This window comes from Edaphocola aurantiacus, from assembly GCF_019797745.1.
Classification (GTDB): Bacteria; Bacteroidota; Bacteroidia; order Chitinophagales; family Chitinophagaceae; genus Edaphocola; species Edaphocola aurantiacus.
Genome location: NZ_VOSI01000004.1, coordinates 383,098 through 440,768, shown reverse-complemented (window position 1 = coordinate 440,768; position 57,671 = coordinate 383,098). Strand labels below are relative to the sequence as shown.

The window sequence follows — 57,671 nt, the reverse complement described above, 5'->3', positions numbered from 1 at the left end:
AATACCCTGTCTCAACCGCTGCTCAACATAAATGCCGACAGTCTGGACATCAACCCACGTCGAGTGAAGAGCGAAGGCTTTACACTCTGGATGCAGGACCGTGTGCGTATGCGCATTTATGCATATCACTTACTGACCCGAAACCGGATAATGCTGGAATGTACAGACTCAATCAATAGCCTGGCTTACGATATATTCCGCGGGCTATATACTTACAAAAAAGAAATAGAAGCCCTGACCGAATTGGGTGTACCCAAAAAGAATGAAATTGAGGACTTCTGGTATGAGGGAGATACTATTTTTGTCCTTTCCAAACATAAATACGTCGACAGCAATATTAAAATCTATAATGATATCGTAGTTAATTATTTTCATTCCATTACTAAATTCACTAAAAACGGTAGCCATATCAGTACCAGTGCATTACCTGTACGGCTGCATGCAACAGACAGTAATTACTATTACTTGCCTGGTCTCCATCAATACAAGGGTATATTATATAGTGCAATCGGACATGGTAACCGGCAACAGACAGGCAGAAAATACCTCTGCACTTTACAGCAACATGGTAATTGGTACCAGACAAGCAGCTTACTGCCTCTTACCCTCCCTCCAAAGCATTATCAGGAGGGGCTAAACCACTCGATAGCCTTGTATGACAAAAACTATTGTATGCTGCCGCTTGAAGGTAAAATATATAATATGCTGAAACCGGAAACGGTATACGATTTGCACCTGGTTCCTGAAAACAATAAAAGCAGTACTCTTTTTGAAAAACCTGAAATGTACATAGCAGACTTTAAAGTAAGCCAGCAGGTCATCCGGGTTTTATATGCAGACAACCGGGACAGTCAATATCACCTGGCACTCTATAACCGTAAGGATATGCACCTGATAAAGGATACTGCTTGTTTTCCTATTAATCCGGCAATGGTAGCGCCCGTTATCTGTGACTACAATTACAATATGCTGGTATTTGCCGAGTCTGATAGAATATATATTAAGAAAGTACTTTAATAAAATAAGAGGGATCTACGTTGTATCGTAAATCCCTCTTTGTATCTTATAAAATCGAGTTCTAGTTTTGCTCTACTGCACGCATCACTACTTCATAGCCTTTTTTGTATTTATTAGGCTGATAAGTCCAGAAGATGCGCTCTTTGTAGATCAGGCCTTTGCCATAAGCATATACTGCCTGCGAATAATTACGGTCTGCATAATTATCTCCTACAGCCTCATTCGTTTTCTCATCTACTTCATTTACTGTAACGGTATTATAAAACGGATTATTACCCGGATCATATGTAGCTCCTAAGTTGGCATACTTATAATTCCATCCGTACTTATCTACCATGTATTCATCCAGCTGAGGATCCAATGTAGATACGGCAGAGTTACCATTCCAGTTAGCACCTTCTGCAACCGGGAAGATCATTTTCAGTAGTCGTACATTACCTTGTACCCATTCCAGTCCTGTAGCGGTTTTGGTTACCTGTATTACATCGCTCGGTACAAATTCCAGGCTTGAATTCTTGCGCCACATTACATTAATCGTATAGCTCAGACGGCCCTGGTTGTCCTTGAAGCTGTCTACCACATCGTAACGCATCTGTGAGTGATATGAAACAGATGTTTCATTGAAGTCATCATGTACAATAGAATCCACATCGTAAAGGATGTATTTTCCGGTTTGCAGGGGAAAATAGTTTGTATTATCGTATGGGGCTTCAGTTTCCTTTTTACAGGAAGCTAACATGAACACAGAACCGGCGGTAAGCGTTGCTACTACTTTAAATATATTGCGCATTATTGAAATCTGTTAAAAACCGGGACTAAGATAAATCAAAAATATTTTATTATGAACTATTTCAGGGAAATATTTCCGGAACGGATGATCCCTCCTGCGATTACATCATCTCCTTCATAAAAAACAGCTGACTGGCCCGGTGCAATACCACTTACCGTATCATAGAATGACACACGGATATTACCGTTTTCTTCATTATACAGATTGCTCAGGCTTGGTGCCGTTTTGTAACGGATTTTAGTATCCGCTTCCATACCTTCAGATATGCCGGCATATTTTACATAATTAAGTCCTTGTACAATCATTTCGTTCTGTTCCAGGTCTACAGAGTCACCCAGTACTACCGTATTGGTTTCCGGAATGATCTGTGTTACGAAAGCAGGTTTACCCAGGGCTATATCCAGACCTTTACGCTGGCCGATGGTATAGAATGGATAACCTTTATGTTTGCCCAGTATTTTACCTGTTTTGTCTACAAAATTACCTCCGGACACAGCTGCTTCCAGTCCGTCTACATTACGTTTCAGGAACCCGCGGTAGTCATTGTCCGGTACGAAGCAGATCTCATAGCTTTCTGCTTTTTTAGACAGTTCTATATAGCCCATATCAGCGGCCAGCTGGCGCACCTCTGTTTTGAGGTAATCACCCAGCGGGTAGATGCTGCGGCTCAGGCAGTCCTGCTCCAGTCCCCAGAGCACATAGCTCTGATCTTTGGTCAGGTCGCGGGCTTTGGAGAGCACGAAACGTTCGTTCTCTTCACGCACTTTTACATAGTGTCCTGTTGCGATAAACTCACAATCCAGGGCATTGGCACGCTTCAGTAAAGCAGACCATTTGATATGTGTATTACACAATACACACGGATTAGGCGTGCGCCCGGCAATATATTCATCTACAAAATTCTGAATCACTGCACCGCCGAATTCCTCCCGGATATCCAAGATATAATGCGGAAAGCCGTGATGCACCGCAGCCTGGCGAGCATCATTAAAGGAGTCGATATTACAGCAGCCGGTCTCCTTCTTACTTCCGCCGGAACTATCATAGTCCCAGGTTTTCATAGTGATTCCTACTACCTCATATCCCTGATGATGAAGCATTAATGCTGATACCGTGCTGTCGATCCCACCACTCATGGCCACTAACACTCTGCCTTTTTTACTCATGACTGCTTTTTGATAAATGAATTTGAACCTGCAAAATTACGAAAATATATGTTGATGGCTATTGCAATAAACTATAGTGCTATCAAGAAGCTTTCATACAGGCCAAATGCACATAAGCACTTGACGTGAAACACAATAATCTTTACCTTTGACCAAATTTTCAAGAGTATGTTTTTTAAAATTCAAAAAGCGCCGAAAGGCAATATCGTATATATTATAGATGCCAAAACCTCGCTGACAGACACAGGTTTGAGCAAAGAAGAACAGGCTTATGTAACACAGCAGTTCAAAAATGAAGTAAAAATCTGCTCGGTTAACCAATATACCCACCATGTATACCTGGTTATGCTTACAGCCAAACCGGAAGAGTGGCAGACTGCCGAACTGATCCGCAAACAGGGCGCCAGCCTGTGTACCCTGCTGAATCAGCAAAAACTGACCGATATCCATATCCATAATTTATCAGGAAATAAACGTGCTGCCTACTTACTGGCAGAGGGTTTATCCCTGGCGAACTACCAGTTCCTGAAATACAAATCCACTGCTAAGAAGCTGACCCACAGCCTGCAGGACCTGTTTTTCTCTACCCAGAGCATTACTGTTAAGGAACTGAACGAGCTGCAAACCATTGTAGATGCAGTATGTCGTGCCAGAGACCTGATTAATGAACCGCTGCAATACCTGACTGCTGAGCAATTGGGTAAAGAGCTGCAGAATATGGGCAAAACCGGTGGTTTTAAAGTACAGGTACTGGGCAAAGCAAAGATCGAACAAATGAAGATGGGTGGTATACTGGCGGTAAATGCCGGTAGCGTACTGCCTCCGACCTTTACCATTATGGAGCATCGTCCGCAGAAGTTTATCAACAAAGCGCCGATTGTACTGGTGGGTAAAGGTATCGTATATGATACGGGCGGATTGAGCCTGAAACCGACGCCGAACTCTATGGATCGTATGAAAAGCGACATGAGCGGTGCGGCAGTTGTAGCAGGTATTATGTATGCTGTGGCTATGCTGGACCTGCCCTTGCATGTAATCGGACTGGTGCCGGCTACGGAAAACCGTCCGGGCGAGAATGCTTATGTACCCGGCGATGTGATTACCATGTATGATGGTACTACTGTGGAAGTACTGAATACCGATGCTGAAGGCCGTCTGGTACTGGCCGATGCGCTGCATTATGCTAAAAAATTCAGACCGGAACTGGTACTGGACTTTGCAACCCTGACCGGTGCTGCGGCCAATGCATTTGGCGATGTGGCCATCTGCGCTATGGGAACGGCCAGCCCGGCGACTAAAGATAAGATCAGGACCTGCGGACTGAACCAGTTTGAGAAAGTAGTCGAACTGCCTTTATGGGAGGAATATGGCAATATGATTAAATCGGATATCGCGGATCTGAAAAATATCGGCGGACCGGTTGGCGGCGCGATCACTGCGGGTAAATTCCTGGAGCATTTCACCGATTTCCCGTGGATGCACTTCGATATAGCTGGCGTATCGCATCATATCTCCGGCAAGGATTACCGCCCTACCGGCGGTGTGGCTATGGGTGTGCGCCTGATGATCGATTTCCTCATAAATTTCGGTAAATAAGATGGATCAATTTTCTCCTTTACAGGAGCAGGATGTCCTGGTTAAGGGCATCCGTATACATATGGCTATGCAGGAAGGCAATGGGCTGCCCATAATCTTCCTGCATGATTCGCTGGGCTGCATCCGCCTCTGGCGCGATTTTCCACAGCAGGTGGCTGCACTGACCGGGCAAACGGTATACCTCTACGACCGTCAGGGATACGGACAGTCGCAGGCATTCAGTACTCAGTACCGGGAGCTGGATTATATGCACCGGGAGGCTGATACCCTGATTGATTTTATGGACACCTGTGGCCTGGACAAGGCTGTATTATTCGGCCATAGCGATGGTGGCAGTATAGCCCTGCTAGCTGCGGCAAAGTATCCGCAGCGGATACAAGCCATTATTACCGAAGGGGCGCATATTTTTGTGGAAGACATTACCCTGAACGGTATAATGGAGGCGGTGAAACAATACAACACCACTGCATTACCCCAGAAACTGGCCAAATACCATGGAGGCAATACCGATCCGGTATTCCATGCCTGGGCAGATACCTGGTTGCGACCGGATTTCAGGGACTGGAATATAGAAGAGGCCCTGCATCATATTTCCTGCCCTACCCTCGTGTTACAGGGCGAAGAGGATGAATACGGCAGCCCGATGCAGGTACAGCGTATACGGGAGCAGGTATCCGGACCAGTAGAGACCTTGCTCATACCCGGGGCTAAGCATACACCGCATAAGGAGCAACCTGCAGTTGTATTACAGCGTTGCGTCGCTTTCTTACAGGAACAATAATTTTTACTGACTATCCGCATGTAGATAACTTTTATTCGTCCTTTTGTCCGGCAACAAAAGGACCAAAAATGCCTTTGTTTTCATCAAGGCGATTGCATAGCACCGCCATTTTGCACCATTTCGTGCATTGATCGTTTGAGCTTGACGTGTGATCCGTTCGGTGCTCAACGATCGCATCTCCACTCCAAAATGGCTATCGCTGTGATGAAAACAACAAGCGATCTGTACCGTACAGATCGCTCGAAAGGCCTTATAAATCCGGCGTTCATAAAATCATTGGCTCGGTCGATAGAGTTGCAAACCACTGTCTGAGCGCAGCGTTCTGGTTTGCGACCGGCCGACACATTGATTTTTAGCCAGGGATGTATACAGCCTTGATTTTTTGGCGGTACCTTTTGCATCAAGGCAAAAGGTAGCAATAGATATATAAGCTACTTAAATCATAACGCTAGACTTTGTTTCCTTTAAGCGGATACTCAGTAAATTTTTTATGTATAGCTACGATAGCCGGTATCGTACTTAACGGTACGTCATGATCTTTACATCGGTATATCTTCCGTTCTCATTCTCTACATTCAGCTGATAAGCATAGTTGGCATGGGCCAGACCCAGATCGCTCAGGGAAATACTGCGCTCATGATCTCCGGCATTCAGACGACCACAATCGATATGTGCTACCTGGCGGCCCATCAGATCAAAGATGAGTAAATCTGCTTTGGAAGTCTGTGTCAGTGAGAAAGGAACGGTAGTGGTACCGGAATGCGGATTAGGATAGTTTTGTCCCAATTGCATATTCTTAGCGGTTTCTTTATCTATATTACCGATACCTGTTGTACCGCTGCCCTGCACTGCCACTTCCAGGTAGGCCTGGTAGCCGCTGCTGTTGGGCGTCAATGTACACATCTGGTACTGGTATCCGTCAGAAAATATATTGTCAGAGGCCAGGCTCATCGGATCGGAGCCCTTGGTATACACAGATGAGTTATTGGCGTAAATCTGGTTTTTGGTCGCAATATCAAAGGTAAACTGGGAGATCGCTGCATAGTTGCTGCTCACATATACCTGGAAGTGGATATGACAGATACGGCCATTATACCAGCCGGGGAATATGGTCGTAAAATTCACATAGCCATCCGCATCGGTCATCTGGTACCCCCTCAGGTACGTAAGCCCCGCTTGTCCGGCATTGTTGCTGTTATCATAACCGGAATACAGGCCGTCTTTATTACAGTGCCAGATATTTACCCGCACATTCTTCATCGGCTCACAATTATTTACGCCCAGGATCCTGAGCTTTACCTGGAGCGGTGTACCCTGTTGACTTTCTGTTAAATCGCTGCGGAAGAAAGTTGTGTTTGCTGTAAGATCCAATGGAAAAGGGCCCGCCGTTTCTGTCGGAATAAGGGTACAGGAAGCAAGGGTATTGTTCTCATCAGCGCTGCCGGCAAAGGCTTTTGCAAAGGGCAGTGAAAGGCCGAGGCCCGCTAATCCGGAAGCTCTTAAAAATTCTTTCCTGTTCATAAAAAAATATTTGAGTTAATTAAGCATTGTTGACAATTCAAAACTAACTCAAATATGTTTTTATCCTATACGGCTACCCGTTTTTTAGTCTATACTTTTTTGCGGTTTACCGATATTATTGAAACTGTAGTAGTATGTACCGCCGCTTCCGGGATAAACACCACCTAATTGTATCATATCATCAGCAGACAGGGCTGACTGAAATTCTTCCAGTGTAGTGACTTTCTGACCATTTACAGAAGTAATGACGAAGCCTTTCTTGATTCCTGTAAAATTCTTCAGTGCACCATCTGAAACAGCATCTACCAAAATACCGCCACTGATGCCCATACGGGCTGCATCCTGTTTCGATAATGCTTTGAAGCTGGCACCGAGATCATCGTAGGACGTACCGCTGGATAAGGCTTTGGCCAGAGCACCTTTACCCGACTTAAGTTCAGCCTGGGTTTTGTACGATTTACCATTTCTGCGGTAATCGACCTGTACACGGTCTCCGGGATTATAACGGGCTACCTGTTCTGTAAGCACACTGCTGCTGTTTACCGGTGTTCCGTTAATAGCGGTAATGAAGTCTCCTTTTTTAATACCGGCCTGTGCTGCCCCGCTGCCTTCTACCACATCGCCTACATATACGCCATTGGCATTATCATAGTCGCTTTTGGTAATACCCAGCTCTTTAGCCTGTGCTTCGGTCATATTGTTCAGATCGCCCAGAGATACCCCCAGGAAACCTCTTTGTACACTACCGAACTTGATCAGGTCACTGGCAATCTTACGGGCCAGGTTGGATGGAATAGCGTAGGAATAACCGGCATAGGTACCTGTTGGGGAAGCAATGGCAGAATTAATACCGATCAGCTGACCTTGTGTATTGACTAATGCTCCGCCGCTGTTGCCGGGGTTCACGGCCGCATCGGTCTGTATAAAGGATTCGATTGCACTCCGGGACTGGCGCTGGTTGATGCCGATAGAACGGCCTTTGGCACTGACAATACCGGCTGTCACCGTTGCATCAAGATTGAGCGGATAACCTACGGCCAGCACCCACTGGCCCAGCTTTATCTCATCCGAATTACCAAAGGTAATGGCAGGAAAGCCCTTACCCTCGATCTTTAGTATAGCCAGATCGGTTTCCGGATCGGTACCGATTACTTTAGCGGTTTGTGTATTACGATTATTGAATGTCACCTGCACTTCATCTGCACCGGAGACTACGTGGTTATTGGTGAGGATATACCCATCTTCCGATATAATAACACCAGAACCGCCACCCTTGGCATCCGGCATTTTGAACTGCTGCATACCGCCATCGCCCCAGAAATCAAAAGGATCTCTGGCCATAACGGTTTTACCCTGCTTGGTGGTTCTGATATGTACTACCGACTTTACAGATTGCTCTGCGGCAGCAGTAAAGTCGACCGGCTGCCCGACGACAGGTCCGCTGTTACTGGCATAGTGCAGATTGGCATCGCCGGTGGTTTGCTGGTTTACAACTGGTGATTTGGATTGCTGCTGGTCCTGGAGCTTATCGTAGGCCCAGGCAGTAGCCACTGACGTACAAACGGCAGCAGCCACAATAGGGATTGCTAACTTTTTCATTGTACTAAAAGCTAATTTTTATTGGTTGAAACAAATTTAATTTTTAGTAGAAAATGTTGTCGCTAAGCAATCGTTTTTTATAAGAAATTTAAGAATACATTACAGATTCTGTAAGAAATCCATGGTGTCTACCCCATCTGCATAGTCTGTCAGGGATGGATTCTGGTTGGCACCGAAGGCATAGCATTTGCCGGGTTCTTCAGACCTCTCTTTCACGGTAATACACTGAATATGATCATCCTGCTGCAGGCGATCGATCAGCTCCTGTTTATCCTCATAATGTGTATAGTGTACTACACTGATCGGGGCAAATGGGGCAGGGTTTTCGACCATCAGTATATGCCCATTGGACATGTAATACTGCTTGTTCAGCAGATACAGGGCCAGCTGGAAGTCATAATTGTTCCTAAACTTATTATGATCGCCATGGGCAATATAGGTATTGAATGATTGCAGTAAAGGCTCAAACTGATAGTCTTTAGGTATATATACCTGGGTTACATTGCGGCAGCCCAGTCCGAAGAACATATTAATGTCATCTGACAATTGCTTCAGTTCCGTTGCGGATTCTGTGCCGTCAAGAATGGCTACAGAAGTCCTGTTTTTACGGATGATATGCGGGTATTTCTGGAAGTAGTATTCAAAATAACGGGATGAGTTATCACTGCCGGTTGCGATATAGGCATCACAGCCTTTCAGCATTTCAGAAACGGTTACTGTATCTGCAACTGCAGGCTCCCATTCGGTAAGTTTGGCTATAATATGATTCCAGAGTACCGTATCTTTGGAAGATAATTTCAGTTTCAGGTTGTGGCCGGAAATGAATCCGCAAAGGAAATCATGAAAGCCGACCAGGGGTATATTACCCGCCATTACGATACCCACCATTTTCGGTTCCGGGCGTTCCTCCGGTAATGCAGGATATTGCGCGATCCAGTTGCGGAGCGCTTTTTCATCCAGGAAGGAAGTGGCAATATTGTGGATAGCCAGGTGGCAAAATTCGGGTGTAAACCATCCGTTTGCTCTGTGGGCACTGTCTATAATGTCCTCCAGTTCGGCTGAAGGTTGCATGAAATATGTGCCTAATTGAGTCATCAAAGCGATCCTGTTTTCTAAAAGTATCATAACGGTTTGGAATTTATGCCGAGGAAATTGTAATTTTGCAGTCAAAATAAATAAATAATTACTTAAAATGGCTATAAAAATTACGGACGAGTGTATCAACTGCGGTGCTTGTGAACCGGAATGTCCTAATAATGCAATATATGAAGGTGGCATAGAATGGAAAATGGCAGATGGTACAGGTGTGAACGGCGCTTATACCCTCATGGATGGTTCGGTTACCGAGGCCAACACGCCACATGATCCTATTGCTGTTGATGTATACTATATCTCTCCTGATAAATGTACCGAATGCCAGGGCTTCCACGAAGAGCCTCAGTGTGCTGCAGTTTGCCCTGTAGATTGTTGTGTACCGGATGAGATGTATGTAGAAACGGTAGAACAATTACTGGAGAAGAAGGAAAAAATGCACCTTTAATTCCTGAATATCTTTTTATAAAAGAAGCGGGCTGTATATACAGCCCGCTTCTTTGCATTATAGGTGTCAATATCCGCCTATTCTGATAACATCCCGGTATACATCCAGCTTGTCGGGTGAGCTGGCATAAAAGCGCCCGTTACGGGTAGTAATATTCAGGCGCACGCGTCGTTTATAATCACTATCGGCAAGATAAGTGGCCGCAGTATCGGAATACAGGGCGTTCAGTTCCTTATCTCCTTTGACATTAAGGTAAAAACACTCCATACTATCCAGTGTGGACAGTTTCAGTTCATTGCTGGCATTCACCATAAAATCAATTCCGGACAGGCCTCCTTTCCTTAAGCGCATGGTCTCTCCCGGTGCCAGGGTAATATCCAGCTTAGTATCGTCTGGCTCGAGGAAATACAGGTATATGGTACTATCTGTCTTATTTTTAATATCCAGGGAGGTTTCCAGAGTACTATCTACAGACTGAAAGAAGCTGAAGTATACGGGCAGGGTCTGCATCGCACTGTCCATCGTTTGCAACATCCCGGATCGGCTGTCGGACATGCCGGTATTCCTCGCATTATCGAAAAACATCTTAGCCCCCCAGGCATCGAGCTGCTCATCGCTCATGACCAGCTGAGTATTGTCTCGACCACCATTATTATTACAACCTTTATCCATTATCCGGACAAAAGCGATGACGCAGATCAGGATGATCCAGATATAATTTGGTTTTGATTTCTTCTGAGGAGCTGCCCGTTTCTTTCCCTCGGGATTAAGAGCGGTACCCGCTACTTTTTCGGCATATATTTCATGGTTTTCCCGGATCAGCCTCGCATTAGACGGATCTACATAATCCAGCTGTATCATTTGCTTGCTGATCAGGAAGCAGGTATGCTCATCAGCATTCTGTATTTCCACACAGAAATTGATCAGTACCATCGCCAGATCATCTTTCTGGCTGTAGAGATTATCCGGCAACCAGTTGATAAAACGGGCCCAGTCTTTCGTCCATGCGGCCACTTCGTCCCTTCTGTTCTGAAAGGTCGTTTTATTAAGGTTCCGGAACAGGCGTATAGCCTGCTCAAGATAGCTGGTGGTACTGGCAAAGGCTGTCTCCCCATCTCCCAGCAGGATCATCTGGCAATACACAATCCAGTCAGCGGCGGCATCAAAGTCATCTTTTGCCAGGCGCTGCTTCATCTCTTTATTAAACTGTGGAGCAAAGTACGGCGAGCAGAACCCGACAAAGGGTATATCTTCTTTTACGGTATCAATATCGGCTGCAAACTGTTCCTCAACAATGCCTGACTCCAGAAAATGCAGCAGGCTTTTATGCGCCCATATCTTCTGGTGAAAAGCAAGCTGCACAATCATATTGGGCGATTCCAGGCAACTGAGAATATCTTGCTTGTTGTAATCTATTTCGTCCAGCCGGATGATACCGGATGGCTCCATATTAAATTCAGCGGCAATCTGCTTTTTGGCCCGGGAACCATTAAGGGCTTCCGGGTCTGAGATTTCAATATGGCAATATTCAAAAAAACGTATGGGTGATTTATACTGCATATATGCTATCCGATTCCGGTACCTTTAAAGTCTTCGTTTTTAACCTTGTAATCATTATGTACCAGCAGGTGTGTGATATTATACACATGTTGCCTGAACTCGTAGTACTTCTCTCCCTGCAAGGCTGCATCTGCAGACTTGATAATGGCCTGCACCCCGGAATAATTGGTAAACTGATCCGGTGACAGCCCTTTAAACCCTTCATAACGGGAGATCAGGTAGCTGAGGGTATTCCAATGGATATCCCAGCCCAGATCATTGATCTTTTCGGTGGCTTTTTCTAATATGGAAGGATTGCGGCTGATGAGTACATGATGCTCTCCGGCAATCAGTTTCTGGAATTTCTGTACCAGTTCTTCTTTACGGAAATCAACCATGGCCATATGGTTCTCGCAGAATTCTTTGGCTTCAAAGTATTCATACCTCAGGCGTTCCAGGCGGTCTTCACCACCCAGCTTATCATATGCTTTGGAGATACGGTTCAGCATTTCTGCGATCACGTATTTGGCATCGGTACGATCCGATTCCTGCAGCTTAAACAGCTCTGCCTTATTCTGTGCCAGTTCTTTCAGAAAATCATTGGCCTGTATAGCCCATACATCATTTTCGTCTGTACTAAACATTTTAATGCTGTTGCGTATCTCGTTTTCCAGATCGATATACTGCTCTTTAAGCCGGTCTACATTCACCTGCTTCTCCGACATGGAGAATACATTTTTAAATTCCTGCTGGGTCATCACCAGGAACACTTCGGTATGCAGCTCCCGGTTATCGGACATGGAAATATGCAATTCTATATCCGAACCTTTGATCAGGTCAGAACTCAGGTCCTTACCCGAGATCACAATGCAGGCAATAACCAGGTTAGATAAGGGGCGGGCAAAACGATCGCCCTCCATAATATTGATGATCAGTTGCTCCTCCGATCCCTGTTTGATGGTTTTGGAGATTTCGCGATATAAGGTTCTTTTCTGCGGCAGGATGCTGTTCTTCTCAAAAATCAGTTCCAGCTTTGTGGTATGATTATCCTTGTCATCGACCTCTATACAGATATCCTGAGGCAATGGCTGCCCGGAAATATTGAACTGCCCGTGGGTAATGCTGATCTCTTCCATTGCAGAGCGGATCTCATTCTGATCTTCGTCATACACCCTCAGGTAAAAGGTATTATTGATATTGGGCAGCAAGGGCAGGAATTCGGTAAACTTAGACCGCAGGGGTACAAAACCGGTATCAAAACCACCATCGCTGCGGATAATGCGGTAGCTCTTGCTATCCAGCGCTCCTTCTGCTTTAATGATGAGCACTTCCTCCACATCCTTGCTCATCTTGCTGTAAGATACTTTTAATTGTACCGCAGCCGGCTCCCAGTCACTATATGCCTCATCCACACCATCCTCTCCTGTTGTCAGGCTGTTGAGCAGGTCATCTACATTCTGGCCCAGTACTATATTATTATTTTTAGGCTGGTAATATTTATTGGCGGCATAGTATGCTGCGCCTATGGCTACGGCCGTGGTAGGGTCTATCGCTGAATTAACCGCAATACCGGTTGCAGCCTGCAGTTGCTGCCGTACAAAAGGAATGTATGTACTGCCACCAACCATCAGTATCTCTTCAATATCGCCGGCCTGTACCTTGTTACGATGCAGGATGTCCAGCAACATTTTCAGTGTTTCCTGCACCCGCAGGTTTATAGTATCTTCAAACTGAGCACGGCTTACCGGAACGGCTACATTGTGCCGTGTTCCTTCATGCGACAGGTCAAACTCAATAGTGGTCTGCCCCTGGTGTGACAGTTCCTTTTTAGCTTCTTCCGATTTATAGATCAGCTCATAAAACAGGGATTCATAGCGCCCATTGCGGGACCTTAATTCCTGCTCGAAGTTTTCTATCTCAAAATGCTCATTGATATAGGGTACAATGATCTGCTCAATAATTCCGAAGTCGAAATCCGCGCCACCAAGGAAATTATTCCCTTCATGATCTACAACTTTCATTTCGCCTTCGTGTATGCGCATCAGGGCAATATCAAATGTGCCGCCACCCAGATCATATACCAGCCAGTAGCCTTCTTTATCATCCGCTAACTCACGGCTGTTGAAGTAGGCAAGGCTCGCGGCTATAGGCTCCTGCAGCAGTACCACTTCTTCAAAACCAGCAGCCATGCCTGCCTTTTTGGTGGCGTTGCTCTGCATGGTATCAAAACTTGCCGGAATGGTAATCACGGCCGCTTCTGCCTGCTCTCCGGAGTATATAAATTGCTTGAGTTCTTTCAGTACCAGTGTCGATAATTCTATCGGGGTCACATTTTCGTCCAGGCTTACGACATAAAACTTGTCGTCTGTACCCATACGGCGTTTGAAGTTGGCAAATATATTGATCGGATCTTTGGTCAGTAACTCCCTTGCTTTATCTCCTACCAGCGTACGATCGGGGCGAAATGCCACGACTGAGGCCAGTGTATCTTTATGGCCGACCGGGTTTTTAAAAATCGTAACCTTTCCGTTTTCATATTTCGTGATCAGGGAATTGGTTGTGCCCAGGTCTATTCCAAAATTAATTGATTTCATGTTGATGTTTGATTTGTCTGAATGCTTAAAACAGGTGCACAGCCTATTCTACGATCACAATTCCTTTTTGTATCAGGACCATCTGTCCCTGCTGTTGCCGGTAGACAATCGGTTTAATGACTTTAGTAATTTTCATATTGCGGCCACCCGCGCCTACAATGCTGGCCTCACAATCGGTTCGGCTTTCAGAGTATTTTTCCCCCAGAGGATTTATACAATGCAGCCCCTCTTCTTCAAAAAGGGTATAGATTTTATTGAAATTGCGCTCGAATTTTGCAGCCAGCTGCTCCTGCTCTATCTTCTGGCCGATCTCGAATACCTGGTTGATCAGCTGTATATCCTGTTGCATGTTTTATGGCATTTGCAGCAAATTAAGAAAAAAATCATTTTATTTCCGCTATCCGGCTGGTAATTATGCATGATCTGCCTTAATAATATACAATGTTTTAACATTACAGCCCTTTCGCGTTACTCCTGCTTTGCGTATCTTTATTTGCCATGTCCCGACATGACCCTATCTCTGATCTTTAATACTTACCCATATGGAGTTTATTGATTACTACAAAGTCCTGGGCCTGAACAAAGAGGCCAGCTCAGAGGATATTAAAAAAGCATACCGCAAACTGGCGCGTAAATACCATCCGGACCTGAACCCGGACGACAAGGACGCGCAGCAGAAGTTCCAGCAGATCAATGAGGCACAGGAGGTACTGAGCGACCCCGAAAGCCGGAAGAAATATGATCAGTATGGTAAAGACTGGAAGCATGCCGAACAGTTTGAGCAGGCCCGGCAATCGCAGAGCCGGCAGAGTCAGGCATCCGGCGAGGAGGCCTATGGCGATTGGGGTAATTTTGGTGGCGGAGATCATTCCGATTTCTTTGAGGCTTTTTTCGGTGCACAACAGTCCGGCAGAAGACAGGCCCGCTTTCGTGGCGGAGACATCTCGGGTGAGATGAACCTGAAACTGTCTGACACTTACCATACACACAAACAGACCTTCACCGTAAACGGCAAAAATGTGCGCATTACTATCCCGGCAGGCATAGAGGACGGACAGAAAATAAAACTGGCCGGTTACGGTCAGGCAGGGGCCAATGGCGGTCCGGCCGGTGATCTGTACCTGACTATTCATATAGAGAATGATACCCTCTTTAAACGCTCCGGCAATGATCTGCACCTGACGGTAGACATTGATCTGTATACCGCAGTATTAGGTGGCGAGGTTTCTGTGGGTACACTGGACGGGCAGGTAAAGTTGAAGATAAAACCAGAAACCCAGAACGGCAGTAAAGCCCGCCTGAAAGGAAAGGGCATGCCGGTGTATAAATCAGAAGGCCATTTCGGAGATTTATATGTAAGCTACAATGTGCTTGTGCCCACGGGCCTTACCGAAGCGCAAAAGGCTTTATTCAAACAATTATCTGAACTTCAAAAATCATAAGATATGCAGCAAGATAATCTGATACTGGTGAGCCGATATTGCAGTCTTCATGATCTGGATCAGGGCTTTATTACAGAACTATACCGGTATGAACTAATCGAAATCATCACCATTGAGCAGGAAGACTACCTGGATATGAACCGCCTCAATGAACTGGAACGCATAACCCGCCTGCATAATGACCTGGGCATTAATATCGAAGGCATTGAAGCCATCGTGCATCTGCTGGATAAAATGGAGCAACTGAACCGGCAGATGCTGACGCTGCGTCAGCGGCTGAAACAATACGAATAGTCTATTGCACCATAACTCATTACTATAATGAATATATATCTCATTGGCGGATTGTTAAGTTTATGATTTTTTATGTGATTAAAATCTTAAATTTGCGTCGTTAAAAAAATTAAATATTCATAAAATGAAAGAAGTTGTAATAGTATCGGCAGTACGTACGCCAATGGGTAGCTGGGGTGGTTCTTTAAAAGATTTCTCTGCGACTCAACTGGGTGCAATTGCCATTAAAGGTGCCCTGGCTAAAATCAACATGGACCCTACTACAGTAACTGATGTAGTAATGGGTTGTGTGATGCAGGCTAACCTGGGTCAGGCTCCTGCCCGTCAGGCGGCTAAATTTGCCGGTCTTAAAGACGAGGTAAACTGTACTACTGTAAATAAAGTATGTGCCAGCGGTATGAAAGCGATCACTATGGCGGCTCAGGCTATTATGCTGGGCGATGCTGAAGTGGTAGTTGCCGGTGGTATGGAAAGCATGAGCAATGTACCATTCTACAGCCCTAACCTGCGTTGGGGAAATAAATATGGTAATGCTACTATGGTTGACGGTCTGGCTAAAGACGGTCTGACTGATGTGTACCATAACTATGCAATGGGTAACGCTGCTGAGAACACTGCTGCTGAAATGAACATCAGCCGTGAAGCTCAGGATGCTTTCGCTATCGAAAGCTACAAGCGCAGCCAGGCTTCTGTAAATGATGGTAAATTCGAGAACGAAATCGTTCCGGTTGAGATTCCTCAGCGTAAAGGTGATCCGATCATCTTCGCTAAAGATGAAGAACCATTCAACGTAAAATTTGATAAAATCCCGCAACTGAACTCTGCTTTCGTAAAAGGCGGTTCTGTTACTGCAGCTAATGCGTCTACCATGAATGACGGTGCTTCTGCACTGGTATTGATGAGCAGAGAAAAAGCAGCAGAACTGGGTCTGACCCCTCTGGCGGTAATCCGTGGTTATGCTGATGCTGAACAAGCTCCTGAGTGGTTCACTACTTCTCCTGCTAAAGCTGTACCTGTTGCCCTGACTAAAGCTGGTCTGAAGATCGAAGATGTAGACTTCTTCGAACTGAACGAAGCATTCAGCGTAGTAGGTCTGGCTAACTGCGAAATCCTGAAACTGAAACCTGAGCAGGTGAATGTGAACGGTGGTGCAGTTGCACTGGGTCACCCTCTGGGTTCCAGCGGTTCCCGCGTTGTGGTTACCCTGATCAATGTACTGGCTCAGAACAACGGTAAAATCGGTGTTGCCGGTATCTGTAACGGCGGTGGCGGTGCTACGGCAATCGTTATTGAGAAACTGTAAGATCAAACATCTTCATAAAAAGAGCGGGTCACATCAATTGATGTGACCCGCTCTTTTTATGATAAATAAATTTCCTGAAACGACCTTACAATATCGCCCTTAAGCTCATGGTACCGGTGTGGATTGCCTTATTGGTGCCAGGTTTGCGGCCATCATACTCCAACGAGAATTCTATGCTTTTATTGATACGGGTGGTCCAGTTAAGGTACCAGAGCCAGTTTGCCCCCTTGGACAGGGTCTCCAGCATCGCAAAGCTCAGAGCGGTATTGGGAGCGCCATTAAAATCAATATAACTATAGGCTGCCCTTGCCTGTATGTTTCCCGAAGAAGGAAAACTCAGGCGGCTATCCACTGAAATATTCTGTATGCGGGCAAATTGGCCTCCATATGCGGCTCCGTTCTGACGATGCTCCAGTTTATAAGCAGTAGATATTCTCATACGACTGTTGTATAAAAATAATAATGAAGGTTCAACGCCTTTGAAGCGGAGTGCATAACTTCTGCCATCATCCAGCGGAGAGGAAAATGCCCTGGAGCCATGTGTGACAGCACACATAAAAGTGTAATTCTTATTCCATACCCAGCGCAGCTTTTCATTATGGCGCAGCAGTGACTGTCCTTCAAGCCCGTAGGTCAGCAAAGATTTATTGCTGTTATAAGTAGTGGTATAATCCAGTCCCCAATGGGCGCTGCTTCTATTGAAGAAAATAGTATTGTTCAGACTGGTCGCTGCAGCTATGATACCGGTATCACTGAAGCCTCCTGCAAAAGGATTAAACGAGCGCAGTCCTTCACTGTATAATATACGGTTATTGACCTGCACCGAAAATTGGTCGCTGAAGCGGGAAACGAAGCGCTGCGCTGTATTCCGGCTCTTCAAAGACCGCCACATATTATCCGGACTGACCTGCAGGCTGAAGTTCAGGTTACTGAAATTCACTTTTACATAATCATTGGTTGGTGTGATCACCCGTATAAATCGTTTCTGATCATTATAAACGGCCAGTTCAAACTCATTGGACTGCTGCACCCCATCTCCGTTATAGTCGATCCACATATAAGTACCCTGCCCTGCCGCAACCTCTACATAGGTAAACTGCCGCTTTTGTTCCTGCCCGGTCCCGAAATCATATACCAGTCCCGGCACCAGCAATCCTTTGGCAATAATTCCGGTGTAATTGATCCTGCCCAGTAAGGTAGAGCCCTCGGTTTCTTTGGACCATTGGCTATTGTCGATCTGCAACAAGCGATAAGATCCGGTAAAGCTTAACTGCTGTTTTTTCCAGTTACGCACCGTTACACCCGCCTCTACGGTATGGCCTTTATTACCCGGTGCAAAACCGGCAGCGAGCGGTGCCATATCCCTGCGGAAGGCGTAGCCTAAATTTAGCTGTACCGGACGGGACTCACTGGTTTTGAAGTACAGCCTGGATATATCGAAATGGTAGGCATTCCATAATAAAGTATCGGCAGCCCTGTTTTTAAGTTCATTATACTCTTTCTCAAACCGGAAGCCCAGCAGGGAGCCTTTACGCGCGGAGGTGTACCATTCTGTATAAAAATTGGGCCGGATAAATAAACTGCTTTCGGTCAGGGAGCGACTGTTCATGACACTACCCTGTACTCCTGCACGCAGGCGTTTGGCCTGGTACAAGAAATTGAGCTGATGCCTGTTGGCCAGGTATGCCTCTCCCCTCTTATATATCGTAAAATCATAACCGAGGTTGCCCTTCTTTGTATGCGCAATATTGGTCGATACTGTAGCCAGGTGCTCATCGGCACGGGCCTCCGTAGCAGTAATGTTCCAGTCACGGCCAAACTCTACATTCCGGTACGGAGCAATGGCCATAAAGCGGGCATCTACAAACTCGTAACTGACCTTGTTCTGCCACTTCCAGGGTTTATGCTGCAGGCTATCCTTGCCCAGGAATCGGGCTTCTTCATACCAGATTTTTCCGGCACTACCCCAATGCTCACTATTATTCAGGCTGGAGAAGGTGTTTGGCGAATAATTGCTGGAAACCCACTCTGCGCTGATGGTCTTAAAACTATCGATCCGGTAATCTGCCGCGCCGGTAAATACCTGTTGCTTCTTTGGAGTGACCAACAGGATCTTGGGCTCATAATTTCCCTGCGGAATACCATTGAGCGGGGCTACCCAGGTATAAGAGCGACCATTGGTATTCAGGCTGGAAATAACATAATTCCCCTGGTTTTCTCCAACATAGCTAAAGCCCAGGCTGTACACCACATCATTCGGATTAGTGGTATATACATATACCCCGGGATACAGTACACTGTTCACCGTAGTATCTGTCTTGCGGTACAGGATTTTATTGGCCGCAAAGGTGTCCAGTGCTTCTGTGGTATAATACGCCTGATCTATATTATCGCCGATCGTGCCCAGAAAGGCTTTCTGATCGGCCGTAAGCGACTGTACAAAACTCTGGTTCCGGGCATCCTGGTTGGAATAGGCATTAAAGCGGAACGTCCATCGGGAGCCTACTTTCAGCTCGTCTGACACAAACAGTAAAGTGTTCAGGTAATTGCGTGCCTGGTATTCAAAATCTACCTGTATACGGCGGTCTTTGGTGATCAGTCTACGCGGCATAAAGGTAACCTCTGCTGTATTGTAATTTATCACATAATCCTTGTCTTCTCCACGGGTCATCAGCTCCCCATCTATAAATACTCTTTCGGTACCGGCCAGTACAATAAAATATTGCTCCCCGTTATCGCCCTGCAATTTATAAGGCCCCTGGTTGCCCTCTACACCCTGAAAAACATTTCGGGTAAACTGCCCTTTGGCCATGGAGCCATTGAGGGTAATCCTGTTCTGTACCTTATTTGTTTTCAGTACAGTCCCCTCATAAGCCAGGCCTTGTACCCTTTTGTTGTAATTGAGAAAATAGCTGGCCGGCCGCTCCATATTATAGTCTCCGGCGGTCAGTTTATGCCTGCCCTTTTCGAAGGTCACATACATTTTATCAAACTCCTGCAGGCGCTGAGTGTTACCCTCGGGCTGAAAAGGGATATTATTATCCGTAATGGCCGCTTCTATCCGTACACTATCCAGGATATAGCCATTCAGTTGCAGGTTGAACTGGGAGTTAAGTACCACGTCCTGGTTATTCCCTACAGAAAGGCTACGGCCATAGTTCCCGCTATAGTCAATGGCGTTGAAATTGACGAAATTATTGCTGCCGGCATTTGCCGTAGCACCATCGTAACGGTAGCCGATCCCCCCCATAGCTATATTACTATCTATAAGGCTGGCTCTTTTGTGGCTGTATACCTGGTCGAAAGACAGGGGTAATCTGCGGTAACTGATCTGTATACTATCTGTGGGACGGGGGCTGCCCGATTTCCAGATGAGCCGGTTATGTGTATAGTCTACCTGGTATAATTCCGGAGATACACTTTCCAGTACCAAGCTGCCCATGGCAATACTTAGTGTATCTATCTGCAGGGTATCCTTATTGAGCAGTATATTCCGTTGCACCCGGTTGCCCTGGAGCATGGGTGTCTGGGCATTGCCACATAAGGGATGCAGCAATATGACCAGGAGCAGGAAATAATATGTATGGATGCTTCTCAATGGCGAGCCGGTTCCTTGTGGCTAATTAACGTGCAAAATACCCGAAACATTTCTCAATATGCCTAAATTTCGGTCAAATCCATAAATATTGATTAAAAAAGGGGGATAAAATCTGATTTTCCACAATTTATTGGGCATTTCATTTTTGTTTGTTTTATATTTGTGCGTCAGAAAAAAGGCTGTTGCAAAACGGTCCTTTTTGTAGTGTTTTTATTTTTTGAAAATATCCAAATTCTTCTAAGAAAAAATGAAAGATTTTTCTTTTGTCACCAATTCGCATCCGGCTTTTATCGAGTCTTTGTACAATGATTACCTGAAAAACCCGGAAACCGTTGACCCGGAGTATAAAAAGTTTTTCGAAGGCTTTGATTTTGCTATCTCCAAAAACGGTGCGACAGACGCCAAAGCTACTGCAAGTATCGGCGGCGGTGTGACCCTAAGCAACGACCAGCTCACTAAAGAGTTTGCCGTATACGATATGATCCGTTCTTTCCGTAAAAGAGCGCATCTGATTGCTGATACCAACCCTATCCGCCCACGTGTGGATCGTAAGGCTAAACTGGCGTTGAGCGATTTCGGACTGAGCGATGCGGATCTGGAAACAGAATTCGTTTCCGGTACTTTTATCGGTCTGGGTAAAGCGAAACTGAAAGATATTTATCAAAAATTAAGTAAAATTTACGCCGGTTCTGTTGGTATTCAATATACTTATATCAACAATACCGATACTTATAACTGGGTGGAAGCACATTTCGAGGCTTTCATGCAGGAAGAATTTACGTTTGAGCAGAAGAAACGCATTCTGCACAAACTGAATTATGGTGTAATCTTCGAAAAATTCCTGAATACTAAATTCATCGGACAGAAAAGATTCGGTCTGGAAGGCGGTGAAAGCATGATTCCTGGTCTGGATGCGATGCTGACTGCTGCTGCTGATGAAGGTGTACAGGAAGTTATTTTCGGTATGGCACACCGTGGTCGTCTGAATGTACTGGCTAATATCCTGCGCAAAACATACGATCAGCTTTTCTCTGAGTTCGAAGGTACTATGCCTGCCGATATGACTATGGGCAGTGGTGATGTGAAATATCACCTGGGCTTCCGCTCTATCGTGAAAACGGCTAATGAGAAAGACCTGAATCTGCAATTATTACCTAACCCTTCTCACCTGGAAACAGTAGACCCGGTTGTTGCCGGTTTTGCCCGTGCCAAGTCTGATGCGGTTTATAACTCTGATTACAGCAAAGTATTACCGATCCTGATTCATGGTGATGCTGCCGTTGCCGGTCAGGGTATTATTTATGAATTACTGCAAATGAGCAAACTGAAAGGTTATGCTGTTGGCGGTACCATTCACTTTGTGATCAACAACCAGATCGGCTTTACTACCGATTTCGATGATGCCCGTTCTTCTATCTACTGTACCAGCCTTGCGGCTATGGTGCATGCTCCGGTACTGCATGTAAACGGTGATGATCCGGAAGCTGTAGTGAAGGCTTGTATCTTCGCAGCGCAATACCGCCAGAAGTTCAATGCAGATGTATTCATTGATATGGTATGTTACCGTAAACACGGTCACAATGAGGGAGATGAACCAAAATTCACGCAGCCTAGCTTCTATGCGCTGATCGAAAAACATAAAAATCCGAGAGAAATCTATACAGAATACCTGATGACCCATGGTACGCCTGAGGCACAAAACCTGGCGAAAGATATGGAGAAAGTATTCTGGGATGAAATGCAGGCACGCCTGGATGAAAACAAGCAAAACCCGATGCCGTATACCTACCAGAAGCCGGAACTGGCATGGCAGGAACTGCGCAAGGGCCAGGAAGAAGATTTCGTAAAATCTCCTGACACTGCTGTAAGCACTGAAGTAGTTACCGAACTGTTCCAGAAACTGATGAAATGGCCGGAAAGCTTCAACCCGCTGCGTAAAGTACAGAAATTACTGACTGATAAAGTGAAGCTGTTTGACGAAAGTCAGAAGATCGACTGGGCAACCGGCGAGTTACTGGCCTTTGCAACTTTACTGAAAGAAGGTTATGATGTGCGTCTGAGTGGTGAAGATGTGAAACGTGGAACGTTCTCTCACCGCCATGCTACTTTAAGAGATGAAAAAACAAATGAAGAATATAACCGTCTGGCGCAGTTGTCTGACGATCAGGGTAAATTCTTTATCTATAACTCTTTGCTGAGTGAATATGCTGTATTAGGCTTCGATTATGGTTATGCTATGGCTAACCCTTCTAACCTGGTATTATGGGAAGCACAGTACGGAGACTTTGCCAATGGTGCACAGATCATCATTGACCAGTACCTGACCAGTGCAGAACAAAAATGGCAGACACAGAATGGCCTGGTAATGTTATTACCACATGGTTACGAAGGTGGTGGTCCGGAGCACTCCTCTGCCCGCCTGGAACGCTTCCTGCAAATGAGCGCAGAAAATAATATTTATGTAACTAATATTACTACTGCTGCTAACTACTTCCATATGCTGCGTCGTCAGCTGGCCTTACCATTCCGTAAGCCGGTAGTAAACTTTGCACCAAAAGCAAACCTGCGTCACGTACGTTCTTACTCTCTTGTTACAGATTTCACTACCGGTGGTTTCAAAGAGGTGATCGACGATCCGAATATCGAAGATGTGTCCAAAGTAAAACGTGTATTACTGTGTAGCGGTAAAATCTATTTTGACCTGAGTGAAAAGCAACTGGCAGAAAACAGAACTGATGTTGCGGTTGTACGCCTGGAGCAGATCCATCCTTTACCTCAAGAGCAACTGAATGCCCTGTATCAGAAATACAGTGGTGCGCAATGGCTGTGGGTACAGGAAGAGCCTAAAAACATGGGCGCTGCATCCTTCCTGAAAATGAATATCAACAAACCGATCAACCTGGGCTACCTGACCCGTAAGGCCAGCGCTGCTACAGCAACCGGATTTGCCAAATTACATGCACAGGAACAACAAATGCTGGTAGACCAAGCATTTTCATTCTAAAATAGTTTAACAAAACAAGAATAATTTATATTTTTGCGTCACGTAAGACTCCTAATTCATTAAATAAATATGTCACATTCAACACACGAAGAAAAACCGCTTATCTCTTCAAAAGCAGCAATGATGTTTGCCTTAATCATTGTCGGCCTTATCCTGGGTACAATGAACTTTGTAAAGGCAATGAGTCATTCTGAAGAAGGTCATGGCGGTGGTCATGGTACAGAAGCCACTCACGGTGCTGCAGGTCACGAAGGCGCTGCTCATGAGGCAACAAGCCACGAAGCGACCGGTCATGAAGCGACACACGATACTGCTGCAGCACATGCTGCAGAAACTCATGAAGCTAAAGACAGCACGCACCACGAGGCTGCTGCTGAGCATCATGAAGCCGCTGCAAAGCACTAATAAGAAAAAATTAAACAAGAAAAAGGTTAAGCAATTGCTTAACCTTTTTCTTGTTTATGCCTATATCATTAAGCTTAGCGGATAACTTGTACCGGAAAGCTGGCGCTGTTTCCGTCTTGCAGTACAAGTCTTAACAAGTACATTCCTGCAGGTAGAGGCGCAACATCAAGTATTATTTTACCCTGTTGATCCTGCCGTTGCGGATGTACCTCCTGCCCCGAAAGTGTATACATACTGAGAGCACTTACTATAGATTGCTTTCCATGCTCGATGATCAATAGTTTCTGAACCGGATTAGGGTAAACTTTTATCTCTTTCATATGCCCAGATGAGGCAACACCCAAACTCGGCACTACGATTTTTTTCTCCAGGGTATCTGCACCACAGAAATTGGAAGTCACCAGACGAAGGGTATACTGACCGCTGGTGACGTAGGTATGATTTACGGTAAACACTGCAGTATCGGTAAACCCATCTCCGAAATCCCACCAGTAATCAGCCCCGCCTACTGTAGTACCGGCCGTAAAAGTATATGCCGGTGCTGTACCGGAAACGTGTATACTGTCAATAAACGGCACTGTTATAATCGTGTGTATGGCAGTATCGCCAGAGACACAGCCATTACTGTCTGTAACCTTTACCCAGTATACGCCACTATTTAGCACCGCAATGCTCTGGCTGGTATCACCACTGCTCCAGACATAGTCTGCACCCGGATTGCCTGCATCCAGCAATAAAGTATCTGTACCCTCACATATGGTCTGGTCTGCACCCAGATCGACAACTGGCAAGGCGTGGGCAATAACCTCTACCGTATCCCATTGGGAGCAGCCTGCAGTGCTGGTGGAGTGCACCCAATATGTTCCTGCAGCATTAACCGGAACACTCTGTATAGTGTCCCCGGTACTCCACATATATCCTGCAGCGGTACCTGCATTTAAGGTAAGGGAGCTGCCCAGGCATAAAGACTCCTGAGGCGCAAAACCCGGCTGCATCCTCCCTCTTATAGTCACCTTCCAGGTCTTTGTACACAAATGCGCTCCGGAAGAGTCTGTTGCCATAACATAAAAAGTATCCACAAGATTACTGGTAGTGGGATTGAAAGCTACAAAGGAAGGTATATTTCCTATGCCAGAAGTCTGGTTTAAGCCAATATAGGGACCGGTACGATACCAGGTAACATGGGCTGCCTGCCCGGGTTGTACAATAGAGGGCTGCAGGCCATAAACACTGTCTCCTGCACAGGCAATACTATTAGGGTACACATAATTGAGCTGGGCGTAATACTCCGATACCTCGTAAGCACCCATATCTATTATATTATACTGAATGCGGCTATTGCCTTCGAAATCTTTATTAAATGCCGCAGGCAGGAATGTGTTATCACCTTTATTGATTGCCGGACTGCAAAGGGTAAGGTGATAGTCACCTGCTGTAGTGGGCCCGGTATAGGGCACCGGATCCACAAACAATGGTGGCTCAAACAAGCTGTTGACAACGGGATAAGGATATACCGTAGATCCGCCCACATACAAAGAGTTTATTACGCTTATAGGCCCATACAGAGAGGAGCCTTCTCCATATTTCCATAGTATGGAGTTACGGAAATGGCTGCCACCGGCAGAAGCATAGACTTCATTATGTTCATTATCCGCTATTGTAGAGTTGACAATGTAGTTTTGAAACGTAGCAGATGCCATGCCGATCGTATGCCAAAAGCAAGAATTACCGGAGACGATGGTATTATACATTCTCAGACCATTATAGATTTCGGGTACCTGCTCAATAACAGTAGCAGTATGTCCTTTATTTCCGGCAATTTTGCAGCGGTTAAGAATAAGCGCACCACCTAAATAGAGTGCACTACCCCAGCCGGTGGCTGCATTATTACTAATCTCACAGTTGCTCAGGGTGTGCCGGGGTTCCGTAAAGTTTTTGGATTTTGCATATATCCCTCCTCCATAATAATTCCATATTTCGGTACCATTAATGTAGTGTACTGTATTTTTATTCGCGTTTCCACCTTCTATGGTAAATCCGTCTATAACCACGCTGTCATTGGTGTTAAAATCACCCAACACCACTACATGGTACACATTATCGGTGTCTGTAATCGCTGACCCGATATTACCATCCATACGACTTTTATACAACCCTATGTTACGATTGCCGGTTGCCGCATCATAACCTCCATATAATTTAATATTAGCCCTTTTCAGCATAAAAGAGGCCACACGACTGGTGTCACTTTGTATACCTGTAGGATAATAAGTGCCACGGGCAACAAATATCCGGTATTCGCCAGAGCCGGCATTAGCGCTTTGCAGTGCATCGCTCAGTTTAGTATAAGCATTAACCCAGGACTGCCCGGTATTATTACCAGATGCAGCACTATCTACAAATAAGGCCGTTTGTGCCATCCCTGGTATAACCCAGGTGCAGCAGCACATCAGGCACAGGAACAGCATTTTACTACAGTTCATGAAAAAATATTGATTGTCCGACTAAAAATATAAATAATTTGATGCTCAACCTATTTAATTGATACTTTTGCCAAAAGGATTTAAAAGTATGATACCTAAAGACGCCACGATTGTTGTAACAGGAGCCGCCGGTTTTATCGGCAGTGTGCTTACGGGTTACCTTAATCAACTGGGCTATGAGCAACTGGTATTGGTAGACGATTTTTCGATAAAGGCCAAGACCAATAACCTCCTGGATAAAAAATACATGGCCAAAGTACACCGGGAGCAATTCTTCGACTGGCTGGAAGAACATCCGGGCAGAGTAGATTTTGTATTTCACCTCGGTGCGCGTACTGATACGACCGAGTTTGATGTAGAGATCTTCAAAAAGCTGAATGTCCGTTACTCTAAGGATATGTGGGAGTATTGTACAGAAAATGGCATTCCTATGGTATATGCCTCTTCTGCGGCGACCTATGGCGACGGAGACCTGGGTTATGAAGATAATGAAGCCGATATTCCGCAGCTGCAACCCCTGAACCCTTACGGTGTATCCAAACAGAAATTTGATATATGGGCATTGGAGCAGCACGGTGCACCACCCTTCTGGGCCGGGCTCAAGTTCTTTAATGTATATGGCCCTAATGAATACCACAAAGGCCGCATGGCCTCTGTGATCATGCATGCCATGAACCAGATCGAAAAGAATGAGGGTGTTGTGAAGTTGTTTCGCTCCCATAAAGAGGAATACAGTGACGGAGGTCAGATGCGTGACTTCGTATATGTAAAAGATGTGGTCAAAGTATGTGTGTGGCTGATGGAAAACCAGCCTAAAAGTGGTATTTACAACCTGGGAAGCGGTAAAGCCCGAACATTTAATGATTTAGTTCGCGCAATTTTCACTACCTTGCACCTTCCTGAAAGAATCGAGTACATAGATACCCCCGAAGATATCAGGGATAAATACCAGTATTTTACAGAAGCAACTATGCAGAAGCTGAAGGAGAGCGGATACGCGGCACCGTTTTATACTTTGGAAGAAGGCGTAGCAGACTATGTAAATGAGTATTTAAAAGAAAAAAAATATTATTAATTATAACTTATTCGGATCGCGAGTAATCCACAAAGTGTGTAAAATTCAAAAAAGTTTTATATAATTTTGTTTGGTAAATAAAAAAGAATCAGTACCTTTGCAGTCCGAAAAATTTTAAAGAGAATGCCAACTATTCAACAATTAGTTCGTAAAGGACGTACAGTAATTAAAGCAAAATCAAAATCTCCGGCTCTGGATGATTGTCCACAACGCCGTGGTGTATGTACGCGTGTATATACTACAACTCCTAAAAAACCAAACTCTGCGTTACGTAAAGTAGCAAAAGTTCGTTTGACTAATAAAATTGAGGTTATTGCTTATATCCCGGGTGAAGGTCACAACCTGCAAGAACACTCTATCGTATTGATCCGTGGTGGTCGTGTAAAAGATTTACCAGGTGTGCGTTATCACATCGTACGTGGTGCATTGGATACTGCCGGTGTTAAAGATCGTAAACAATCTCGTTCTAAATACGGTACGAAAAAAGAAAAAGCAAAAAAATAATTAAATTAATTATTGCAGCTGAGTAAAGTTTATTTTTAGTCTTGAAGTAACAGCCTGTAATAAATGTAAAAATTAAAAAAATGAGAAAACAACAAGCGAAGAAATTACCTTTGGCTCCAGATCCAAAGTTTAATGATAAATTAGTTACCCGTTTCGTAAACACTTTAATGTGGGAAGGTAAAAAAACTACTGCATTCACTATTTTCTATGATGCAATGGAAAAAGTATCTAAAATCACTGGTGAAGAAGGTTACGAAATTTGGAAAAAAGCATTACAAAATGTAACTCCAGCAGTTGAGGTTCGTAGCCGCCGTATCGGTGGTGCTACTTTCCAGATTCCTTCTGAAGTTCGCCCTGATCGTAAGATCTCCCTGTCTATGAAATGGTTAATCCGTTTCAGCCGCGAGCGTAACGGTAAAACAATGGCTGATAAATTAGCTAACGAAATCGTTGCAGCTTCTAAAGGTGAAGGTGCTGCTTTCAAAAGAAAAGAAGATACTCACCGTATGGCAGAAGCGAACAAAGCATTCGCTCACTTTAAAGTTTAACTTAAAATTTTTCGGAAATATTAGCCGTTCTGATTGCAGAACGGCTATTTTCTTTTATAGCGCTTCCCTACTCTCTTTACCACATAAAAAGAGTCTGCCAACAGACAGACTTCATAAAAATGTATACCGCAAAGAGAACAATCTTAGACAATCCCCAGTTGCTCATCTATATCAGCAGCACTCAGATCATTATCACTGTAACCCTGTAGCAGATTGATCAGCTGCACGGTCTGATCCGGACTTAACCCAATGCCGAACCGCACCGCACGGCCCCGGTCAAAAAAGCGGATACGTCCTTCACTGTTGAGTAAATCACGCTCCAGCTTCATCGCACTAATCCCGTATAACTGCTCATAAGCCTGGCTATGTTCCTTGCCATTATCTTCGGTAGCGGACATATAAGCGATGTCACATATACGGTGTGTGGACTTCCTCTTCTGTAATAAGGATCTATAGCCAATATACAGCTGCTCTGTAGTTACGATCAGTATCTCTCTGTAGAACAGGCTGCCGGCATACCTTAGCCCGACATAGATAAAGATCAGCATTGATATCAGGTTGAACCAGACATACTTTCCGTGCTGTATATCCCTGATACAGCAATACGCCACAAAAATATAGAGGCATGCAATCAGGCAGGTCGAAAAATAGATAATTCCCTCTATCCGGGGCTTGATTACAATCCTAAGCTGCTCCCCGAATTTCTCTGTAAAAATCACAGGTGGTTTCATAAAAAATCTATCGGATAAAATTGTCGCCAGTCACTGAATTTATGAATATACTGATGGGATGCACTGTTATCAGCACATCCCATCAGTATACATAATAAGCATATCAGGACTATTTTACTCCCAGACATACTGTTTCTTGTTCATTAATGTTGCTTCGCCGGAAATAGTCTGTGCGCCGCTTTCCACCTCGAATACTTCACATACATAAGTGGCACGGTTCTTCTCCGGAAAGATTTCTTTTACCGTGATCACGCCTTCGTATTCCTTATCGGTAAACATCGGGCGCAGCCATTTCATACTTTGTCCCATGTACACCGTACCGTCAGCATACCATAAGGTACCGAATATACGGGTAAAGATACTGGCTCCTAAAAATCCGTGTATAATACGCTGTCCGAAAATACTGTCTTTGCCGGCCTGCTCATCGATATGCAGGGGGTTGGTGTCTTTACTGACGCTTGCATACATGTCCACTTCTTCCTGTGTGTAGCTGAATTTCTGTTTGAATTGGTCGCCTACTTTAAACATAGTCTTACTGGTTTAGTGTATAATAATAATCTAAATATAGATTTTTTATACCTAAAGTCAAATTATCGCTGTATTATTTTACAGCAACCTGTTTAGTACGACATATCCTGGCGTAGTCGCTTTGTTCCTTTGCAATATCAACATTAAAACAAAGCGAATTATGAATACTTATCAGACAGTTGCCCGCAACAATACCATCAGCCTTAATACAACAGATACCAGCCTGTACCAGGAATTGATGGCGAAAGTTATCAGTGAATTCAGTAATGATATGCTGAGCTACAGCCAGATGCTGGCTATAGCCGAACAGGAAATACAGCTGTTGCTGATCGCGGTGGCTAAAAACGGAAATAAGATCAATATCAGCCAGCTGGCACCACGCAATATCCGCCTGGCTATACTGAACCGACTGAATAAGATTGCAGCCTAAAAATGGCTTATTATCCCTTTACGGACAGATCTTGAATGCACTGCTCCCGGATCGTCCAGAGCTCCTCAAGCGTATAAGGTATTTCCGGATGCTCCTGTAACCATTGCTGCAGGTAATTGCGGTGATATTGCACCTTGTATGCTGTAATCTGTTCAGGTAAGATGGTCGTTTCGACAAGAAGGTCTGGCAGAAAATCTTCGGGCTGGGAATGGGCATGGGTACAATCGACTATGGTACCCTCCACAGAAAGGTAGTTATGCGCCTCGGGAATATAGTCGAGGTTATGAGCAGCCAGGGTGGCCGCTACACGCGGCGTATTCTGTCCGTTCATCCGGAAGATGCCCATACAGAGCAGCACATTGCCCTGGTTGTGTGCATGAGCCAGCTGAAAGAGGAGCGCATGCTTGGTACTGCAGGTACCACGGCCTTCTTCCAATACACTTTCCAACCTGGTTTTATCCGGGTTTCTACCATAAGGCAAATGCCTTACATACTGTAAGGCATTGCTGAAATTATGTATACCTTTCTGCAGAAAAGCTGCAGAAAGGGGATCATTTGCGGTAATGGGAAAATTGAATTCCATCTGGCCTGAATTATTGTTTCCAGGTAGATGGGCTTTCTCTCCATTCCATCAACTGACTCAGTTGTGATTCAGTGATGATGTTTTGCTTCATACCCACCTCTACCAGCGCGTTATAATTGCTGATGGTATGGAATGGTACGCCAGCCTCGCTGAAGGCGATATCTGCTGCTGCAAAACCATAAGTAAACAGTGCGACCAGTCCGATCACCTCACCGCCAGCCTGACGGATAGCTTCTACTGCTTCCAGACTGCTTTTACCGGTAGAGATCAGGTCTTCTACTACCACTACTTTCTGACCCGGTTCCAGTACACCCTCAATCTGGTTGCCCAGACCATGTCCTTTCGGCTTGGAACGAACATAGATAAATGGTAAGCGCAGCAGATCGGCAGCCAGTGCGCCATGCGGGATACCCGCTGTGGCCACGCCTGCGATAGATTCTGCATCACCAAACTTCTCCAGGATCAGGTTGGCCAGCTCGCTCTTTACATAATCTCTTACATGAGGAAAAGATAACAGCTTGCGGTTATCGCAATACACTGGCGACTTCCAGCCGGAAGCCCAGGTAAATGGCTCGTCTGCATTCAGTTTCAAAGCCTTGATTTGTAATAATTTTTCGGCGAAAATAGTAGCATTACTCATGACGGCAAACTTACATCAATTAACCGAATTTTTTGAATATTTCCGCTTACCTTCGCTATATGCACTTTACTCAAAAAATCTATATCAACGATAAACCCCTGATCCTTACCAACTCTGCAGAGCAGTACCGTACGGAGCATCCGCTGAGCAAAGGATATGATCTTTTCATCGGGGCCTTTCACCGCAACTTCAGGCTGGCTAAAAAGCACCTGGAAAACCCGATGGCTACCGGCGTGATTATTGAAGATATTGATGTAGAGACGATACAAAGAGAACTGAACAGTTATTTCACCCCGATTATCGCCGCTGGTGGTGTTGTACGCACCGGAGAAGGTAATGTACTGATGATCTACAGAAGGGGCAAATGGGATCTGCCTAAAGGCAAACTGGACGAAGGTGAGGACATTGCCGACTGTGCTGTTCGCGAAGTTATAGAAGAAACCGGGCTGCCACAGGTACAACTGGCCGATATCATCGGTACTACCTACCATATCTATACAGAAAAGAAGAAAGATATTCTCAAAACAACCTACTGGTACCATATGACGGTAAAAGAGGCTTATACGCTTGTGCCCCAGGCGGAAGAAAATATCGTGGAAGCCAAGTGGGTGCCGGTAGCAAAACTGCCCGAATACCTGAAATTATCTTTCAATGGCATTAAGGATGTCTTAAAAACAGCGGAGGTGCTGGTATGATCTGGCAGGCAAAAACCTTTGCAGCATTAAGTAAAGAGGAGTTATACAAAATATTACAGGTACGCAATGAAGTGTTTATCGTGGAACAAAAGACCTATTACCAGGACCTGGACGATAAGGATTTTGAAGCGATGCACATTTTCCTGAGCGATGATGAGGGTAGTGTACTGGCCTACTGCCGTATTATGCGTCCCGGGGTAAGCTATGAGGAATGCTGCATCGGCAGGGTCCTCACCAAACCTTCGGCAAGGGCACATGGCTATGGCCGCATCCTGGTACAGAAGGCACTGGACTTCCTCAAAGAGGAATGGGATACGACCTCCGTCCGGATCAGCGCACAGTGTTACCTGCAGACATTTTATGAATCTTACGGGTTTATCGCCACGGGCGAAACGTACCTGGAAGATGATCTTCCCCATATTGAAATGTGGAAACCCTGAGGTTTCTGCATTTTTTTTATCTTTGCGCTACTCACAATTTTTTGAATTTCCGGAAACATGACGATAGAACAATTAAAAGTAATGCGGGACCGTGTGGCGCATCTGAAGCAGTTTTTAAAGGTTGAAGACCGCACAGCCAAGGCTGACAGCGATTTTCAGCTGTCCCTCGCACCTGGCTTCTGGGATGATGATACACGTGCTACCGGTGTCATGAAGGAAATCAAGATCAATAAATACTGGATCGAACTTTTTAATAATGTACATACCTCTGTAGAGGACTTTGCGGTACTTTTTGACTTCTGGAAAGAAAATGAAGCTACTGAAGAGGAAGTAAAAGTAGCCTATGAAGCAGCTATTACCGCCCTGGATGAAGCAGAATTCAAATCTACCCTGAACGAACCGGAAGATGAACTGACCGCTATGCTGCAGATCAATGCCGGTGCGGGCGGAACGGAAAGCCAGGACTGGGCCGAAATGCTGGCACGTATGTACCGCATGTATGCACAGAAACAAGGCTGGACCGTGTCTGAGATTGACTGGCAATGGGGCGATGGGGCCGGTATTAAAACCTGTACCCTGCAGCTCGAAGGTGAATTCGCTTTCGGATTACTGAAGGGGGAAAGCGGTGTACACCGACTGGTACGTATTTCGCCATTCGACAGTAATGCCCGCAGACATACGTCTTTCGTATCTGTAAATGTCTATCCGCTGGTAGATGATACGATCAATATTGAGATCAACCCGGCTGATATCAAAATGGAAACCTCCCGTAGTGGTGGCGCCGGTGGACAGAATGTAAACAAGGTGGAAACCAAGGTACAACTGACCCACATTCCTACAGGTATTGTTGTGGTATGTCAGCAGGACAGAAGCCAGCTGGGCAACCGCGAACTGGCTATGCAGATGCTGAGAAGCCGCCTGTACGAAATCGAATTGCAGAAACGCAATGCGATCAGGGATGCCGCCAATGCCAATAAAAAGAAAATTGAATGGGGTTCTCAGATCCGCTCCTATGTATTCCACCCGTATAAGATGATCAAAGACCATCGTACCGATTATGAGGTGGGTAATGTGCAACCTGTTATGGATGGAGAACTGGACGGATTCATTAAGGCATACCTGATGACCGGCAATGAATAAACCTTACGGACATACACCTTTAGACCGGGCGCAGCCCGCAGCTATTGAGGCATTTCAGCTGCAGCGCATACAAGCGCTGTTGCAATACCTCAATAGCCACTCTCCGTTTTATCAAAGATTATTTGCCGCTCATGGAACTGATCTCACTGAGATCAATTCCATAGAGTCTTTCCGTAAGCTACCCCTTACCGGTAAGGAAGATATACAGGCGCACAACTGGGATTTCCTTTGTGTGCCCCGATCGGCTATTGCTGAATATACGGCTACATCCGGTACACTTGGGCAGCCGGTGACCATTGCGCTTACTGCTGCTGATCTCGAGCGACTGGCCTATAATGAATACTGTTCGCTGCAACTGATGGAGCTGAACAGCGAGGACAGCCTGCAACTGATGCTGACCCTGGACAAACAGTTTATGGCCGGTATGGCATACTATAAAGGGGCACAGCAGCTGGGTACTGCGGTTATCCGCACCGGACCTGGCCTGCCACAGATGCAGCTGGAAGTGATGCAACGATTGCAGCCTTCGGTACTGGTAGCGGTACCTTCATTTCTGGTTAAACTAAAAGAATATATTGCGTCCACCCAAACAGAACTGCATACCCTCAGCCCCCGTAAAGTGCTGGCCATTGGTGAGGCTGTAAGGGATAAAGACCTGAACCCAAGTGTACTGGCCCAAAGGATACAGGAGGGCTGGAACCTGGAATTATTCGGTACTTATGCGGCAACAGAAATGCAGACTGCTTTTACAGAATGTACTGCTCATCAGGGCGGACACCTGCAACCGGAATTGTTGTACGTGGAACTATTGGATGAGAATGGTCATCCAGTAACACCGGGCACGGCCGGTGAAGTAACGATCACCACACTGGGCGTAGAAGGCATGCCTTTACTGCGCTACCAGACCGGCGATCTTTGTGAGGGCTATTATGAAACCTGTGCCTGCGGCCGCACAACGATGCGCCTGGGACCGGTTGTTGGCCGCAAAAAACAAATGATCAAATATAAGGGCACCTCTCTCTACCCTCCTATGGTGGCAGAGGTATTACACCGGATGGCTTTCATTTCAGAATATGTGATCGAGATTACGCAGGATGAATATGCGCAGGATATGCTGGTATTACACTTACACAGCGCCGATCCGGATGCTGTGGATCATAATAGTCTGAAGCAGCAGTTACAGTCCGCATTAAGGGTTTTACCACAGATAGAATGGTGCAGCCTGGAACAGATGATGCAGATGCAGTTTCCTAACGGCTCCAGAAAACCGGTACGGTTCCGGGACAGGAGAGCCTAAGCCCCCCTGCCCTTTCCCCAAAAATTTAGTTATGTATATCCCCGTTACGCTTATCTGAACGGATAATCAGACGTATGGTAGGATCATTTGTAATAAAGCTCCACATCCAGCTGAAGAATAGTTTTACCTTATTGCGGAAACCGGCAATAGGCATAATGTGTATCAGCAACCAGGCCATCCAGGCGATAAAACCTTTCATAAAGCTCTTCGGCAGATCTACTACCGCTTTGAATTTAGAAATGATAGCCATACTTCCCTTATCCTTATAGGCAAAGGCTTTCAGGGCATTACCCTGTTGCAGGTTCACAAAATTCTTAGCCAGTAATTGTCCCTGCTGTATGGCCGGTTGGGCCAGCTGCGGAAGTCCGTTCGGGAATGCGGCATTATTGGTCTGATAACAGATATCGCCAATAGCGAATATATTATCCATTCCCTGCACGCGGTTGTATTCATCAACTAGTATCCTCCTGCCACGTCCGACACTCCCGGCCGGCAAGCCCGGTGCTTCTTTGGCAATAACACCCGAAACCCAGATCAGGCTGTAGGTTTCAATCGTCTCTCCATTAGCCAGGTATACATGATCGTCTTTATAATCCTGTACGGCTACCGAAAGCTTGATCTCTACACCCAGGCGGGTGAGCTGGTCGTATGCTTCCTGCTGCGATTTCTGGGTCATAGGCCCCAGTAGATTCGGACCGGCATCGATCAGTACAATGCGGGTATGGATACCGTTCAGCTCGGGATAATCTTTTTCTTTGACATGACCTTCCATTTCGGCCAGCATTCCGGCTACTTCTACACCGGTAGGTCCACCTCCGGCGATCACGATGGTCATGAGTTTACGGCGCTCTTCAGGATCGGTAGTACGACAGGCACATTCCAGATGAAGCAGTAGTGTATTGCGTATTTTCAGGGCATCATTGATATTTTTCAGCGGCATGGCTTTTTCCTGCACGCGTTCCATACCAAAGAAGTTGGTCTCTGTACCCATAGCCAGTACGAGGTAATCGTAAGTCAGGTTACCATTATCTGTTTCTATATACTTTTCGGCAGCATGTATCTGTTTCAGATTACCATTGAAAAAACGGATATTATCTTTTTCCTGGAACATCCTGCGGAAAGGATAACTAATATTGGAAGGTTCGATAAAGGCTGTGGCAACCTGGTAGATAAGGGGTGGAAAGAAGTTATAGTTATTTGTATCGACAAGAACGGCTTCTATACCGGATTTACCGGCAAGAGATTTGGCCAGGTTCATACCGGCAAAACCACCACCAACAATGACTATTCTCATAATCTGAGTTTATTAGATGAATGCAAACAGGAAAATCCCAATGCTCTACTATACCCAGGCTTAAATTAAAACAACACTCGGACAGAGGGTCTGTAAAGGACGGGAAAACTCCCTGATAAAATCATGTAAAGTTAAGAAAATCAGTACGCACAACCCCCTTTTTATATCCATATTTATGTTAAATCTCTTCCTGAAAAACGCCCGCCGGAACGAGACCGGTAGGGCGTATAACAGATGAGAAAATCATTATCTGAATGCGAAGCGGATGGGTATGGTCATCTTTACATTCACGGCAGTTCCCTTTTGTTTGCCGGCTTTCCAGCGGGGTGCATTTTCCAGTACCCTTACCGCCTCTTCACTGCAACCACCGCCTATACCTCTGGCAACCTTAACCCGGGAAATACTGCCGTCTTTAGCCACCACAAAATTTACGTATACCGTACCTTCTATTTCATCTACACGTGCTGCCTGTGGGTATCGAAGGTTATCGGCCAGGTATTTTTTCCAGGCCTGCATACCACCGGGAAACTCTGGCATTTCATCGGCCATATCCCTTACCTTATCCTCCATCACTACCGGTCCTGTGGCCACAGCAGTATCTTTCGGGTCGCCCTTACGACTGAGCAGGTCACCGGCCGGCCCATCAGACAGGCTATTGTCCATAGCAATGGCGGTACCATTGGCCAACCCGGGATTATCGACCGGTCCGGCCAGCGCATCTTTATCGGGCATTTGTGTAATCGGTTTATCTGCTGCCTGATTTTTTACGATAACGGGGACTGCAAAATCAGCCGTCTTTGCAGTGCGCCCGGTGTGACCAATAGGCTTTCCGATTTCCTTTTCAGGTAAGTCAAATTCATTAATTTGAACAACAGTCGTATCTGTTACTACAGGAGATTTACCCGTAATGGTTAATTCCGCATCGTCCGTTTTGTCTTTTGCGGCTAATAGCGCCAGCAGGCCTACTATAGTCATAGCCATCAATCCGGCTTTGATCATACGGCGGTTATAATTGTTACGCAGCTCATAAGCACCATATTGTTTGTTGCGATGAGCAAAGAGGATATCCAGGTATCCGGTGGCGGGAGGGATGTGCGTATTCATAAGATCGTATTTACTTAATAAACACAATCCTGATTTTTTTCCATAAAATTTTCTATTTTGCTACTGCACTCTAATACTCCTTTTATGCCACAAACCAAACTTACCATAGCAGCAGCACCTTACGGATTTGCTACAACAGATGACCAGGGAATCGTTACCCGTATGGACATTCGCCCGGAACTGGGCGGCAACAACAGTGGCAGCAGCCCCATGATGTTATTGCTGAATGCCCTGGCAGGCTGTGCCAGTATTGATGTACTGATGATCCTGAATAAAATGAAAATATCTGTCGAGGATTATGTCGTAACTGTAGATGGAGAAAGGGAAAAAGATAAGGAGCCTGCTTTATGGCAGACGATCCATATGCGCTTTACAATGAAGGGAGATCCGGCGATTGAGCCTTCTGTAAAACGCGCCATTGATCTGTCTCTTGACAAATATTGTTCGGTAGCCTTTACTTTAAGAGCAGGCGGAGCTACGATCACCTACGATCTGCATATCTCAGCAGACTAATTGCTGCAGTAGTTTTTCTGCTGCAGCCTCTACATCCTGGGCATAGCCCGGGTGTATGGAAGAGCATTGTACAATAGTGCTGCGCGTAGCGCTCAGCCAGCGGAAACGCTCGGCCTTACCCAGGCGGGCAATAGGCGAACGACAGGCTTTATCGCCGGAAGTAATGCGCTCAAATCCTTTAAGATGCGCTGCAATGAGGTCCAGGTCTATATGTGCATGCAATGCCTGTAACCGTACCCCATCCAGGTAGGTTTTGCAGATCAGCAGATTTTTCTGTTTACAATACAGCAGTATGCCTGCATTCATGAATTCTTCCCGTTCTACACGTGGAACAATACGGATTACGGCATACTCATATAAGAGCCAATCTTGCATCCAGCGCTTGTTTTACAAATTTATCACTGTGCAGCACGCGCTGCGTTAAAAAGTTGAGGTATCCTTCTTTGATCTCTTCCAGGCTGAGTTCCGGTTCTGATAACTGCAGCCATTCTTCCGGAATGGCATTAATGATTGCACGCAGCAGTTCCGGTGTAATTGTTTGTACACCTTCAGCCGCCACCGCTTCCAGTCCGGTAGCTTTAGGCAGCAATACATGCTCCTTGATCATCGCAAACGGGCTTTGCGCAAGATTTTCGCGGCTGTCCCAGTTATGGTGGAAGTATAATGCTGCTCCATGATCGATCAGCCAGATTTCTTTATTCCAGACCAGCATATTGGTATTGCGGGCCGTGCGGTCAATATTCATCAGTAAGGCATCGAGCCATACGATTTTAGAGGCTGTACGGGCATCCAGATCATGTACTTCGGGATCGAAGGTCAATGCACCACTGAGGAAGTGTACGCCCAGATTGAGGCCGGTACTGGCTTTGAGCAGGTCTTGTATCTCCTCATCCGGTTCGGTTCGGCCAAAGCCTTCTGCCAGGTGGGCAAATACCATTTCCGGCATATGCAGTCCTAATGCACGGGCCAGCTCTCCACCGATAAAGTCAGCGATCAGTGCTTTGAGTCCTTGCCCTGCCCCACGGAATTTCAATACATACAGGAATCCGTCATCGCCCTCTGCAATGGCGGGTAAAGAACCTCCCTCGCGCAGCGGACTGATGTAGCGGATAACGTTTATATGTCGAATGGGATTGATCATGATTTTATTTCTTGGTCAGCGTACGGAAGATTTCTTCCAGGCTACGCGATTCGGTCTGTAAAGACTCGATGATATAATCTTTTTCTACCGCCCATTGCATCAGCGATTTACGTAGCTGATCGGGTTGTGCGGTCTGTAAGGCCCAACGGTTACCCTCCAGCTGTTTCGCAGACTCCAGTTGCTGTAACTGCTGTAAAGCTGCTGCTGTAACCGGTTTATCAAACTGAACAATGAGTGTATTCTTGTTACTCTGGTGTGCCTGTATGGTACCGATAGCATCATCTGCAACGATCTTGCCGTCATTGATGATGATTACCCGGCTACACATGGCCTCTACTTCCTGCATGATATGCGTAGATAAGAGTACTGTTTTTTCCTGTCCGATCTGTACGATCAGGTCACGGATATCGGCCAGCTGATTAGGGTCCAGACCACTGGTCGGCTCATCCAGGATCAGTACATCTGGGTTATGGATCATTGCTTGTGCCAGTCCAACCCTTTGCTTATATCCTTTAGATAATTGTCCCAGCTTTTTATTGACTTCCTTGCCCAAGCCAGTCATATCGATCATGGCATCTACCCTGCTTTTCTTATTGCTGAGCTGGTGTACGCCTGCTGCAAAGTGCAGGTACTCGCGTACATACATATCATAATACAGGGGATTGCTCTCTGGCAGGTAGCCGACGTGACGACGCACTTCCTGCACATTTTTCACAATATCAAAACCGCAGACTGCAGCCGTCCCGGAGGTGGGCGGAACATAGGTCGTCAGCATCTTCATTGTAGTTGATTTTCCGGCGCCATTCGGCCCCAGGAATCCTACGATACTTCCCTTTCCTATTTCAAATGAGATATGATTGACAGCCACCTGTTCGCCATAATGGCGGGTCAGGTCTTTAACTATAATAGACAATGTCGGTAATATTTTAAATAATAATACTAAAGATGGATGGCTTAGCTGGCCAGCCCCAGTGCCTTAAAGGTATTGCCCTGGTTCAGGTCTCCGGTCTGGAATCCTTTCTTAAACCAGAACATGCGCTGATCGGAGGTACCGTGTGTAAAGGCATCGGGTACTACATAGCCCTGAGCCTCCTGCTGCAGCTTATCATCACCGATGGCATTAGCTGCTTTCAGTGCAGCTTCCAGATCGCCCGGCTCCAGGATATTGCGCATACGTTGTGCATGGTAAGCCCATACACCGGCATAGAAATCGGCCTGCAACTCCAGTGCTACAGAGTAGCGGTTGTATTCGGCTTCGCTCACACGACCTCTTAACTGCTGTACCTTTTCGGAGGTGCCCATCAGGTTCTGAATATGATGTCCGACTTCATGCGCAATTACATAAGCTACTGCAAAGTTGCCGGGTGCATTAAATTTTGTTCTTAACTCATCACAGAAACTCAGGTCAATATAGACCTTAGTATCAGCAGGACAATAAAATGGTCCCATCGCTTGTTGTCCTTGTCCACAGGCAGTTTGTGTAGCACCGGTAAACATGCGTAATTTAGGTGCCTGGTAACTTGCCCCTGCTTGTCTGAAGATCTCGCTCCAGACATCTTCTGTACTGGCCAGTACGACTTTGATCATCTGTGCAGTGGAATCATCTGCCGGATTGGCCGTCGTCGTCTGTTCATACGAAGAGCTCTGACTATTATTCTGCATCACATCACTGAAGATGTTGGTCGGGCTTTTGCCCATCAGCAATCCGATCACTACGATAAGGATGGTACCGATACCACCACCGATCGCAATGCGGCCACCGCCGCTCATCCCGCGTTGATCTTCTACATTATCGCTTTCGCGTTCTCCTCTCCAGCGCATAAGTTTAGTGTTTTAAAGTTTTTACAGAGGTATAAAGAAAGTCTAAGTTAGAAAGTAAAAATTAAAAATAAAAGTAAATAAACAGGCCAGCTATTTTCAGCTGTGTTTATTTACTGCATTTTACCTTCTGTTCCGTACTTATTCGTCAATATCGTATTCTTTGATCTTACGGTATAAAGTCCTTTCCGAGATGCCCAGTTCATGAGCCGCATCCTTACGCTTGCCTTTATGCTTCTGCAGTGCTTTGGTAATCAGCTCTCTTTCTTTATCGATCAGAGAGAGCGACTCCTCTACCTCTTCATGATGATCCAGGCTGTCGGGACCGCTGAGGATCACCGGTGATCCGGAATTCTGAGGATAGTTTACATAGTTATTAGGCTCCGGGGTAACGATAGGTCCTGCATTCTGGCTGCTGTAATTCGGCATGGAGAATCCATCTCCGGACATTGGTGCATTATTTACTTTGGTCATGCTACTCGTCATGCCACCACCGCTATTCTGCTGCTGTAACAGTTCAAACAATAATTGTTTGATATCGTTAGAGTCTTTTTTCAGGTCGAAGAAGAGCTTATACAAGATCTCCCGCTCTGTGGTTCCCGCGCTTTCAGAAGCCGTAAAAGACTTCATGGGTGCAGACTCTGCAGGAGCGGCCAGCATGGGCATATTGCTGCCCTGTGCAGCCTTTGGCAGGAAATTGTTCAGCCTGTCTGCCGTTACTAATTTATCGGTAGAGAGTACAGAGATCTGCTCTGCCATATTTTTCAGCTCACGCACATTGCCCGGCCATGGGTAGGACATCAGTGTGTGGCGTGCTTCATCATCTAACTGTATCGGAGTGGTTTTATAGCGCTCTGCAAAATCGATCACAAATTTGCGGAACAGCAGGTATACATCCTCTCTGCGCTCCCGTAATGCCGGAACGCGGATCGGAACAGTATTAAGACGATAATACAGATCCTCCCGGAACTTACCTTCCTGTGTCAGCTTCAGCAAATCTTTATTCGTTGCCGCAACTACACGTACATCTGCTTTCAGTACTTTGGAGGAACCTACGCGGATAAACTCGCCGGTCTCCAGCATACGCAGCAGGCGCGCCTGTGTACCCAGGGGCATCTCCCCGATCTCATCCAGGAAAATGGTACCACCGTTTACGGATTCAAAATAACCCTTACGCTGATCGCTGGCAGAGGTGAACGAACCTTTTTCGTGTCCGAACAGTTCTGAGTCAATCGTGCCTTCCGGGATCGCACCGCAGTTGACCGCAATAAAGGGATTATGCTTGCGGGAAGACAGGTTATGTATGATCTGCGAAAATATCTCTTTACCTACACCACTCTCTCCCATAATGAGTACGCTCAGATCGGTGTTGGCTACCTGAGCCGCTACCTGCAGTGCATAGTTCAATGTGGGATCATTACCTATAATGCCAAATCTATTCTTAATCGATTGTAAATCCATAATGGGTTAGTTTAGGATACTATACAGCAACAATTTCACCAATCAGTGTGCCGCTGGTCGCATCGGTAACTTTGACAGTTGCATAATCGCCTTTTTGTAAATTATAGTCTCCCTTAGGGAATACGATCACACGGCTCTGGCTGTTGCGCCCGGACCAATGCTCTTCGCTACGTTTACTGGTATTCTCGATCAGCACCTCGTATGTTTTACCGATATCGCGTTTAAAGATTGCTGCACTCATTTTACGTTGCAGGGCAATAACTTCATCCAGGCGACGGCTCTTCACCTCATCCGGCACGTCATCTGCATAACGGCGTGCGGCCAGTGTACCTGGTCTTTCGGAATAGATATACATATAAGACAGGTCGTAATTGCTGTATGCCATTACTTCCAGAGTCTCCTGGTGATCTTCTTCTGTTTCGGTACAGAAGCCGCAGATGATATCACAGGTGATTGCACAATCCGGGATGATCTCACGGATGCGATCTACTTTTTTCAGGTACCACTCTTTGGTATAGGTACGGTTCATCAGCTGCAATACGCGCGTAGAACCACTCTGCACCGGCAGGTGGATATTGTTACAGATATTGTCATACTTCTTCATAGTAAACAATACCTCATCCGTAATATCTTTAGGATGCGAGGTACTGAAACGTACCCGCAGTTTAGGCGATACCAGTGCCACCAGCTCGAGCAGGCGGGCAAAGTTAACGACCTCAGAACCATCATCATTGGTATGGTAATAGCTGTCCACATTCTGTCCCAGCAGGGTTACTTCTTTATACCCTCTGTCTACCAGGTCCTGCACTTCGCGCAGGATAGATTGCGGATCACGGCTGCGCTCGCGGCCACGGGTAAATGGCACTACACAGAAAGTACACATATTGTTACAGCCACGCATAATGCTCACAAATGAACTTACGCCATTGCTATCCAGACGGATCGGTGCAATATCGGCATAGGTTTCTTCACGGCTCAACAGTACGTTTACTCCTTTCTGACCTGTTTCCGCTTCTGCGATCAGGTTAGGCAGGGTACGATAAGCATCCGGTCCGATTACCAGGTCTACCAGTTTTTCTTCTTCCAGCAGCTTAGCTTTCAGGCGCTCGGCCATACAGCCCAGCACGCCCACCAGCATATCCGGACGGTTCTTTTTTAATCCTTTGAAATGGACCAGGCGGTTACGTACCGTCTGCTCTGCTTTCTCGCGGATAGAACAGGTATTAACCAGCACCAGGTTAGCATCTTCTATGATTTTTGTTGCTCCGAACCCGTGTTCGTTCAGGATAGAGGCAACGATTTCACTATCATTAAAATTCATGGCGCATCCATAACTTTCGATATAGAAATGCTTCTCAAACTTCTTTTCAGCTTCCAGCTGTCCCCCGTAAGCCTCGCCCTGGCGAGCCTCATCCATTGTCTTATTATGCGTTTCTAACATTGTTCAAAAATATAAGCTACAAAATTACACAATCCAGACAATTAACTGACAAAATAGCAGCAAAAATTTAGGTTAAGATGTAAGATAGAAGATTCATCTTAAGCATATCATGTTTTCAGCTTGTAAATAGCAATAATCTATTAAACAATATTACTACAGGTCATGACGGCAGATAACCAACTTATGGCTACGCGAAAACTGGTTAAGTAGTAAAACAAGGTCTATTATCATATAAAAATCCCTTGCTGTACAGCAAGGGATTTTTAAAACATTTTTCGCGTTCCGCCTATTTCAGCTTACATCAGAACATAGCATAGTTTCGCGTTTAACGCATAAAAAAAACAGGCCCGCAAAGCGAGCCTGTTTTCAAAATATATTGTGCAAGAATTACTCTGCTACTACGTCGAAAGTTAATTCAACCAGGTGATCTTTACCAAAGTCGATTTGTGCTTTGTAAGAACCAGCTTCTTTAATTTCGTCTAAGATAGAAATACGACGACGGTCGATTTCATATTGCTTTTGCTCACGGATAGCACGTGCCAGTTGGATAGAGGTAACAGATCCGAAGATTTTACCATTTTCACCGATCTTAGCAGTCAGTTTTACCGGAGTTTCCAGAGCAGCTTTAACGCTCGCAATGTTAGCCAGTAATTTTTCTTCTTTTTTAGCAAGTTGCTTTTGACGCTCTTCCTGGATTTTCAGGTTAGATGCAGAAGCTTCAATAGCGTATTTCTGAGGAATCAGGAAGTTACGAGCGTATCCCGGACGAACGTCAACGATTTCGTGCGCACCACCTAAATTATCTACTTCTTTTATTAAGATTACTTTCATTGTTTAAAATTTTTATTACTTTAATAAGTCAGTAACATAAGGCAGAATTGCCATTTGGCGTGCTTTTTTAATTGCATGGCCTAATTTACGTTGGTATTTCAGGGAAGTACCGGTGATACGACGAGGTAACATTTTACCTTGCTCGTTTAAGAATTTTTTCAAAAATTCAGCATCTTTATAATCAATATATTTGATACCTAATTTTTTGAAACGGCAGTATTTTTTTTGACGGTTCTCGATACGAGTACTGCTCAAGTATTTAATATCGTTATTTCTAGCCATTTTAATAAAATTGTGGTTGAATGAAAATTAGTTTACGAATAATGTAACGGGCCCGGATTAAGCTTTGTTACGTTTACGAGTGTTATACTCTACAGCGAATTTATCCAGGTGAGTCAGCATGTAACGCATTACAGTCTCGTCACGGTTCAATTGAACTTCAATTTTAGCGTTAACGTCTGTTGGTGCAGTGTACTCAACTACTGTGTATAAACCTGTAGTTTTCTTTTGGATAGGGTAAGCTAAAGAACGCAGACCCCATGGGTTTTCGTGAACCATTTCACCACCATTTTCTGAAATGATAGAAGTGAACTTTTTCTGAGCAGCTTTGAAATCTTCCTCGGATAAGATCGGAGTGAAGATGATCATCAACTCATAGTTCTGAATGTTTGATGTTGCCATAAAAAATGTTTTTTAATAAGATTAACCGATTATGCCTAAGGGCTGCAAATGGACATCTTTTAGTACGTCTAAAAGGTGGCCCTTATTTTTTCGGACTGCAAAGGTATTTATTTATTTCTAAATTGACAAATTTTAATTGCTACTTTCCCGCTCCAGCGGCTTGACCTGCACTACTCCAGCAAAGAGATAATCTCTCTGGGTCTGCAGATCACGGCAGAGATAGCGTGTGCGACGTTTGTGCAGCAGCTGGTATACCCTGCCCTCTTTGGTTACAAATTGTGCATTGGCAGGCAATTGTTCTACCCAGACCAGGCCATCGGTGCCCGGCTCGTCGTATAGCGAAAGGGCTTTGTATAAGGAAGGATCGGCACAGGATGAGGCTTTGAGCCCCTGCAACGATGCTTTGATCGCCTGCTCCAGTGCTGCCGGAAAGATACCCTGCCCCAGGTAGCCGGATAAAATATTGCGGAAAATATCCTGCCACTCTTTACCATGCGGAGCTATGCGGTTATGGTAGCGCACGAAGGCTTCCAGGTGGGCCAGCTCATGCAATAAGGTGATCAGGAATGAATACGGATTAAGGTTACCATTAACGGTAACCCGGTGGAAAGGGGCTGTTTTTACCGGCTGACGGTAATTGCCCAGTACGGTCTTGCGCTCACGGGTGATGATCAGTTTTATGGTATATTGCTGAAACCAGGGCTTTACCTTATCTAAAGTGCCCTGTGGCAGATACCGGCCAAACGCATCAAAACTCAACTTCTCTGCACTCATCAGGACTTTATCTTAGGCTTTTTTCTTCCCTTTCTGTGATAATACCGCAGACTCGAGAATAGAATAAATCACGTACATACCCAGGAACATGAATACTGTTGGCTTGATACCAGCCTTACCATGCACATATGCGTAACCGATGAATAATACCACACAAAGGAAAAAACGCATCATCGTGCTGCCCATTTTGGCGCGGATGAAGGCATTGGGATTATCATTCTTCAATGCACCGGTTACCATAAAATAGGTTACGGCAGAAAGGATGGCCAATACACCATTACCAATCAGTAAGGCATTGAAGTCGTAACTGCCCGGTTGAGAGGCATCAAAGGCATATACCATTCCGCATAAAGCCAGGAATACCCCGATAATGGCCAATAAATATTTGTTCATGAATCTTTATTTTAAAACCTGGTAAACAATTAATGCGCAAATGTACGCCAAGCCGGACATATATGCGAACTGAATCAGGGGCCATTTCCAACTTTTTGTCTCCCGCTTCACAATAGCGAGGGTACTCATACACTGCATGGCAAATACATAGAAGACCAGCAGCGAGCTGCCTGCAGCCAGTGTATATACCGGACTACCGTCGCGGTGACGGGCCTGTGCCATTTTTTGTTTTAAGGTAGACGCCTCTCCATCGGCATCACCCACACTGTATAAGGTAGCAATAGTACCTACATAGGCCTCACGTGCAGCAAAGGATGTGATCAGCGCAATACCGATCTTCCAGTCATAACCCAGGGGCTCGATTACCGGCTCTATGGCTTTACCCATGATACCGGCATAAGAGTGCTCCAGTTTCTCATGTGACTCTTCTATCTTCTGATCCTCTGTAAGTTCCCCACCCTGTGCAGTCCTGAACGCTTCATAACGGGCTTCTACCGGTGCCATTCGTTTTGAAGGACCATATGAGGCCAATGCCCAGAGCACTACGGAGATCACCATAATCACCTTACCGGCATCTTTTACAAAGATCATTGCTTTCTCTGCCATAGTCTGTAAAGCATTACGCCAACGCGGTGCACGATACAGCGGCAGCTCCATCAGAAACATACTTCCGTTGCTGGTTTTCAGCAGTATACTTAACACCTTGGATACTACCAGGGCCATCACAAAGCCTAAAAGATATAAGCCCATCATGACCAGTCCCTGTAAAGAAAGGAAGCCCAATATATTGGTTTTAGGGATCACCAGGCTGATGAGTATAGTATATACCGGCAGGCGGGCCGAACAGCTCATCAGCGGTGTAATCAGGATCGCGATCAGGCGCTCCTTCTTATTTTCAATGATGCGGGTGGCCATCACAGCAGGAATCGCACAGGCCAGTCCGCTGATCAGGGGCATAGCCGCACGGCCGTTCATACCTACCGAACGCATCAGGCGATCGGTCAGGAAACTGATACGGGCCATATAACCGCTGTCTTCCAGTATGGTAATGAGTCCGAAAAGAATGGCGATCTGAGGCACGAACACCACTACCCCACCAATACCGGCAATAAGGCCGTTGATGATCAGGTCGCTCCACCAGGCTTGGGGCAATACACCACTGAGCCAGCCGGTGAGCAATCCGAATCCGGAATCGATCCAGTCCATAGGATAGGAGGCCAGCCAGAAGATGCTCTGGAACAATAGTATGAGTACCAGCATCAGGATCAGGTTACCCCAGACTTTATGCAGTAATATTTTATCTAAACGTGCAGTGACAGACGTTTTATTTTCCGGACCATCGGTACGGGTTGCAGATTGCAGTACCTGGTCTATAGTCGCATAGCGGTCCAGTACCTCTGCTGCCTGTACTTTAGCTTTGGAGAACTGATATTCTTTTTTGGCCTGCTCAATAGACTCCAGTTGTGTGCCGGTCAGGAAGCTCAGCCGCTCCGATGCACAGGCAATATGTAATGCCGCATAATCATTATCGATCTGCGTGATCTGACGGATCTGCTCCAGGAAACCCGGCTGCAGCGAGGGGAAGGCGATAAAGGGTTCTTTCAGTACCCCTACACCGCTCTTTGCATGTACGATCGCTTCTTTCAGCGGGCGAACACCCTTACCTTCTCTGGGATTGACATTCAGTACCGGAATGCCCAGCATGCGGGAAAGAATGTTTTCATCGACAGAAAGTCCTTTCTTCCCGGCTATATCCATCATGGTCAGCGCCAGGATAACAGGCTTTTTCAGGTCCATGATCTGCGAACAGAACAGTAAATTACGTTTGAGATTGGTGGCATCGGCCACTACAACAATAACATCAGGAACATCTTCTCCTGAAGGATTAATGAGGGTTTCATAGGCCACATACTCATCAGCGCTTTTAGGATAAAGGCTGTAGGTACCCGGCAGATCGATCACCTTTGCTTTATTACCATCCGGTAACTGCGTATAGCCGATCTTCTTATCTACCGTTACGCCAGGGAAATTGCCCACCTTTTGGTTCAATCCAGTCAATACATTAAACATTGATGTCTTACCACTATTGGGGTTTCCTGCAAGCGCTATATTCATGTCCTATCTCATTAAAAATTGGATGCAAATATACGACCAGATTTTCTAGCGAGGGGACCTGGCAGGCCTTTGTCATTAAGATCTGACAATCGATAACCTGCTAAAAATCTGTGAAAATCACGGTTTTGCATATAATTTCATTAACTTGTATAGTTATAATCCCTTCTTTTAATTGCCTTATGGAACAGTTGTTCAGACGCTTCCGGGAACTTCCGGAGCAGGAAAATTCCGACGCATTAGCTTCAATAAATATTCGAAAACCACAACATTTTAACTGGGTACAGGAAGTCTTTGAACAGATCAATATCAAAGATCAGCCCGATGCCACTGCCCTGCTCTGGACCAATGGTCTTGAAACGCAACGATACTCGTTCCGAGAAATGGGTATCGCCTGTAACCAGCTGCTGAACCTGCTTCGGGATAAAGGGTTGCAACAAGGCGATGTGATCCTGACCCAGCTCTCGCTGCAGACCATTAACTGGCAGGCGATCCTGAGCACGATTAAAGGGGGCTTCCGGATGATACCCGCTGCGACCATACTGGGTACACAGGATATTGTATACCGCTTTCAGAAGCTGATGCCCAAAGCTGTTATCGCAGACCAGGAGAATGCTGCCAAGATCGAAGAGGCAGAGGCTCAATTAGGCATACAGATTCCGGTAAAGATCATTGCCGACGGCATTCGCAGTGGCTGGATCAATACAGATGAGATAGATGACTACCCGGAAACGGCAGTTGCGGCTGATACCAAAGCCGACGATCCTTTGTTCCTGTTTTTCACCTCCGGCACTACCGGAATGCCTAAAGTGGTGGCCCATACTCAGTTCAGCTACCCTGCAGGTCACCTGACCACAGCCAGCTGGATCGGCCTGCGTGCAGGAGATATCCATTATAATATTTCACAGCCGGGCTGGGCCAAATTTACCTGGAGCAGCTTTTTCGCCCCCTGGAGTGTGGGGGCTACCATATTTGCCTATCATAGCATGGAGCGGTTTAACAGCAGCAGGCAGCTGGAACTGATCGCCCGACACGGAATCACTACATTTTGTGCACCGCCGACGGTATTACGCATGCTCATTACAGAAGATCTGGAAGCCTATACATTTCAGTTCAGGAGCTGTGTAGCCGCGGGCGAACCTTTAAACCCCGAAGTGATCGAAGCCTGGAAAAAAGGCACGGGCATACTGATCCGTGATGGCTACGGACAAACGGAAAGTACCTGTATGGTTGCTAATATGCCGGGCGCAAAGGTTAAGTTCGGATCTATGGGTAAGCCTACTTTCCTGTATGATATTATTATTGCTGATGAGGAGGGCAATGAACTTCCGGTCAGCGAAGAGGGTAATATTTGTGTGCGTACCGGAACAGATACGCCTAACGGCATCTTCCTCGAGTACCTGGACGAACCGGAAAAGATGAACACAGTATTCAAACACGGTTTGTATTATACCGGGGACAAAGCGTACAAAGATGAGGAAGGCTATCTTTGGTTTGTGGGCAGGGACGATGATGTAATCAAATCTTCGGATTATCGTGTGGGGCCGTTTGAGGTTGAAAGTGTATTGCTGGAACATACTGCGGTGCTGGAATCGGCTGTGGTCGGCAGCCCGCACCCGGTGAAGGGTTTTGAGGTAAAAGCATTTATCATCCTCAATGCAGGTCAGGAACCCTCTGCAGCTCTGGCCGAGGAGTTGTTTGCTTACTGCCGCAAACAATTAGCCCCGTACAAAATGCCGAGAGTCCTGGAGTTTGTACGCGAACTGCCGAAAACGATCAGTGGAAAAATACGCCGTATAGAATTGCGTGCCCTGGAAGCGGAACGCAAGGCTAAAGCCATTGTGCCGGATATGGAATATCGTGCTACCTAATAAGCATTACGATTGTGCTCATTATATCTGCATAAGTCACAAACCCAGAAAGAGAAATATGCCCGGGTTGCAAACCTGCGCCAATAAATAAAATCAAAAAGGCTCGGTTATAACCGGGCCTTTTTTCTGTATATAAATTGTTTCTCTATAAAATGATAGGAGCACCAGCCTGCAAGCCAGCTGCACAATAAGGACCAGAGCAATAACCAGCCTACTTCCCGTACTCCGGAAGCGATCAGCAGTTGCTGTATAGGATAAGCGTAGATATAGGTTCCATAGCTGATGTCGCCAATCTTATTACCCACCTGTAATGCCGGACTATACTGGCTACCAAAACTGATGAGCAGCAAGGGATATATCCAGACGGAGGCCCAGGACATCCAGGAAGGTTGCAGCCACATGAATAAAGTAAGTACAACCAATGCTATCGGGAAGATTGTACGAACGTATGGTTTCCATACCTGGGGCCACAGGGCCAGTAATACACCACTGTAAAAATAGGTGGTTAAGGTAAAGAGATTATCGAGGTGGTACGCCAGGCCTGCAGATACGATACCGGGCTTCAGCGTCAGTAACAACATACCTGACAATGCCAGTCCGTAAATGAGCAGGGCACCTGCCTTATGCAGCCGTTTCGGAATCACAAAAAACAGGAGCATACCTACATAACACAATACTTCGTATCGCAGGGTCCAGAGCGATCCGTTGATCTCGGGCCGTGGATTATTACGGAACATTCCGGGCAGAAGATTATCGGATGGAATCAGGAATATATTTTTCAGCAGGTACTTATAAGTTGCCGTATCACGAAGGTATGCGCCAAGGGGCAGATCGGTCACCAGCAGTCCCAGTACAAAGGTACTCAGCAGCACTACCGCAGCCAGCCCGGGAAAGATGCGCAACAACCTTTTTCGGATAAATATACCGACACTCTGGCTATTCACCACACTCTGGTATATGAGCATTCCGCTCAGTACAAAGAACCCGCTGACACCTATTCCGGAAAACACCATTCCGGTAAGCCTTTTTAATGGCTCCTGGTCTTCCATACCCAGTAAGGCATAGCTGTGTGAGATGATCACAAAGGAGGATAAGAGCAGCCGGAGGAAATCGAAATTATTGCGATGAACGGTTTGTTGTTGCACGGTGTAAGAATAGATCCGTTCAAAAATAATGTATTACAGCTCAAAATGCAAAAGTCAGCATAAACAGGAGATCATATAAAAGAAAAAGCTGTGCTCGATGAGCACAGCTTTTTCTTTTATATCGGTATGAAAAAATCGATTAAGATAATTTCAATTGTTTTGCAACTTTGTTACGCTCCGTTTCTTCCAGGATGATCTTACGGATACGGATGCTCTTAGGTGTACACTCGATACACTCATCTTGCTGAATGTACTCCATACACTCTTCCAGAGACATCTGAATCTTAGGAGCAATGTTAGTTGCTGCATCAGAACCGCTCGCACGCATGTTCGTCAGTTTTTTACCCTCTGTAGCATTAACTACCAGGTCACCTGGTTTAATGTGTTCAGCGATAACCTGACCCATGTATACTTCTTCACCCGGATCTACGAAGAATGAACCTCTGTCCTGTAATTTATCGATAGAGTAACCGGTAGTTGTACCACCTTGTTTCGCGATCAGTACACCGTTGTTACGGCCAGGGATCGGACCTTTCCATGGTTTATATTCAGAGAAGTTATGTGCCATAACCGCTTCACCAGCAGTTGCTGTCAGCATCTGCGAACGCAGACCGATCAGACCACGGGAAGGGATATCGAACTCTAAGTGCTGCATTTCGCCCTTAGCTTCCATAATCAGTAATTCACCTTTACGCATTGTAACCAGGTTTACTACTTTACTGCTGAATTCATCCGGAACGTCAACTACCAATGTTTCATATGGTTCGTTTTTCTTACCATCGATTTCTTTAGTAATTACCTGAGGTTGACCTACAGTCAGCTCATAACCTTCACGACGCATTGTTTCGATCAGTACAGACAAGTGGAGGATACCACGGCCATATACCAGGAATTTATCTGCATCGTCAGTATCTTTTACGCGTAATGCCAGGTTTTTCTCCAGTTCTTTCATCAGACGGTCACGCAGGTTACGGCTGGTTACGAACTTACCTTCTTTACCGAAGAATGGAGAGTTATTGATGCTGAATTGCATGTTCATTGTAGGCTCATCGATAGCGATTACCGGTAATGCTTCAGGATTTTCGAAATCAGCGATAGTTTCACCGATCTGGAAATCTTCAATACCTACAACCGCACAGATATCACCGGCAGCTACTTCAGCAACTCTTTTCTTACCCATACCTTCGAATATGTACAGTTCCTTAACTTTGTTACGAACCATAGTACCGTCCAGTTTGCATAATTGGATGTTCTGACCTTCTTTAATACTACCACGGCTTACACGGCCGATAGCGATACGACCCAGGAAAGAAGAGTAATCCAGGGAAGTGATCTGTAATTGCAGGTTACCTTCTACTACTTTAGGAGCAGGTACTTTTTCCAGGATGATATCCAGTACAGCATCAATGTTGTCTGTTTGCTCCAGGGAAGTATTGAACCAACCTTGTTTAGAAGAACCGTACAGGGTCGGGAAGTCTAATTGCTCCTCGTTTGCATCCAGTTGGAAGAACAGATCAAATACTTTATCGTGTACTTCATCCGGACGACAGTTAGGCTTATCTACTTTATTGATTACAACGATCGGGCGCAGACCCAGACCTAATGCTTTTTGCAGTACGAAACGTGTTTGCGGCATTGGTCCTTCGAAGGCATCTACCAGCAGCAGTACACCATCAGCCATTTTCAGAACGCGCTCTACCTCACCACCAAAGTCGGCGTGACCAGGAGTATCGATAACGTTGATTTTTACACCTTTATATGTAACAGAAATATTTTTAGCTAAGATCGTAATCCCGCGTTCACGCTCCAGGTCATTATTATCCATTAATAATTCACCAGTCTCCTGGTTCTCTCTGAATACCTGCGTTGCGTGAATGATTTTGTCCACCAAAGTAGTTTTACCGTGGTCAACGTGTGCAATGATGGCAATGTTACGAATGTTCATTTATGATAAAATTTTCTATTTTAAGGCTGCAAAGGTAGCATTAATATTTAGATTTTTTGTGATTAATGCTAAAATATGGATTATTAATAGATTAAATTTGCGCAATACCATGTAAAAAGCAGTCTTTTTTATCCATTTTCACCTGAATACAAACCGTATGAAAAATACTTATCTGGCCCGGCTCAAACAACAGAACAGGAGACTGTACCGGTTTGTTATTGCCTTTATCATAGGCTCTGTATTACTGATCCAGACAAGATATACACCGTTTATGTTCTTCGACCTGACACCGGTCTATACCTGGGGTATGTTCTCTACCGAACTTAATCCAGCGGAGCATCAGAACTATACTTTTTATGTATTAAAGTACGATGGCCAAACTTTTAACCTGCCTACCTATAATGATCATAAAAAAATATTCTTTACCTATACTATACTCCATTATGACCGGATAATGGGTAATGATTATACCGATCCGGCCAACCAGAATTATGCTGCCCTGTCCCGCAGACTGCACCTCCCGGCCCGCTATGCCGAACGCATGGGCAATACGCCGGATGCCGTACAGCAATACCCTGCCTGGCTGAAAAGATATATGTCGCAAAACCTGGGGCAAGCGATCTCAGCAATAGAGGTCACTAAATACTGGACCCGGTTTGACGAGCAAGCACATCTCATTACCGACAGCAGTAAAGTTCTGATCCATGAATAATACCAGCACTTCTCCTTTTGCCACCAACCGGGTCATCATTACCCGTCTGGCTATGATCCATTGTCTGTTCTGCCTGCTGCTTAGGGCCTATTCGCATACCCTGCCAATGCAACTGGCGCAGCCTGTGCTGACCCGTGCCAGTTATAATATTACCCATCTCCTGTACAATATCAGCGGTATAGGCCAATTGCTCACCCAGCATTATGCTATATCAGTATTTTTCACCTCTGCGCTTTTTGCAGCGGTGATCCTGCTCTTCCTGTTTCCGCGAAAATCCTGGCTGGCTATGGTGTTTGCCCTGCTGTTCCTGCTCCTGATTGTAACCACCAATGTATATGTAGATTTTAACCAGCACTACCTGTTCCTGTTATGGATCGGTATACTTCCCTTCTGTGCCCGCCGGGACAGCACCTTCGGCTTATTATGGGAAGGCGCCCGCTATTATGCCTGCTGGGTATATGGCTCTACTTTCATCCTGAAGCTCATCAACGGGGCCATGTGGCAATGGGATTACGGGATGATGACGATGAAGGAACAGATTGCCGAATATGTATTTCTTAATCCCGGCACCAACCTGACGGCGCTGTACACCTGGCTGATCCGCCATCCCGAGCTGGTCAATGTAGGACAGAAGCTGGTGTTCCTGACAGAGGGCTTATTCCTGGCCGGATTTTTCACCCGTAAATATGACCGCCTGCTGATCGCTTCCGGCCTGATCATTTTTATCACTACGTCATTATTTGCCAATGTATTCTTTATAGAACAATTGGACATCATGATTATGCTGCTCTTGCCTGCCCGTCAGTGGGTAAAATGGAAAAACCGGTTCCGCAAAGGGCAACCGGTTGTATCTGTCTAGTATTTCTTTATTATTTCTTCAGCGGACTATTCGGCTCTTTGGCAAAATGGTTGAACACCATTTTATCAAGGAAGCCCGGCAACAGTTTGCTCAGCAGCACCGTAAGCTTGCCCTGTGAGGTCATCACAATAGTACGCTTGCGTTTCTCAATACCATCAAGGATAATACGGGCGCAGGTTTCTGAGCTCATCAGTTTGCTTTCATCGAGCGGCGTTTCCTTTTGTGCCTTACCATCTGCCGAAAGTGCGGTATTGCGGATATTGGAAGAAGTAAAGCCAGGTGCTACCCACATTACATTTACATTTTTATACAACAGTTCTGTACGCAGCGATTCCAGGAAGCCCTGCATCGCAAACTTCGAGGAAGAATAACCCGTTCTGCCCGGCAAACCTCTGTAACCGGCAATAGAAGAAACACCTACAATAGTACCTCCGTTTTTAATAATGCTCGGCAAAGCCGCTTTGGTCGTACATACCGTTCCCCAGAAGTTTACATCCATCAGCTCGCGCAGTACTTTTATATCCAGTTCCTCAAACAAAGCACGCATACTATTGCCTGCATTGTTGATGAGTACATCTACCCTGCCCCATTTAGCCATAACAGCATCTATAAAGGCAAAACAATCTTCTTCTTTAGACACATCGGCCTGTACGAATAAGATATTTTCGTGCTGCGGATAAGCTTGTTGTAATTTTTCCAGGCTTCTGGCGCAAACGGCCACCTGCGCTCCTCTGCTCAGGGCATCCATAGCCAGTGCTTTTCCGATCCCGGAAGAGGCCCCGGTAATGGCTACTACTTTATGATTCAGGTTCATTGATTATGTTTGTGCGCCCAAAATTAATTGATTTGTGTGTATGCACACAGTAATTTTAAGAGAAACAGTACTGTATGACTTTTGTGCATTTTATTCACCTCACTTATTATTATCTTTACGAGGTCCTGACGGACAAATCTCCTAACCCATAATCCATTACATGAAAACCGTTTTCAGAATTATACTTATGACCCTGGTCTATAGTATTGTGAGTACTTTAGTTAAAAAATTTCTCTGGCAGGATTCAGATGTAACCTCAATCAAATCACTGATGAAGACAGGAATAGCTGCGCTGGTCTTCTCCATTATCTTCGTTTATCTCGGCAAAAGAAGTGTCCGGAAGCAACAGGTAGCCTCTATAAAGAACACATAATAAAAAAGTGCACCATAAGTGGTGCACTTTTTTATTATGATTGCAATTATTTGCATTAAGATGCTTGTCTCGGCTCTGTATGCTCCGGCTCTACTCCGGTTTGCGGTTCTGCCGGCGGTGTGGCATACTGGGCACGTCGTTCTTCTTTGTACTTTTCTTTCAGTTTATCTTCTCTTTCAGTTTCATGATCATATGCTCTGATGATCTGTTTTACCAGTCGGTGGCGCACTACATCATCTCCTGTCAGTTCGATAAAGCTGATACCATCTATATTTTTCAGGATGCGATGGGCACGGGCCAGGCCTGATTTCTGGTTTTTAGGCAGATCGACCTGCGACATATCCCCGGTAATGAGGGCTTTCGCTGCTGGTCCTATACGCGTCAGGAACATCTTCAGTTGCAGATCGGTTGTATTCTGCGCCTCATCGAGGATGATATAACAGTTATCAAGCGTACGACCACGCATATAGGCCAGGGGCGCAATTTCTATAATGCGATTGGCCATATAATAGCTGAGCTTATCCGGCGGGATCATATCGTCCAGGGCATCGTATAAAGGACGCAGGTACGGATCAATTTTTTCCTTCAGATCTCCGGGCAGGAAACCCAGGCTCTCGCCCGCTTCTACAGCCGGGCGGGTCAATACTATTTTCTTCACTGATTTGTTTTTCAGCGCTCTTACAGCCAGCGCTACGGCGGTGTACGTTTTACCGGTACCGGCGGGCCCTACCGCGAAGATGATGTCGTTTTTCTCTGCAGTAGCTACGAGTAATTTCTGATTCTTCGTTTTTGCCTTAATGACCTTACCATTGTTACCAAAAACAATGATGTTGTTATCAGAATCGATATCAAGAATACTGCTGACGGCATTATCGTCTACGCCTCCGTCGGCGTCGCCTAATATGGTAGAGAAATAATCTTCGGAAAGATGTCCGTTTTTCTCCAGGTACTGTACAATTAATCCAATTTTGTCTTTTGCTAAAGCAACTTCATCGGGATGGCCTACGACTTTGAGTTGTGAACCTCGGGATAATATTTTCAGTAAGGGAAATCGCTTCTTTATCAGGTCAAATTTGTTGTTATTAACACCAAAAAACTCAATGGGA

Annotated in this window: 54 protein-coding genes (2 of these 54 only partly in view); 22 read left to right on the top strand and 32 right to left on the bottom strand. The window is 45.6% G+C overall.

Annotated elements, in window-relative coordinates; all coding sequences use genetic code 11:
• Positions 1–1,017 carry the 3' portion of a hypothetical protein gene (locus FTD44_RS13920; RefSeq protein WP_222167008.1) on the top strand. Its footprint begins 372 nt before the window's first position, so the window shows 1,017 of its 1,389 coding nt (coding positions 373–1,389); the start codon falls outside the window, past its left edge; the stop codon is at positions 1,015–1,017.
• A gap of 61 nt (positions 1,018–1,078) precedes the next feature.
• Here the strand turns inward: FTD44_RS13920 and FTD44_RS13915 are convergent, their stop codons facing one another.
• Together FTD44_RS13915 and mnmA are read right to left on the bottom strand one after the other, a co-directional pair.
• Positions 1,079–1,807 (bottom strand): hypothetical protein, encoded by a 729-nt coding sequence (locus tag FTD44_RS13915; RefSeq protein WP_222167007.1) that lies wholly within the window; start codon positions 1,805–1,807, stop codon positions 1,079–1,081.
• A gap of 56 nt (positions 1,808–1,863) precedes the next feature.
• Complete coding sequence (gene mnmA, locus FTD44_RS13910) at positions 1,864–2,973, bottom strand: tRNA 2-thiouridine(34) synthase MnmA (RefSeq protein WP_222167006.1); 1,110 nt, start codon at positions 2,971–2,973, stop codon at positions 1,864–1,866.
• A 168-nt stretch (positions 2,974–3,141) separates the two neighbouring features.
• On the opposite strand from mnmA, the gene FTD44_RS13905 reads away from it, so the two are divergent.
• Both FTD44_RS13905 and FTD44_RS13900 read left to right on the top strand, forming a co-directional pair.
• The gene (locus FTD44_RS13905; protein ID WP_222167005.1) at positions 3,142–4,569 is read left to right on the top strand and encodes a leucyl aminopeptidase family protein; all 1,428 of its coding nucleotides are present in this window, start codon (positions 3,142–3,144) and stop codon (positions 4,567–4,569) included.
• Position 4,570: 1 nt separating this feature from the next.
• Positions 4,571–5,350 (top strand): alpha/beta fold hydrolase, encoded by a 780-nt coding sequence (locus FTD44_RS13900; protein ID WP_222167004.1) that lies wholly within the window; start codon positions 4,571–4,573, stop codon positions 5,348–5,350.
• Between the two features lie 519 nt (positions 5,351–5,869).
• Here the strand turns inward: FTD44_RS13900 and FTD44_RS13895 are convergent.
• The 3 genes from FTD44_RS13895 to FTD44_RS13885 form a co-directional block, all read right to left on the bottom strand.
• Positions 5,870–6,871, bottom strand: coding sequence for a dioxygenase family protein (locus tag FTD44_RS13895; protein ID WP_222167003.1), 1,002 nt, complete (start codon positions 6,869–6,871; stop codon positions 5,870–5,872).
• A gap of 84 nt (positions 6,872–6,955) precedes the next feature.
• Positions 6,956–8,470: a trypsin-like peptidase domain-containing protein gene (locus tag FTD44_RS13890; protein ID WP_222167002.1), complete on the bottom strand. Its 1,515-nt coding sequence runs from the start codon at positions 8,468–8,470 to the stop codon at positions 6,956–6,958.
• A 99-nt stretch (positions 8,471–8,569) separates the two neighbouring features.
• The gene (locus FTD44_RS13885) at positions 8,570–9,595 is read right to left on the bottom strand and encodes an acyl-CoA reductase (RefSeq protein ID WP_222167001.1); all 1,026 of its coding nucleotides are present in this window, start codon (positions 9,593–9,595) and stop codon (positions 8,570–8,572) included.
• A 67-nt stretch (positions 9,596–9,662) separates the two neighbouring features.
• Here FTD44_RS13885 and FTD44_RS13880 point away from each other — a divergent pair, with 67 nt between their 5' ends.
• Positions 9,663–10,010 carry a 4Fe-4S dicluster domain-containing protein gene (locus FTD44_RS13880; protein WP_222167000.1) on the top strand — a complete coding sequence of 116 codons (348 nt, stop codon included), beginning with the start codon at positions 9,663–9,665 and terminating at the stop codon, positions 10,008–10,010.
• A 66-nt stretch (positions 10,011–10,076) separates the two neighbouring features.
• On the opposite strand, the gene FTD44_RS13875 is transcribed toward FTD44_RS13880, so the two are convergent.
• The 3 genes from FTD44_RS13875 to FTD44_RS13865 are packed head-to-tail and all read right to left on the bottom strand — an operon-like array spanning position 10,077 to position 14,492.
• Positions 10,077–11,570, bottom strand: coding sequence for a hypothetical protein (locus FTD44_RS13875; RefSeq protein WP_222166999.1), 1,494 nt, complete (start codon positions 11,568–11,570; stop codon positions 10,077–10,079).
• A gap of 5 nt (positions 11,571–11,575) precedes the next feature.
• Positions 11,576–14,143, bottom strand: a complete 2,568-nt coding sequence (locus FTD44_RS13870) for an Hsp70 family protein (RefSeq protein WP_222166998.1) — start codon at positions 14,141–14,143, stop codon at positions 11,576–11,578.
• A 43-nt stretch (positions 14,144–14,186) separates the two neighbouring features.
• Entirely contained in the window at positions 14,187–14,492 is a 306-nt protein-coding gene (locus FTD44_RS13865) for a hypothetical protein (RefSeq protein ID WP_222166997.1), read from the bottom strand.
• Positions 14,493–14,685: 193 nt separating this feature from the next.
• Here FTD44_RS13865 and FTD44_RS13860 point away from each other — a divergent pair, with 193 nt between their 5' ends.
• The 3 genes from FTD44_RS13860 to FTD44_RS13850 all read left to right on the top strand — a co-directional run bounded on the left by FTD44_RS13860 (position 14,686) and on the right by FTD44_RS13850 (position 17,182).
• Positions 14,686–15,585, top strand: a complete 900-nt coding sequence (locus FTD44_RS13860; RefSeq protein ID WP_222166996.1) for a DnaJ C-terminal domain-containing protein — start codon at positions 14,686–14,688, stop codon at positions 15,583–15,585.
• 3 nt (positions 15,586–15,588) lie between these two features.
• The gene (locus FTD44_RS13855; protein ID WP_222166995.1) at positions 15,589–15,879 is read left to right on the top strand and encodes a chaperone modulator CbpM; all 291 of its coding nucleotides are present in this window, start codon (positions 15,589–15,591) and stop codon (positions 15,877–15,879) included.
• Positions 15,880–16,003: 124 nt separating this feature from the next.
• Positions 16,004–17,182, top strand: coding sequence for an acetyl-CoA C-acyltransferase (locus FTD44_RS13850; protein WP_222166994.1), 1,179 nt, complete (start codon positions 16,004–16,006; stop codon positions 17,180–17,182).
• Between the two features lie 85 nt (positions 17,183–17,267).
• Here FTD44_RS13850 and FTD44_RS13845 read toward each other — a convergent pair whose 3' ends face one another.
• A complete protein-coding gene (locus FTD44_RS13845; protein ID WP_222166993.1) occupies positions 17,268–20,780 on the bottom strand; it encodes a hypothetical protein in 3,513 nt (1,170 codons plus the stop codon).
• A 247-nt stretch (positions 20,781–21,027) separates the two neighbouring features.
• Here FTD44_RS13845 and FTD44_RS13840 point away from each other — a divergent pair, with 247 nt between their 5' ends.
• Both FTD44_RS13840 and FTD44_RS13835 read left to right on the top strand, forming a co-directional pair.
• On the top strand, positions 21,028–23,784 hold the full coding sequence (locus FTD44_RS13840) for a 2-oxoglutarate dehydrogenase E1 component (protein ID WP_222166992.1): 2,757 nt from the start codon (positions 21,028–21,030) through the stop codon (positions 23,782–23,784).
• A 69-nt stretch (positions 23,785–23,853) separates the two neighbouring features.
• Positions 23,854–24,189 carry a hypothetical protein gene (locus FTD44_RS13835; protein ID WP_222166991.1) on the top strand — a complete coding sequence of 112 codons (336 nt, stop codon included), beginning with the start codon at positions 23,854–23,856 and terminating at the stop codon, positions 24,187–24,189.
• A gap of 74 nt (positions 24,190–24,263) precedes the next feature.
• Here the strand turns inward: FTD44_RS13835 and FTD44_RS13830 are convergent, their stop codons facing one another.
• A complete protein-coding gene (locus FTD44_RS13830; RefSeq protein ID WP_222166990.1) occupies positions 24,264–26,672 on the bottom strand; it encodes a T9SS type A sorting domain-containing protein in 2,409 nt (802 codons plus the stop codon).
• A gap of 88 nt (positions 26,673–26,760) precedes the next feature.
• Between FTD44_RS13830 and rfaD the strand changes: the two genes are divergently transcribed.
• From rfaD to rpsG, 3 genes are all read left to right on the top strand, one after another.
• Entirely contained in the window at positions 26,761–27,747 is a 987-nt protein-coding gene (rfaD, locus tag FTD44_RS13825) for an ADP-glyceromanno-heptose 6-epimerase (protein ID WP_222166989.1), read from the top strand.
• Between the two features lie 123 nt (positions 27,748–27,870).
• Positions 27,871–28,251 carry a 30S ribosomal protein S12 gene (gene rpsL, locus FTD44_RS13820; RefSeq protein WP_129019631.1) on the top strand — a complete coding sequence of 127 codons (381 nt, stop codon included), beginning with the start codon at positions 27,871–27,873 and terminating at the stop codon, positions 28,249–28,251.
• A gap of 80 nt (positions 28,252–28,331) precedes the next feature.
• A complete protein-coding gene (gene rpsG / locus FTD44_RS13815) occupies positions 28,332–28,799 on the top strand; it encodes a 30S ribosomal protein S7 (RefSeq protein ID WP_129019632.1) in 468 nt (155 codons plus the stop codon).
• Between the two features lie 143 nt (positions 28,800–28,942).
• Here the strand turns inward: rpsG and FTD44_RS13810 are convergent, their stop codons facing one another.
• Together FTD44_RS13810 and FTD44_RS13805 are read right to left on the bottom strand one after the other, a co-directional pair.
• Positions 28,943–29,530 carry a hypothetical protein gene (locus tag FTD44_RS13810; protein WP_222166988.1) on the bottom strand — a complete coding sequence of 196 codons (588 nt, stop codon included), beginning with the start codon at positions 29,528–29,530 and terminating at the stop codon, positions 28,943–28,945.
• 114 nt (positions 29,531–29,644) lie between these two features.
• Entirely contained in the window at positions 29,645–30,058 is a 414-nt protein-coding gene (locus tag FTD44_RS13805; RefSeq protein ID WP_222166987.1) for a MaoC family dehydratase, read from the bottom strand.
• A gap of 160 nt (positions 30,059–30,218) precedes the next feature.
• Here FTD44_RS13805 and FTD44_RS13800 point away from each other — a divergent pair, with 160 nt between their 5' ends.
• Positions 30,219–30,488, top strand: a complete 270-nt coding sequence (locus tag FTD44_RS13800; protein WP_222166986.1) for a hypothetical protein — start codon at positions 30,219–30,221, stop codon at positions 30,486–30,488.
• A 10-nt stretch (positions 30,489–30,498) separates the two neighbouring features.
• On the opposite strand, the gene FTD44_RS13795 is transcribed toward FTD44_RS13800, so the two are convergent.
• Positions 30,499–31,071 carry a hypothetical protein gene (locus tag FTD44_RS13795; RefSeq protein WP_222166985.1) on the bottom strand — a complete coding sequence of 191 codons (573 nt, stop codon included), beginning with the start codon at positions 31,069–31,071 and terminating at the stop codon, positions 30,499–30,501.
• A gap of 10 nt (positions 31,072–31,081) precedes the next feature.
• Positions 31,082–31,711: an orotate phosphoribosyltransferase gene (pyrE, locus tag FTD44_RS13790; protein ID WP_222166984.1), complete on the bottom strand. Its 630-nt coding sequence runs from the start codon at positions 31,709–31,711 to the stop codon at positions 31,082–31,084.
• A gap of 59 nt (positions 31,712–31,770) precedes the next feature.
• Between pyrE and FTD44_RS13785 the strand changes: the two genes are divergently transcribed.
• From FTD44_RS13785 to FTD44_RS13770, 4 genes are read left to right on the top strand one after another with little or no spacing between them, the layout of a single operon-like run.
• The gene (locus FTD44_RS13785; protein WP_129019638.1) at positions 31,771–32,406 is read left to right on the top strand and encodes an NUDIX hydrolase; all 636 of its coding nucleotides are present in this window, start codon (positions 31,771–31,773) and stop codon (positions 32,404–32,406) included.
• A complete protein-coding gene (locus FTD44_RS13780) occupies positions 32,403–32,846 on the top strand; it encodes a GNAT family N-acetyltransferase (RefSeq protein WP_222166983.1) in 444 nt (147 codons plus the stop codon). Before FTD44_RS13785 ends, FTD44_RS13780 begins: the two co-directional genes overlap by 4 nt.
• A 57-nt stretch (positions 32,847–32,903) precedes the next feature.
• Positions 32,904–33,986 carry a peptide chain release factor 2 gene (prfB, locus tag FTD44_RS13775; protein WP_222166982.1) on the top strand — a complete coding sequence of 361 codons (1,083 nt, stop codon included), beginning with the start codon at positions 32,904–32,906 and terminating at the stop codon, positions 33,984–33,986.
• Positions 33,979–35,283, top strand: a complete 1,305-nt coding sequence (locus FTD44_RS13770; RefSeq protein WP_222166981.1) for a phenylacetate--CoA ligase family protein — start codon at positions 33,979–33,981, stop codon at positions 35,281–35,283. The genes prfB and FTD44_RS13770 overlap by 8 nt, the downstream gene beginning before the upstream one ends.
• A gap of 25 nt (positions 35,284–35,308) precedes the next feature.
• Here the strand turns inward: FTD44_RS13770 and FTD44_RS13765 are convergent, their stop codons facing one another.
• Both FTD44_RS13765 and FTD44_RS13760 read right to left on the bottom strand, forming a co-directional pair.
• A complete protein-coding gene (locus FTD44_RS13765; protein ID WP_222166980.1) occupies positions 35,309–36,577 on the bottom strand; it encodes an NAD(P)/FAD-dependent oxidoreductase in 1,269 nt (422 codons plus the stop codon).
• Positions 36,578–36,823: 246 nt separating this feature from the next.
• The gene (locus tag FTD44_RS13760; RefSeq protein WP_222166979.1) at positions 36,824–37,681 is read right to left on the bottom strand and encodes an energy transducer TonB; all 858 of its coding nucleotides are present in this window, start codon (positions 37,679–37,681) and stop codon (positions 36,824–36,826) included.
• A gap of 84 nt (positions 37,682–37,765) precedes the next feature.
• Between FTD44_RS13760 and FTD44_RS13755 the strand changes: the two genes are divergently transcribed.
• Positions 37,766–38,194 carry an OsmC family protein gene (locus FTD44_RS13755; protein WP_222166978.1) on the top strand — a complete coding sequence of 143 codons (429 nt, stop codon included), beginning with the start codon at positions 37,766–37,768 and terminating at the stop codon, positions 38,192–38,194.
• Here FTD44_RS13755 and FTD44_RS13750 read toward each other — a convergent pair.
• The 12 genes from FTD44_RS13750 to feoB form a co-directional block, all read right to left on the bottom strand.
• Positions 38,183–38,569 carry a DUF3037 domain-containing protein gene (locus FTD44_RS13750; protein WP_129019644.1) on the bottom strand — a complete coding sequence of 129 codons (387 nt, stop codon included), beginning with the start codon at positions 38,567–38,569 and terminating at the stop codon, positions 38,183–38,185. The two genes, FTD44_RS13755 and FTD44_RS13750, sit on opposite strands and share 12 nt — an antisense overlap.
• Positions 38,547–39,335: a HipA family kinase gene (locus tag FTD44_RS13745; RefSeq protein WP_222166977.1), complete on the bottom strand. Its 789-nt coding sequence runs from the start codon at positions 39,333–39,335 to the stop codon at positions 38,547–38,549. The genes FTD44_RS13750 and FTD44_RS13745 overlap by 23 nt, the downstream gene beginning before the upstream one ends.
• A 4-nt stretch (positions 39,336–39,339) precedes the next feature.
• Entirely contained in the window at positions 39,340–40,248 is a 909-nt protein-coding gene (gene gldA / locus FTD44_RS13740; protein WP_222166976.1) for a gliding motility-associated ABC transporter ATP-binding subunit GldA, read from the bottom strand.
• A 41-nt stretch (positions 40,249–40,289) separates the two neighbouring features.
• A complete protein-coding gene (ypfJ, locus tag FTD44_RS13735; RefSeq protein WP_222166975.1) occupies positions 40,290–41,156 on the bottom strand; it encodes a KPN_02809 family neutral zinc metallopeptidase in 867 nt (288 codons plus the stop codon).
• Between the two features lie 138 nt (positions 41,157–41,294).
• Complete coding sequence (locus tag FTD44_RS13730) at positions 41,295–42,614, bottom strand: sigma-54 interaction domain-containing protein (protein ID WP_222166974.1); 1,320 nt, start codon at positions 42,612–42,614, stop codon at positions 41,295–41,297.
• A 19-nt stretch (positions 42,615–42,633) separates the two neighbouring features.
• Positions 42,634–44,055 carry a tRNA (N6-isopentenyl adenosine(37)-C2)-methylthiotransferase MiaB gene (miaB, locus tag FTD44_RS13725; protein ID WP_222166973.1) on the bottom strand — a complete coding sequence of 474 codons (1,422 nt, stop codon included), beginning with the start codon at positions 44,053–44,055 and terminating at the stop codon, positions 42,634–42,636.
• A 387-nt stretch (positions 44,056–44,442) separates the two neighbouring features.
• Positions 44,443–44,886 (bottom strand): 50S ribosomal protein L9, encoded by a 444-nt coding sequence (gene rplI, locus FTD44_RS13720; protein ID WP_222166972.1) that lies wholly within the window; start codon positions 44,884–44,886, stop codon positions 44,443–44,445.
• Between the two features lie 15 nt (positions 44,887–44,901).
• Complete coding sequence (gene rpsR / locus FTD44_RS13715) at positions 44,902–45,168, bottom strand: 30S ribosomal protein S18 (RefSeq protein WP_124635268.1); 267 nt, start codon at positions 45,166–45,168, stop codon at positions 44,902–44,904.
• A 57-nt stretch (positions 45,169–45,225) separates the two neighbouring features.
• Positions 45,226–45,567 carry a 30S ribosomal protein S6 gene (gene rpsF, locus FTD44_RS13710; protein WP_237559440.1) on the bottom strand — a complete coding sequence of 114 codons (342 nt, stop codon included), beginning with the start codon at positions 45,565–45,567 and terminating at the stop codon, positions 45,226–45,228.
• 132 nt (positions 45,568–45,699) lie between these two features.
• Positions 45,700–46,341, bottom strand: coding sequence for a SprT-like domain-containing protein (locus tag FTD44_RS13705; protein ID WP_222166971.1), 642 nt, complete (start codon positions 46,339–46,341; stop codon positions 45,700–45,702).
• Between the two features lie 12 nt (positions 46,342–46,353).
• A complete protein-coding gene (locus FTD44_RS13700; protein WP_222166970.1) occupies positions 46,354–46,734 on the bottom strand; it encodes a hypothetical protein in 381 nt (126 codons plus the stop codon).
• A gap of 6 nt (positions 46,735–46,740) precedes the next feature.
• Complete coding sequence (feoB, locus tag FTD44_RS13695) at positions 46,741–48,849, bottom strand: ferrous iron transport protein B (protein WP_222166969.1); 2,109 nt, start codon at positions 48,847–48,849, stop codon at positions 46,741–46,743.
• A 179-nt stretch (positions 48,850–49,028) separates the two neighbouring features.
• Between feoB and FTD44_RS13690 the strand changes: the two genes are divergently transcribed.
• Positions 49,029–50,717: an acyl--CoA ligase gene (locus tag FTD44_RS13690; RefSeq protein ID WP_222166968.1), complete on the top strand. Its 1,689-nt coding sequence runs from the start codon at positions 49,029–49,031 to the stop codon at positions 50,715–50,717.
• 107 nt (positions 50,718–50,824) lie between these two features.
• Here FTD44_RS13690 and FTD44_RS13685 read toward each other — a convergent pair whose 3' ends face one another.
• Positions 50,825–51,862: an acyltransferase family protein gene (locus FTD44_RS13685; protein ID WP_222166967.1), complete on the bottom strand. Its 1,038-nt coding sequence runs from the start codon at positions 51,860–51,862 to the stop codon at positions 50,825–50,827.
• A gap of 139 nt (positions 51,863–52,001) precedes the next feature.
• Positions 52,002–53,807, bottom strand: coding sequence for a translational GTPase TypA (gene typA, locus FTD44_RS13680; RefSeq protein WP_222166966.1), 1,806 nt, complete (start codon positions 53,805–53,807; stop codon positions 52,002–52,004).
• Between the two features lie 157 nt (positions 53,808–53,964).
• Between typA and FTD44_RS13675 the strand changes: the two genes are divergently transcribed.
• Together FTD44_RS13675 and FTD44_RS13670 are read left to right on the top strand one after the other, a co-directional pair.
• Positions 53,965–54,519 (top strand): hypothetical protein, encoded by a 555-nt coding sequence (locus FTD44_RS13675; protein ID WP_222166965.1) that lies wholly within the window; start codon positions 53,965–53,967, stop codon positions 54,517–54,519.
• Positions 54,512–55,378 (top strand): hypothetical protein, encoded by an 867-nt coding sequence (locus FTD44_RS13670; RefSeq protein WP_222166964.1) that lies wholly within the window; start codon positions 54,512–54,514, stop codon positions 55,376–55,378. Before FTD44_RS13675 ends, FTD44_RS13670 begins: the two co-directional genes overlap by 8 nt.
• 10 nt (positions 55,379–55,388) lie before the next feature.
• On the opposite strand, the gene FTD44_RS13665 is transcribed toward FTD44_RS13670, so the two are convergent.
• Positions 55,389–56,192 carry an SDR family oxidoreductase gene (locus FTD44_RS13665; protein ID WP_222166963.1) on the bottom strand — a complete coding sequence of 268 codons (804 nt, stop codon included), beginning with the start codon at positions 56,190–56,192 and terminating at the stop codon, positions 55,389–55,391.
• A 160-nt stretch (positions 56,193–56,352) separates the two neighbouring features.
• Here FTD44_RS13665 and FTD44_RS13660 point away from each other — a divergent pair, with 160 nt between their 5' ends.
• Complete coding sequence (locus FTD44_RS13660) at positions 56,353–56,565, top strand: hypothetical protein (protein ID WP_222166962.1); 213 nt, start codon at positions 56,353–56,355, stop codon at positions 56,563–56,565.
• Positions 56,566–56,620: 55 nt separating this feature from the next.
• Here FTD44_RS13660 and FTD44_RS13655 read toward each other — a convergent pair whose 3' ends face one another.
• Positions 56,621–57,671 carry the 3' portion of a PhoH family protein gene (locus tag FTD44_RS13655; protein ID WP_222166961.1) on the bottom strand. Its footprint extends 35 nt past the window's final position, so 1,051 of the gene's 1,086 nt are visible here — the last part of the coding sequence; its start codon lies beyond the right edge, outside the window; the stop codon is at positions 56,621–56,623.

Excerpts from the sequence above, each read along its gene's own strand:
- FTD44_RS13830 (WP_222166990.1), bottom strand. The coding sequence starts at position 26,672 with ATGAACTGTAGTAAAATGCTGTTCCTGTGCCTGATGTGCTGCTGCACC.
- mnmA (WP_222167006.1), bottom strand. The coding sequence starts at position 2,973 with ATGAGTAAAAAAGGCAGAGTGTTAGTGGCCATGAGTGGTGGGATCGAC.
- FTD44_RS13750 (WP_129019644.1), bottom strand. The coding sequence starts at position 38,569 with ATGCAAGATTGGCTCTTATATGAGTATGCCGTAATCCGTATTGTTCCA.
- FTD44_RS13850 (WP_222166994.1), top strand. The coding sequence starts at position 16,004 with ATGAAAGAAGTTGTAATAGTATCGGCAGTACGTACGCCAATGGGTAGC.
- FTD44_RS13885 (WP_222167001.1), bottom strand. The coding sequence starts at position 9,595 with ATGATACTTTTAGAAAACAGGATCGCTTTGATGACTCAATTAGGCACA.
- FTD44_RS13795 (WP_222166985.1), bottom strand. The coding sequence starts at position 31,071 with ATGGAATTCAATTTTCCCATTACCGCAAATGATCCCCTTTCTGCAGCT.
- FTD44_RS13860 (WP_222166996.1), top strand. The coding sequence starts at position 14,686 with ATGGAGTTTATTGATTACTACAAAGTCCTGGGCCTGAACAAAGAGGCC.
- FTD44_RS13900 (WP_222167004.1), top strand. The coding sequence starts at position 4,571 with ATGGATCAATTTTCTCCTTTACAGGAGCAGGATGTCCTGGTTAAGGGC.
- rpsF (WP_237559440.1), bottom strand. The coding sequence starts at position 45,567 with ATGGCAACATCAAACATTCAGAACTATGAGTTGATGATCATCTTCACT.
- FTD44_RS13760 (WP_222166979.1), bottom strand. The coding sequence starts at position 37,681 with ATGAATACGCACATCCCTCCCGCCACCGGATACCTGGATATCCTCTTT.
- FTD44_RS13895 (WP_222167003.1), bottom strand. The coding sequence starts at position 6,871 with ATGAACAGGAAAGAATTTTTAAGAGCTTCCGGATTAGCGGGCCTCGGC.
- pyrE (WP_222166984.1), bottom strand. The coding sequence starts at position 31,711 with ATGAGTAATGCTACTATTTTCGCCGAAAAATTATTACAAATCAAGGCT.
- FTD44_RS13690 (WP_222166968.1), top strand. The coding sequence starts at position 49,029 with ATGGAACAGTTGTTCAGACGCTTCCGGGAACTTCCGGAGCAGGAAAAT.
- rpsG (WP_129019632.1), top strand. The coding sequence starts at position 28,332 with ATGAGAAAACAACAAGCGAAGAAATTACCTTTGGCTCCAGATCCAAAG.
- FTD44_RS13670 (WP_222166964.1), top strand. The coding sequence starts at position 54,512 with ATGAATAATACCAGCACTTCTCCTTTTGCCACCAACCGGGTCATCATT.
- FTD44_RS13675 (WP_222166965.1), top strand. The coding sequence starts at position 53,965 with ATGAAAAATACTTATCTGGCCCGGCTCAAACAACAGAACAGGAGACTG.
- FTD44_RS13730 (WP_222166974.1), bottom strand. The coding sequence starts at position 42,614 with ATGGATTTACAATCGATTAAGAATAGATTTGGCATTATAGGTAATGAT.
- FTD44_RS13800 (WP_222166986.1), top strand. The coding sequence starts at position 30,219 with ATGAATACTTATCAGACAGTTGCCCGCAACAATACCATCAGCCTTAAT.
- FTD44_RS13855 (WP_222166995.1), top strand. The coding sequence starts at position 15,589 with ATGCAGCAAGATAATCTGATACTGGTGAGCCGATATTGCAGTCTTCAT.
- rfaD (WP_222166989.1), top strand. The coding sequence starts at position 26,761 with ATGATACCTAAAGACGCCACGATTGTTGTAACAGGAGCCGCCGGTTTT.
- FTD44_RS13780 (WP_222166983.1), top strand. The coding sequence starts at position 32,403 with ATGATCTGGCAGGCAAAAACCTTTGCAGCATTAAGTAAAGAGGAGTTA.
- FTD44_RS13870 (WP_222166998.1), bottom strand. The coding sequence starts at position 14,143 with ATGAAATCAATTAATTTTGGAATAGACCTGGGCACAACCAATTCCCTG.
- FTD44_RS13705 (WP_222166971.1), bottom strand. The coding sequence starts at position 46,341 with ATGAGTGCAGAGAAGTTGAGTTTTGATGCGTTTGGCCGGTATCTGCCA.
- FTD44_RS13915 (WP_222167007.1), bottom strand. The coding sequence starts at position 1,807 with ATGCGCAATATATTTAAAGTAGTAGCAACGCTTACCGCCGGTTCTGTG.
- FTD44_RS13840 (WP_222166992.1), top strand. The coding sequence starts at position 21,028 with ATGAAAGATTTTTCTTTTGTCACCAATTCGCATCCGGCTTTTATCGAG.
- FTD44_RS13770 (WP_222166981.1), top strand. The coding sequence starts at position 33,979 with ATGAATAAACCTTACGGACATACACCTTTAGACCGGGCGCAGCCCGCA.
- FTD44_RS13745 (WP_222166977.1), bottom strand. The coding sequence starts at position 39,335 with ATGATCAATCCCATTCGACATATAAACGTTATCCGCTACATCAGTCCG.
- FTD44_RS13755 (WP_222166978.1), top strand. The coding sequence starts at position 37,766 with ATGCCACAAACCAAACTTACCATAGCAGCAGCACCTTACGGATTTGCT.
- FTD44_RS13835 (WP_222166991.1), top strand. The coding sequence starts at position 23,854 with ATGTCACATTCAACACACGAAGAAAAACCGCTTATCTCTTCAAAAGCA.
- feoB (WP_222166969.1), bottom strand. The coding sequence starts at position 48,849 with ATGAATATAGCGCTTGCAGGAAACCCCAATAGTGGTAAGACATCAATG.
- FTD44_RS13865 (WP_222166997.1), bottom strand. The coding sequence starts at position 14,492 with ATGCAACAGGATATACAGCTGATCAACCAGGTATTCGAGATCGGCCAG.
- FTD44_RS13805 (WP_222166987.1), bottom strand. The coding sequence starts at position 30,058 with ATGTTTAAAGTAGGCGACCAATTCAAACAGAAATTCAGCTACACACAG.
- rplI (WP_222166972.1), bottom strand. The coding sequence starts at position 44,886 with ATGAAAGTAATCTTAATAAAAGAAGTAGATAATTTAGGTGGTGCGCAC.
- rpsL (WP_129019631.1), top strand. The coding sequence starts at position 27,871 with ATGCCAACTATTCAACAATTAGTTCGTAAAGGACGTACAGTAATTAAA.
- ypfJ (WP_222166975.1), bottom strand. The coding sequence starts at position 41,156 with ATGCGCTGGAGAGGAGAACGCGAAAGCGATAATGTAGAAGATCAACGC.
- miaB (WP_222166973.1), bottom strand. The coding sequence starts at position 44,055 with ATGTTAGAAACGCATAATAAGACAATGGATGAGGCTCGCCAGGGCGAG.
- FTD44_RS13765 (WP_222166980.1), bottom strand. The coding sequence starts at position 36,577 with ATGAGAATAGTCATTGTTGGTGGTGGTTTTGCCGGTATGAACCTGGCC.
- rpsR (WP_124635268.1), bottom strand. The coding sequence starts at position 45,168 with ATGGCTAGAAATAACGATATTAAATACTTGAGCAGTACTCGTATCGAG.
- prfB (WP_222166982.1), top strand. The coding sequence starts at position 32,904 with ATGACGATAGAACAATTAAAAGTAATGCGGGACCGTGTGGCGCATCTG.
- FTD44_RS13905 (WP_222167005.1), top strand. The coding sequence starts at position 3,142 with ATGTTTTTTAAAATTCAAAAAGCGCCGAAAGGCAATATCGTATATATT.
- FTD44_RS13890 (WP_222167002.1), bottom strand. The coding sequence starts at position 8,470 with ATGAAAAAGTTAGCAATCCCTATTGTGGCTGCTGCCGTTTGTACGTCA.
- FTD44_RS13875 (WP_222166999.1), bottom strand. The coding sequence starts at position 11,570 with ATGCAGTATAAATCACCCATACGTTTTTTTGAATATTGCCATATTGAA.
- FTD44_RS13700 (WP_222166970.1), bottom strand. The coding sequence starts at position 46,734 with ATGAACAAATATTTATTGGCCATTATCGGGGTATTCCTGGCTTTATGC.
- FTD44_RS13785 (WP_129019638.1), top strand. The coding sequence starts at position 31,771 with ATGCACTTTACTCAAAAAATCTATATCAACGATAAACCCCTGATCCTT.
- FTD44_RS13660 (WP_222166962.1), top strand. The coding sequence starts at position 56,353 with ATGAAAACCGTTTTCAGAATTATACTTATGACCCTGGTCTATAGTATT.
- typA (WP_222166966.1), bottom strand. The coding sequence starts at position 53,807 with ATGAACATTCGTAACATTGCCATCATTGCACACGTTGACCACGGTAAA.
- FTD44_RS13665 (WP_222166963.1), bottom strand. The coding sequence starts at position 56,192 with ATGAACCTGAATCATAAAGTAGTAGCCATTACCGGGGCCTCTTCCGGG.
- FTD44_RS13810 (WP_222166988.1), bottom strand. The coding sequence starts at position 29,530 with ATGAAACCACCTGTGATTTTTACAGAGAAATTCGGGGAGCAGCTTAGG.
- FTD44_RS13880 (WP_222167000.1), top strand. The coding sequence starts at position 9,663 with ATGGCTATAAAAATTACGGACGAGTGTATCAACTGCGGTGCTTGTGAA.